The sequence below is a fragment of the Burkholderia sp. BCC1977 genome (assembly GCF_905339595.1).
Classification (GTDB): Bacteria; Pseudomonadota; Gammaproteobacteria; order Burkholderiales; family Burkholderiaceae; genus Burkholderia.
In genome coordinates this window covers 1-57,671 of sequence record NZ_CAJPGQ010000046.1, presented here as the reverse complement: position 1 = coordinate 57,671, position 57,671 = coordinate 1, and the positions used below count along the sequence as shown (strand labels likewise).

The window sequence follows — 57,671 nt, the reverse complement described above, 5'->3', positions numbered from 1 at the left end:
CTTCAACAATCCAAGTAGTGCCTCATGAAACCTGAAAGATACGACAGCAAAACAGATGTTTCGTTTGTATAGCGACAGCATCTTTCATATTTCATAAATCTATCTTTCAGAATAATTGGATAATTACCAATTATGAAAGGAAGATAGAATGGTTTTAGTGCATTAGTTTTGATAATCTCGCTCGGCCTGCAAGGAAAGCATCACGATTTAATGTGAGATGAGTGCAGTGGATCGACCGCAGACGTGCGCGTAATTTTCCCGGGGCTGCATTTTCACCGAAATCGTTTTAGCGGGCATTCGGTTAATAGAACCCAACGAAACGGAGATTTTCAATCATGAGACTCCTGAATGACAACGAACTTGCAATTCCGAGTGGCGGCGTATCTGCCGGTGATGTAGGCAATGCGGTCGGCGCTGCTGTCGGCGGCCTTGTCGGCGGCGAAGTGGGTGGGCCGGTCGGCGCAGCGGTCGGTAGCGCGGTGGGGGCCATTGCGGGGGAGGCCGTCGGTGAAGCAATTGGCGATGCTGTTAGCGGCGATTCCAGCGATAGCTCGGGCGACGACGGTTCCAGCGATGGCGGGGACGGCGGCGATGGGGGTGATGGCGGAGGAGATGGCGGCGGCGATTAACCGTTAGCGGAAGTGCCGCGGGCCGGCTTTGGTAGAGGCCCGCGGTATTGATCGAACCGCGCAATGTCGGGGTTTGGCATCGACTGTCGTTTGGCTACCGGTGGATTGCGTATGTCGATTTCCCGTGGTGATTTCCTGAGAATCGTGATTTCCTTCATGATCAACGCTATTGCTCCCGGTGCCGACGCTGCACCGCAAGATGACACCTCGATCCGGGAAAGATCTTTCCCCAGTAGCGGGATCGTCTGGAAAGCTGTCTCCGAAACAGGTCTCGTGGTCAATCTCATTCCGACGATTCACGTGCTTCCTCGTCACGAGCGGTTGCCAACCCGTGTCGTCGAGAAAATCGCTACGTCCGCAAAGGTATTTATCGAAGCCAATCCTGACGACGCGGCCGATCGAGCGAACGCTGTAAGGCATTGCCGTTACCCGGACGACGACGACGTATTCATGCATCTGACTGCGCAGACAGCCGCACTGCTCATCGCACGCGCCAACGCCGATAAACTTCCGGTGGAGAAAATCAAAAGATTGAAACCTTGGGCCATCTCGATCCTGCTCCAGGACATCGAGAAGCGAAATGCGGACCTCGGCAAACTGACGAGCGTTGAAGCAAAGATCGTGGCCGAAGCGCACCGCAACGACGTTCCGGTTGAAAGCTTTGAAAGCATCGAGCAGCAGTTTGTGATGTTTGATTCGTTTCCAGAGGACATCCAGGACGCGATGCTACGCAGCTATCTTGAACAAGACGCGACCGCGGCACAAACCCACGCCGCACTGACACGCATCGCGCGAGCTTGGCTGACGGGAGATGTCGAGCGAGTTGGTAGCGAGATTTCAGCGCTCGATCCGTACACCCCGCGTGTCGACAGGATCGTCAACGAAAAAATGCTGGATCAGCGAAACCATCGGTTTGCCGACCGGATTTTGGCTGAAGCGCAATCACCTGCCGCGGCCCCATTCGCCGTCGCGGTTGGATTCAACCACTTCAATGGACCAAGTGGCCTGCTGGCGCTCCTCGCGGCTAGAGGATTCGTCGTCGACGCTACCTGAGACAAGCTCAACCGATACAAAAATTTCGAACATGGACAAACACGCAATTCTTTCCGCCCTCGTCATCGGCGTGCTGGCTTATCTCATCACGTCGGGAGTACGGCGTTTATCCGAGCGCGGCCGACTCGGACAATCAAAGTGGACGAGGCACACGCTGATCGTGGTTCTCATATTCATCGCCGCGCTCGGCGTCAAAGCGCTGCTCGGCTAGTTGCTCTACTGCTGCTACCCATGAATCTCCTCGGGATATTTGGCAACCTTCAGGTCGGGTTGCGCAAGAAGGTTCCGGTCGTTCTTCAAAACGAGGCGGCCGAGTGTGGACTTGCGTGCGTCTGTATGGTCGCATCGTTTCACGGTCATGAAATCGATCTGCGCCAGTTGCGTCAACGCTTTTCGGTATCCCTCAAAGGCACGACGCTCGCCAACCTCGTGGAGATCGGAAGCCATCTGAAACTGACGGCACGCCCACTGTCTCTCGAACTGGATGAAGTGCGTCACTTGCAACTACCCTGCATTCTGCACTGGAGCTTCAATCACTTCGTCGTGCTGGAGAGCGTCCGTTCATCGGGCGTGGAAATCGTCGATCCGGCACTCGGACGCAGCACCGTTGAATGGAAGGAACTGTCCAGGCATTTCACGGGTGTCGCACTCGAACTCACGCCCAACCCGGAATTCAAACGCGCGAAGCGGAAAGAAAAGCTTCGCGTCCGCGAGTTGACGGGGCGCATTGTCGGGCTCAAGCGAACGCTGTCGCAGATATTCCTGCTCGCCATCGCGATCGAAATTTGTACGATCGTGACACCGTTCTTCGTGCAATGGGTAACCGACGAGGCACTGGTTACCGGCGACGAACAATTGATATTGACCCTCGCCATTGGATTCGGCATTGTCTGGGCGTCGCAGACCGCCATCGAAGCCTTGCGTGCCTGGATTGTGGCGCACATGGGCGCGTCGCTCAACGTGCAATGGCTTGCCAACGTCGGCAGCCGATTGTTTCATCTACCCGGGAGCTTTTTCGGAAAACGCCATCTCGGCGATATCGTTGCCCGGGTCAATACGATCAACGTCATCCAGAACACGATCAGCACGAGCGTGGTAGAAGCCGTGCTCGACGGCGCGATGTCAATCGGCACGCTCGTGATGATGAGCGTGTACGACGCCAGGCTTGCGCTGATTAGTGTCTGCGCGTTGGCAATCTACATTGTCTTACGGGTTTCACTATACGGCGCATTGAGATCTGCCAACGAGAGCCAGTTTGTCTTCGACGCAAAGCAACAGACGTATCTGCTCGAAAGCGTCCGCGGCATTCAAAGCATCAAACTGTTCGGCAAGGAGCATTCGCGGATCGCTGGGTGGCTGAACCAGATCGTTCGGCAAAAGAACGCATGGTTGCGTACGCAGCGGTTGCTGGTGTTCTTCCACGGCGCGAACAGCTTTATCTTTCGTGCAGAAAACCTGATCGTCGTCGTGATGGGTGCCAATGCCGTGATCGAAAAGAGGTTCTCGATCGGCATGTTGCTCGCTTACCTTTCATATCGCGAGCAGTTTTCCAAGCGTGTGACGAGTCTCGTCGACAAGGCATATGAGTTCCGCATGCTGGACGTCCAACTGAACCGCCTAGCCGATATCATGTACGAGAAGGAAGAAGTGCGTACCACGGGTGTCGAGACGACGCGCTTTCCTGCGGCAAGGATAGTGTTGAGGGATGTTTCATTCCGTTATGCCGACGAGGAAGCGGAAGTCGTCAAAAAATTCAGTATGACCGTCAATCCCGGTGAGCATGTCGCAATTGTTGGAGCGAGCGGTAGCGGAAAAACGACGATTCTGAAAATCATCGCCGGCCTGCTTCGCCCGACGTCGGGCGCTGTTCATATAAACGATTCGCCTATTGAAGCGCTCGGAACAATGACGCATCGTCGACTCATCGGAACGGTCATGCAGGAAGACCAGTTGTTTGCCGGCACCCTGGCAGAAAATATCTGCTTCTTCGACGAGATGCCTGATCACGCGCGTATTCGTGAGTCGGCCCGGATTGCGGCCATCGAAGACGACATCAACCGCATGCCGATGGGGTTTAATTCGATGGTCGGCGATATGGGCTCGGTCCTGTCCGGTGGGCAGAAACAGCGCGTGCTGCTCGCCCGGGCGCTATATCGACAGCCGTCGGTACTGCTGCTCGACGAAGCCACTAGCCACCTCGACGTGGAAAACGAGAAACGCGTGAATGAGGCGATCAAGAAACTTCCGCTGACAAGAATCATCGTCGCACATCGACCAGAAACAATCGCCAGCGCAGACCGGATTATCGACGTGTCGGGTATGTAACGGATGGGTTTGCGAGTCGACGATCCCTTCTGCGGTCCACATCAGCAACAAACGGGGAAGCCAATTGGAGCACATTGCAAAAACGATCGTTGTTTTTGACGACCTGGTGCCGGCTGCTTTGCGCCAGAGCCTCAGCGAGTTGGTCCGTCGCCCGATTTGGCAATACGGCTGGCGCTCGAACATCCGCCGCGACCGCTTCTGTTTCTGGCATGCCAGTTTCGCAGGCGGTGGAATCGAGAGTCGGGCGAATTGCGAGGCGGAGCTGTCGAACGATGCGGCAGCCGGGCCGGTCTTCGAATTGTGGAAACTGCTATCCAGTGGTCCGCTGAAAGGACACGAACCGCTGCGGGTATATGCGAACAGTCATACCTACGGTGTCGAGGGCTATGTGCATACGGATAACGACGACACCGAGAACTACTTTTCGACGATTTACTACGCACATCAGACCTGGCACAAGAACTGGTCCGGAGAGACGCTGTTCTATACGCGTGACGGGCAGGATATCGTGAAAGCCGTTTATCCCCGACCAGGGCGGATCGTTTCTTTTCCGGGTTCCATTCCACATGCAGCCCACGCACCGAGTCGTGAGTGCGCGGAACTGCGCGTTTCGATCGTTTTCAAGAGCCAAAAGGCCGGCGTATGAGCAGACGATCATATGAAGAGCAAGTGGCGTTTCTTGTCGAGACCGGTGCGAGCCAAGTCTCGCACTCGGGACGCACGTTCCTCGATCATCTGCTCGGGGTCGAAAATCTGCTGAAGCGTTGGGAATGCAATGTGGACGTCCAAGCCGCTGGACTTTTTCATAGTGTGTATGGAACGAACCGGTTCAAGACGGCACTGGTTGGCCTCCACGCTCGCCCGCTCGTCGCGCAGTTGATCGGACGTGATGCCGAGGAGTTGGCGTTCCTGTTCTGTTCGTCGGAACGACCACAGGCGTGGCTTGATGCCTGCGCGACCGGAAAACTCGTCGACCGTCGTTCCGGCAAGGCGAAAACTGTGTCGAAAGCATTGCTCGGCCGTTTAATCGAGATGGAATGCGCAAACCTGATCGAACAGGGTAGCGGGAACAAATTCCTGAAAAGCATTCCAGCGGTAGCCAAAAGAGCCGGTATCGTGCTGAACGCATCGTTGATCGATGAAATCGTCACGCAATCGGCAACCCGCGACAATCACGTGAAAGTGGCTCGTCTGGCGATAGACGCGGCAAATCCCGCAGATTATTCTTCAATCCTCACACTTGCACGCCAATTGCATGTCGACAGCCGCTACGCTTCGATTCGTTTCGACGAAGCAGCAACGAAGCGGTTTATCGCGTCGGCGGCCGTCGATTCAGGTCATTGTATATTCGTTGCTCGAATCGGCGGAGAACCTCAAGGTTTTCTACACGGAGTGCTCCACGAGCTTTCCTGGGCCAATGCGAAGGTCGCGCTATGCGAACACCTGTATGTCGCTCCGCGGCGGAGAGGGTTGGTCGGATTGCGACTCCTGCACGAGTTCAAACGATGGGCACGGACGGCCGGCGCAGTTGAACTCCGCATGCTTGACACGTTTGGCGATAACGTAGTGCGTTCGCGCGCTTACTTTGAACGGCTCGGCCTGGATGCTACCGGCGGGAGCTTTGCGCTGTGGCTATAAACGTCGATTCTGACGTTTCGGGTCCGCTTGCGGATGTGCCGCCTCAGCCGTTGTTCCGTGAAACGGCGCTTGAATTCCGGCAGCGTACTTTGCCCGGTACGGTCCTGCTTTCGCAGGAGGTGCCACGCTGGGTGCTGACGATCGCATCTTTAGCCCTTGCGTTGGCAATATGCGCGTTTCTCGCTTTCGGCGACTATACGCGCCGGGTACGGGTCGGCGGGCAGGTGCAATTGACGCAGAAGGTCGCACACGTCTATGCGTCCGTCGATGGAACGATCGTCAAACGTCTGGTCAACGAAGGGCAGTTGGTCGAAAAGGGCACCCCGCTCTACGTGATCGACAGCGACAGGCGAAGCGCATCGATCGGTCAGACTCAAGAGGCGATCACTGCCAGTCTGAACGAGCGGCGTGACGAGATATCCAGCGAGAAAAGCCGACGCAGCCGGATTCTCGTCGAAGAGCGCCAGGCGCTCGACGACAAGGTTCGCGATCTACAAGCCGAACTTCGTCAGATGCGGGCACAGGCGGGCGCATTGCGCGCACTCGTCGACGCGAATGAGCAAAACCTTGGCCGCTATCGGCAGCTCGCAGCGCAAGGGTACTTTCCGCTCGCGCAATTGCAGCAGAAAATCCAGGACAACCTCGATGTGAAAGCCAGATTGGCCGGTGTCGAACGCGATATGGCAGCGACGTTGTCCAGTTTGCAGCAATCCCAAAGCGCTCAGCGCAATTTCCCGTTGCAAGCACAAAACGAGCTGTCCGGGTACGACCAGAAGCTGGCTGATCTTGGTGCGCAGCTTGCCGACAACGAGGGTCGGCGGGAAATCGTTGTCTATGCGCAGATCCGTGGGCGGGTAACGGCGGCGCTCTACGATCCAGGCCAGTCGGTTACGTCCGCCACCCTGTTGGTGAGCGTGGTGCCATCCGACGCGCAGTGCGTGGTGGACCTGTATGTGCCGAGCCGCGCAGCCGGTCTCATATCGATCGGCTCGGCGGTGCTGCTTCGCTACGAAGCGTTTCCGTACGAAAAGTTTGGCCAATACGGCGGCCATGTGATCGAAATAGCGCACACGGCGCTCCCGCCGACGCTGTTGCAGCAGGATAGCAACTCGCGGGAAACGCTGTATCGGGTCCGCACTCGGCTCGACGAGCAGACAGTGAAAGCATACGGCCGGTCGGTCAATCTCGAGGACGGCATGAAGGTCGATGCCGACATTCTTCTCGAAACGAGGAAAATCTACGAATGGGTTTTGGAGCCGCTCTACGCGATCTCGGGGCGCTACGGTGGCGTCGTGCGATAGTCGCGCTGGCCCTGGGTCAGGCCGCTTTGCCGACCGTATTTGCACAGACTGTCGCACCGGTATGGGATCTCGTGCAGACGATCGATCATGTGGAGACCGCGAATGCCGGCTTCGCTGCTGCACGCGCGGAATATCGCGCGGCACAGCAGGCCGTACCGGAGGCCATGGCGGGCTTGCTACCCCGCGTCGCACTATCGGGAAAGATGCAGAAAGGCAGCACCCTGGTGGGGGAAAGCACGGGCGCAAAGGATTTCCATACCAACGGCTTCACACTCTCGCTTACCCAGCCATTGATCAACATCGGGCAATGGCAGACCGTCGACGAGGCGAGACTGGGCGAAGCGCGCGACGCGATCGCGCTGGCGGAGGCTCACCAGAATCTCCTGGCCGATGCGACATCCGCTTACGTCGACGTCCTCGCCGCGCAGGCCAGACAACGCGCTGCGACGGCACACCGAGCCGCATTGGCCGAAGCTTTGGAATCGGCGCGTCATGCGTTTGAATTGGGCGTGGTTACGGTCGTTGAAGTAGACGATGCTCGGGCGCGTCTCGCACGGTCCGACGCGGATCTGGCCGAGTTCGAGAATGACATCGAGATTGCGATGAGCAAGCTTCGCAAGATCGCAGGTGATGATTCGATCACAGTCAAGCCGCTGCCGTTCGCGTGGACACTGCGGCCAGTGTCGCCGGGCGCGCTGACCGATCTGCTGGAACGGGCCGAGGGAGAAAATCTTGGCGTTGCCCGATCGCGACTCGAAACGCGAATCGCCGACAAGAAAATAAAGGAGGCCCGCAGCGAATTGCTTCCGACCGTGGAGCTCGTGCTCAGCCACAGTCGCGGCTCGGCGACCTATCTGGAAAGCCAGACCAACATCCTCTTAGGCCGGGCTGGACACTCCGATGCGATCGGTATTCAGATCAGCGTACCGATCTTCGACGGATTCTCCACGGTCGCAAAAACGCGCCAGCGTCTCGATGAAAAGGACTCGGCCGATAACAAACTGGTTGAGACCATTCGAACCGTACGTCAGCAAACGCGTCAAGCATATCTCACTTTAACGTCGAGCCTTTCTCGGGTGCATGCGCTGTCCGAAGCCATTCATGCGGCAGTCACTGCCCGCGACGCGACCCGGAAGGCATACACGCTTGGCGTCAAGATCAATGTGGACGTGCTCGATGCGGAGGATCGGTTATATGCAGCGCAGACCGACTCCATCAGGGCGACTTTCGATGCACTGCAGTCCGAGATTAAATTGAAACGGTTGACGACCGATCTCACGGAATACTATGTCGCTGAGCTGAACCGCGAGATATACGAGGGGACGAATGTGCCATGATCCCGATGGAGACGAGTCAATCATTGTTGCGCTCAACTGTCTGCGATTACACGACTCCGTTGGGCTGACGTTACCGCGATGAGGCTATATGCCACCTGCTGAACAGCATCCAATTTTCACTCGCGCTGCATCAGATGCTCTTTATCGGCAGTTTGAGGGCGTTGTCGAGACGGCTTGCCAAGCAATGAGGGATCCTGCACATTCGAGGCAACCTTGTCGAAAATGGATATTTGTCCGTCTGCTTCGACCATTGGTGTCGGGAGCCTTGATCGTTTCCTTGATCGGTTGTGTAATGTCCGAGAAGGACGATCAGCCTGTCGCAACTGACCTCCACGAAACCATCGTCAAGGTTTCCGTTGACGTGGAAGCGCATAAGCGCGACATAGTAGCGACCACTTATATGCCTGCCGGTCCGGGACCATTTCCATTGATTGTTTTGAGTCACGGCAGTCCGCCTGATCCCCGTGACCGGTGGAAGGTAGGCCGCTACCGTGAATTGCCGCAGATTCGGACGTTCGTCCAACTGGGTTTTGCTGTTATCGTGCCGATCCGTCGTGGCTACGGAGCCACGGGGGGCGCCGACTTGGAGGAGACTGGTTCTTGCCAGCATCCTGATTACACGGCCGCCGGCAAGCAGGCAGCGCAGGATGTGCTCGCGGCCATAAAATATGCGCAGACATTGCCTCAGGTGGATCGGAAACATGTTGTTTTGGTAGGGCAATCAGCGGGTGGATTCGCGTCGCTGGCAGCAGCAAGCTATGCCCCGGAGGGACTAGTCGCGGTCGTCAACTTTTCAGGTGGTCGCGGCGGGAACCCGTTGACACATCCTGGCACGCCGTGTGGCGCGCAGCAGATGGCTGACACGATTGCATATTTCGCAACGACAACGCGTGTTCCGGTGCTCTGGCACTATGTTCAGAACGACAAGTTCTTTGCACCTGAGATTGTTGCGACATGGTTTGCAGGATTTCAGGCGGCTGGCGGTCGGGGGCAAATGATCGTCGAACCGCCTTTCGGTAAGAACGGTCACGGCATGTTCACTGTCAAGGAGGCAATCCCCATCTGGTTGCCACACTTCGAGCAATTTGTTGACCCGCTCGTATCGACGAAATAGCTGGATCCGATTTCTGACGTCAGTGAACCGGCCAGGAGCGATCAATCGACAGGGAAGTAAATTGCCAATTGCGCGTCAGCAACGAAGTGAGCACGTCGGCCCTAGAAATCAGAACCCATACGGGCAATCTCCGTTATCCATGTCCCTCGATAGCGATACATATTAAAGTGCGTCTAGACCGATAATTGTTCTTACCAGTCCACCCTTGAAATTGACCTAAACTGGTGCGTATGAAAACGCGTGAAACCGAGCCCCTCCGCTTTCCCGACGACGCCGAACTGGCTGCGCTGCGCGGCTGGTACGCCGGACTCGACGCTCGAGTGGCCGTGGCGCGCTATCTGGGCGAGCGCAAGCTACCAGGGACGTCCGCGCGCGGCGTGCTCGGCCGCATTCGGGGCACGCTGATCGCGTACGCGACAAGTCGCCAGCGAACCGATCTGATCAAGGTATTCGGCGAGCGATCCGCCACGTCCGCCGACACCGTCGCACGCGCGATCGAGACGTTGCGCAACCTGCCGGTTCCGGAACCGCACATCGCCGACGCCGTCGATCAATGGTTGCCGCCCAGAGTAGTGGCGGCCCTGCGAGCGCACGGCATCCGGACGCTGGCCGAGCTGACCGTGCGGATTCCGCGTCGGCGCCGCTGGTGGACGGCGATTGCGGGACTCGGTACCGCCGGCGCGCGCCACGTCGAAGCATTCTTTGCTGCCCATCCGGCGCTGACGGAACGCGCCCGCGCGCTGGTAGCGACTCCGCCGGTGGGGCCCATCACCCCGTGGGAGCAACTGCACGTGCCGCACGAGGTCGACGGCTCGCGCGGCCAGTTTCGTGCTCCCCAGCATGTCTGTCTGCTGAAAGCCTCGAATGACTACGAGGCTGTGCAGTCGTGGTTGTCGCTGCACGAGTCGGCCGCCACTCAACGTGCCTACCGCAAAGAGGCGGAGCGCCTGATCCTGTGGGCGATCGTCGAACGCGGAGCGGCGCTGTCATCGCTCACAACCGACGACGCGATTGCCTACCGGGGCTTCCTGCGGCGGCCCACGCCGCGCGAGCGCTGGGTCGGGCCGGGACGGCCGCGGCACAGCTTTGAGTGGCGTCCGTTTAGCGGGCCGCTGTCGCCCCGTTCGTCAGCCTACGCGTTGACCGTGCTGTCCGCACTGTTCCGCTGGCTGGTCGAGCAGCGCTACGTCCTCGCCAATCCGTTTGCAGGTGTCAAAGTACGCGGCGTTGCGAAACCAGGCCTCGACATCACCCGTGGCTTTACCGAAGGCGAGTGGCAACTGATCCGGACCATAGCTGATGGGCTCGAGTGGTCGTATGGTTGGACACCGGTCGCGGCACAGCGGCTGCGCTTCCTGCTGGATTTCGGCTACGCAACCGGGTTACGCGCCAGCGAACTGGTCGGCGCAACACTCGGCGACATTCGTACCGACGATCACGGTGATCATTGGCTGCACCTCGTCGGCAAAGGTGGCAAACTCGGGAAAGTCACCCTGCCGCGCCTGGCACGGACCGCGCTCGACCAGTATCTGGTGCAGCGCGGATTGCCGGTCACGCCGGCACGCTGGAACCCGGCGACGCCGATCGTGGCCAGCCTCGAGGAAGGCGACGAGGGCATCGAGACGACGCGGCTCGGGCGTGTGCTGCGGCGATTTTTCAGACTGGTCGCCGGCACGATTCAGACCGAACGGCCGGCGACGGCGGACAAGCTACGCCGCGCGAGCCCGCACTGGATGCGACACACGCACGCCTCGCACGCGCTCGCGCGTGGAGCTGAACTGATCATGGTGCGCGACAATTTGCGGCACGCGTCGATTTCGACTACGTCGACCTATCTGCACGGTGACGGAGTGAAACGGGCTCGACAGTTCGATCAGGTGTTTGGTGGGCCCGAGCTTTCCTGATCGTAACTCATCCGAAAAAGATCCAACTTTACTTCCCATTTGAACTTAGATTACTGATTTTCAAAGGAAAAATTTCACCCGCACTGGGAAAATTCTTGAAAAATCGCCACAGTTCAAACTTTACTTCGCAATTCGCACCAACTTTACTTCGGCTGACGGTTAGGTACATTGATCAGCGGAGCAACTTGCGCACAGAGGACGACGACGTGAACGCACTTGAGGAGATCGCATCTGCACTTGTAATCGCATCGCCGGCAGAGCGCAATGCCTTTGCCCGCGTCGCAACGTCACTCGGCTCTCCTAAGCTAGTCGAACAGCTCGGTTTGGGTTCTCCGCAGTGACTCCCCTTGCAGACCCAACATCTCATCTCCTAGATGCCCGGTGCGCAAGCCACGACAAGAACGATCGAGATCGGGCGGCTTGGCGATGGAAGCATTTCTCCTAATGCGGTACGAATCCGTAGAAGCGCCGGTGCCGACCTCAGATGGGCAGGCCAGTGCTCGAGAAGGTATACAACGAGCGCGATCGCGTCCACGGTATCGGTCGGGACGATCAGCTTCAAGCGTGCCGCTAATGCTTTGCCTCTATTGTTCCGCTCAGCCCATCCCAGCAGTCGCCTTCAGGCTACCTCACCAACATAACCTGCGTGCGCCCCATCTAGCGGGACACACGATCGAAGTCACCTTGCGGTGAGCGTCGGACGCTACGGCGCAGTTCGGGCGCATGCCAAATAAAGGGGCCAATTTTGACTTTGACGATATTTGACAACGTCACACTCGGCCTCGGGGTAACGTTGGCCTATCCAGCTTGATATGATCGCGCATCCCAAATTTTCTCGCAAGAACGGACGGGATGCCTCATGGACATCGTACAGCAGTGGAATGGTTGACGGTTTCTACTGCTTGCCAATATGAAACCAGGGTGAATATTCATGAACGGCCGATTCAAATCGTGGCTAGTGGCGCTGGCCATCAGTGCCACGTGCGCTGGGATTGTAGCGTCACTAAATCTGGTGCTTGCGGCACCCGAACTGCCGCAGCCACGTTGGTTAATCGAATTTCACGCAGCATGTGCGTTCGTCGGCGGGCTCGCCCTGAGTCGTTTCATCCAGGGTACTCCAGCTTCGCTCCAAGGACCCACGTCCTCGTCTACGACCGCACAAGGCGTTGTCATGGGTAACAGAGTGGGCGTTGTGAACTTCGTCATCCCAGGCAATAGCGCATTCTTCTCGCCGGCCCGCTGCGTAATGATTCTTTGCTTTGTGCTGTGTCTCATGGCTCAGTTTATCCAGGTCGGCAAGATTGCCGACGGCGCAAACGGTTCGCTCCCTGGCAGTGCGTCACAGATGCGGCGGCTAAATACATGATTCCAATCGGTACGCGCGATCGTGATTCGTCGACAAACGCAGACAGGTCAAAAACAACGAGCAATATGCGCAGCGCGTCTATGCGACAGGTGCCTGCGATCTTACTCGTCGCGCTGGGCGTCGCGTCAATCTGCGTAGGACTCTACTGCCTGGTTCAAGCCCTCGACGCCTTCGATCTTCCGATGGCGTTCAAGGTATGGCTCTCGCGTGCAGTCGTGGCAATGGTAATTGGCTGGATTCTCCTGCACATCGGAAGCGGACGCCTTGAAGCCTTTTAGTGCCTTCGAAAATCGGAAACACGAGACTCCGATCATTTTCTGATGGTTTCTTAGCTTGCTCGAGTGGGTTCGATTTGAATGACCTGCATCGGAGATCGCTACCGCCTTCTTGGTGGCGCTCGGCACCGATCGTATCGGTCAAGGCTGTTTCACAACGCCATCGACGTCAGCGTCGGAGACCGCCGCCAGAAGCGGCCGTTCTACTTGGGGCGTGGATCGTCGACAATTCGTCCCGCCCGTATCAACCGATAGCCTCACGGGAGCATCCAACATGAGCTGGGACGTCTCGTTGTACAAATTCACCCGATATTATCGCCGAATCGAGGAAATTCCGGGCGACGAGCAGCCACGTCCGCTAGGGTCTCGTTCCGAAGTCCAAACCGCGGTATCAGATATTTTTCCAGGCACGAACTGGAATGATCTTGGCTGGGGCATCTTCTACGACGGCGCGTTCGGCTCGATCGAGTTCAACCTCGGAAATGACGATTCGGTGCGAAGCCTGGCTCTTCACGTACGGGCGAGGATAGAGATCGTTGGTGAAATTCTTCAGCTCTGCGAGCGCCTTTCCTGTCAGGCCATTGACCTTTCGAACAGTAGCTTGCTTGACCAGTCCGAGCACCCGGCCGCCGGGCTGGAGAAGTGGCGAAAATATCGCGACCAGGTCATCGGAGAGTCTCGGTGCTGAGGATTGTCGCGCACCGTCGGCACGTCGCCGCCTGTCGGGACGGCCTTGTCGGTCGGCGTGCTGCGAGTCCAGGCCGTTCGACACGATTGTCTAGACCGCCGACAATCCCTCGGACGCAAGCCCCAAACGCTGATCGACACACTTGAAAACACAACGTTCAACGGACACGAGCCACTTATGCTGATTTGGGCGCCAACACGGAAATCCCTTGATGGCGGAGGCGACAGCCTAGGCACGACCGTGAAGGTGGAGATTGAAGAACTCGAAGACGGAGTCTTTTTACTGATGCGGTACGAATCCCTTGACGCGCCATTTCCGACTTCAGATCATCTATATTTGTCAATCGACGAGGCATACGACGAATGTGATCGCGTCTATGGTATCGGTCGCGGGGATTGGCTCCAACGGTGACTGCATCCGGACCGTCGCGCGTGGTCGTCGGACGCAGTACGGCCACTAACGGCCGTTCGACAGATACCGCTTGATTGTCGACAATCAAAGTTCACAATTGTTTAGCTTGGTGTTGCGGATACACCAGACCTGTAGGCCTGTAGGCTTGAGGACTTATGGATACCGAAAAACTGGACTGGGCTGCGCCGTGGAGGCCTCTTTCGATCGAGCAAGAATCCATCGGGCTGCAACGCCAGTTGGATAGAGAACTGACCGCACAACATCCACTTTTTGGCCGTGGGGCAACGGTCACCGGCCGACGCATAGACAACGACGACATCCTCGTGGTTCTTTGCGACGGCACGCACGCCAATGTGCATCTCACCTGGGGCCTGTCAAGTGTGGACGAATTCGCAAAAGAGCATCCGACGTGGTTTGCATATGGAACGCTTGATGACTTCGTCGCTGCGATGTTGAACGACTCCCGAGATTATGGTCAAGAGTAGCGCTGGACGAACGCTTGACGTTTTACCGACAGCCTCCCACGATATGTCACACGTCTACCTGGTCATTTTTCAGTACCACGAGCCCATATCGCGAGAGCAATTTGCGGACGGCGTGATTGAGGACTTTGAGTCGACGACTGGAGTCTTCATCGAGGCGAACTCGGCAGAGGCGGCGTTGACGTGGTGCAAATCAGTCGCGCAAGAACTACTCTGCCGCTGCAATCGCAACAGTTTTTTGAATTGGGAAAGCTTCGGCTATTCGTGCTGGATAGAGCCTCAACCTGAGAAATCTCCGTGGAGCCATTGTTTGAGCTTTTTTCCGCACGTGCGAGCCGGCGAATTTCCGAATGTCGATGCAATGACTAGTGCCGCCTACCTACGCTGGCAGAATAATCTCGGTACGCCCGTTGCCTGAAATGGGACGCAACGCCGAACAATCAAAATGTCGCGCCAGCGGCAGGGTTTGGGCAATGCCAACGGCCGCTCATGATCGCCCGCGGGACCGTGTCTGACAGCCATGATCGGACGTTCGATGTCACCGTTCGGATGCCTTCGAAGATGTTCCGGCATCAGCGTTGCTCGACGCCATCCCACAGTCGGGCTTCCATTTCAGCGAATAGCTTCGACTCCAGCTCAGGTATGTATCGAGCGCGTACCAGCGACCCCGATCGAAGAGGGGCATAGACAGGCGTGCCTCACGGCACGCCCGTCCGGTTCCGCGTCGGCACCGCTTCTTTTTCTGGGTCGTTAGAGAAGTTTGTTGCGCAATCGAGCGATCGTCATCCAATTGACGAGCCGCAGAACAACCTCCGGGCCGACGCCTCGAGTGCATCGCCGGACTTGCGCCCCAGCAAGCAAACCGGTACTACTAGGTCTCCAGAAACCAGCGCACCCAATCGACACTTCGCTCGATGCCGTCGACTGTCCACGCATATGTTCCGCGCTCGGGATCGAAAAATACATCGATTACCGAGGTTCCGACCGACGCCGTGGCACCACGTATTCGTCTGGTACTACCGTCCTGATTGATGACCGTGATTCCCGCGCGAGCGGCGGCCGACAGCGCCTCTACCGTTGGTGCGTTCATGGGGACACCTTTCGATTTGGAAACGCACTGAAATAGCGCAAGCTATCAAGATAGTCGAGGAGCCGCCGTTCGGCAAAGAACCGATGATCTCCGTCTATCGATCCCACGGTCCGCAACGCGAAGTCATTCCATCCCCGAAAAGCGTTGGAGACAGGAGCCCGGCCTCTTTCTCTGGCCCATCCGCTGATAGAATCGCGTTCGCCCGCCGCCACAGCCGGAACATTCATGGATTACCGCGTCTCCTACGAGCACAGCCTGCAACAAGCGCCGGACGACTTCATCGCCCAGGTCGCCTCGCAATTAATCACCGACGTCCCTGCCAACATTCCGCGCGCCTTATTGCCTGAGTACATCGCCGAGCTGATCGTAAAGCGGTCGCCGGAGATCGCACAGATTCGCCGTCTACGCATCCTCTGATCGACGCCGCGCTTGGATCGGTTTGCTTAGGCCAGTCGCCACTATCGAAAGGGCAACAAGCATGCGACGTGTAGTAGTCAGACGATCGATAGTTCACGGGCGCGGTGTTTTCGCGGCCCAGCTCCTTCGCACCGGGGAACGCATCTTCGAATACAAGGGTGAGGTCATCACCTGGCAATCAGCGATTCGGCGTTACGAGCATCGGGACAATGACGGCCATACGTTCCTGTTCGGCTTGTCGGACGGCATGGTTATTGATGGTGGACGCGGCGGTAACAGCGCGCGGTGGCTGAATCATGCGTGCGCACCGAACTGTGAAGCTATCGAAATGGATGGCCGTGTATTCGTCAACGCCGTGCGCGACATACAGACTGGTGAGGAACTTCTCATCGACTACGCGCTCGAGGTTGACGACGGCACAACACATCACGATCGTGCCGCTTACCGCTGTTGCTGCGGCGTGTCCGCCTGCCGCGGCACCATGCTCAGCAGCACGTAAGCTCGCAGTACGCGATTACACTCGACCCGTAATCCCCTTCGAGAAAACGCATCATGAACAACCCAACGATTCGCGAGTTGCAAAAACAACTTGGTCAATTGAATCTGCTTGTCGAAGAGGCCAAGCAACGGGAAAAGCAAGCCATACTCGCCGAGATCGGTGAATACGTGAAAGAGTACGGCATCACCGAGATTGAATTGCTACGCGCCGCCGGGTTCATTCAGGCCAAGCGACAGAAAGCTCCAGCCAAGTATTACGATCCGAACTCCGGGAAGTCATGGTCCGGGAAAGGCTCTCGGCCGAAATGGCTGGAGGACAAAAACCTCGACGACTATCTCATTCGCGAGGCGCCACAGCCTTGGTGGCCGGAACAAACCTGACCGATCATCCAATCTTGACGATCGACATGTAACTCCGCAACGTGAGGGGTGTCTGGCTCTGCGAGCCGAACACACCTGAGATTGAAGCACTACTAGCGGCGCATCCGGATATTGCTGGATGGCTTCCTGGTACAAGCCCGGATACGCGCAGCCTTGAGCGACCGCGGATCTCCCCTCCTTCGGCCCTCCGACGGCGACACCGGTGAACGCTGCAAACTTACGCGAGTCCGGGTAGATGCGATTCATGTCATAGAAGGCAGGTGCGCGACGGCACCATTTACCATCCAAACATCCCCTAATCGCCCCCTTGCGGTCCATCGAAGGAGCTTTATGTCAAAGCCTCGCGGAAATTCAACATTGAATTCGGCCGCGGACGCCGTACTCGACATGGTTCACTGGCCCCTAAAGAAAATCGGGGCAATGCCGTCATTCATTTATACTGAACGGACGATTAAAAGTCGGAGCTGGCCGGCCGAGCATCAACCGACGTAAGAACAGCGGCACAAGGCATCCGATGACGGACGAACAGTCCTTTGTGGCCCTGCGGCGCCGGAAGGACCTCACGCGGGAGCGAGCAATTGACGAATCGTTGAGCCAGATGGTAGAGCTTCAAACGCGGCTCAATGCCATCCGGTGAATCTAGGAGACAGTACATGTTGCGTGCAGTGCGCAGACCGAAAACCAGTCGGCGAATTTGGTCATTCGTGCGACGTGCACCTCGTAGATCGATGAGAAGCGGAGATTGCGCCGACACTCAAGAACAGCTGTTCGATTGAGCTCAAGACTGCCGTCGATTGCAATATCAATGCAGAACACCACCGTCAATATGGCCGCGTGTGGATTGCCTTGTCCGATCTTAACGTACTCTTGCACTCAACGTACGAAAAACGCGATCATTTTCTCAGAGGACTTCTATGGCTTCGCCTCGCAAATCGACATCGAGCACCTCGACAACGATTTCAATCAACCTTGACCTGAGCGATGATAACGATATCGTCCACACAGGCGAACTTATTCAATTAGATCGCTATAACTCACTAAAGAATGAAATCGAACGCGATCTTAAAAGAGTGACAACACGCGAATGGCCGAGCGTTTATCCGGCTGGAAGTGGGCTCGTTTACTTCATTGACGGCACTCGCGGCGCGGGCAAATCTACGTTTTTGCGATCGACATTCAACGGTCTGCCGAAAGATCTTCGTGAAGAACGACTCAACATCGCCAGCCTCGCTCATATTGATCCCAGCCGTGTTGAAAGTAATGAGATCGTGCTGCTACATGTGCTAAAGGCGGTGAAGAGAGAAGTCGACAGAACTGCTCGCAACAATTACACCGTGGACGAAGATCGGCACCTAGCTGGCTTTCGCGAGTGTTTCAAGCGATTAGCAGGTGGTCTCAGCCTGTTAGCACCAGGCCACAACCCGTTGCAGGACGTAGATGCCGAACTCTTTCTTGACTGGGGCCTGGAACGCGCAGGACACAGCGCGGACTTGCGCGCTGACCTTCACAAAGTCATCGATGCGGCTTGCGGCATTCTCAATGTCGATGCGTTGATTCTGGCTTTCGACGACGCCGATACGAATTCAGAACATGCCCGGAGTGTGCTCGAGTGTATTCGAAAATATCTGGATACACCGAAACTCGTTATCTTGGTGACGGGGGACTTGGAGCTGTATTCGCTGCAGGTACGAGACATGTTCTCCGGAATGCTCCACCGGAACAGCACGAAAAGTGATCTAGATGGGCAGCGCGTATCTCAACGCATCCGAATGCTCGATCATCTGGAAGATCAATACCTACTTAAACTATTTCCAATCCGGCGGCGAATCCAACTCAGGCCGCTTTGGAATCTGATAAGTGATAGCGAGACGCGGCAGGAATCCGTTATCCAGTACAAACTGGTCTGCAGTTCTTGGGACCGCGAGCGTGAGGTAGATTCTGTAATCGCTGAATTAGTCCGACGGAGTCTTCGTATTCGTGACTTTCGCGATGTCGCGCTTTATCGCGAATTCCTGCTCAAGCAGCCGCTCCGTTCCGTGCTTCAGCTTCTTTCACGAGCTGCTACACATCTCAATCCGCGGGACGAAGGAAGTCAGCAGCTTATCAACTGGTCTCCAGAGCTCTCCAATGCATTAAGCGAAGGTTTGCGGTCGGTAGCTCTCGGCAGCCTTTACAAGTTTGGCGTTGACGTGGACGCCATCGCGGCACGCGAGTTACCCGCATTGATCGAAGCGGTGTTCGATCTCGCCGTTCGAGAGGGCGATCTCGATACCGCCGCCTATTTGCGGCCTCAGCCGAGTGATCTGGGTCTGCGCAACAGCTTCGCATCGCTTTCTTCGGAGGTCGCTGCGTTCTGCGCAAGAAGGCCGGACGCGATCGTTCAGTACATGTTGGCGGGACCAGGAAGCGTCGCGCTTTATGGGCAGGTGGCGCCCACGCGGGACCATGAAAGTCTAAACGAACACAACCGGCGGACGCTTTTCAAGCAATACGTGGGCATTGGTCGAAAGGAAGATTCGCTCAACTGGGCCCGCCACGCGGCGGTGGTGTTCACCTCTCGCTTCTCGACTAATTCGAGAGTGCCAATCGTCAGCTTTGGCGTGATTGGGCTAAACAAACGCAAGCCGAAGAACGTGCCGCCAAATGTAGCAAACAACTACGGAACCGTGGCTCAGAGGCTCGCCGAAATCAGGCGTGAGCATATGCCCCAACCCGTGTTCGCACTCAGTTTGATCGATATTTCTGGTGTCAGCTCCCGAACTCTTGCCTCTATCTATAACGTGTTGGGCATCATCGAGCGGTTACTGAGCTTGCAGGATGATGACATTACACTGAGAAATGTACTTGGCATTCTCGCCAAACCTTATCCTTCCCTCAGCGTTTCCCGCCCTGAGTGGGAAGATAATCAACCTACAGGCTCCGACGATGATGAGGGGGACGATGACGGAGAGGGACATGAAAGGAACGATGATCCTGACATCAGTCGCTACAGTGAACTGAGTCACTTGAGTGAAAGTACCTTGGAATGGCTAAAAGACGTTCAAAAACTCAAAGGTTCCATCACCCCTTCATCCATCTTTATTGGAAAGATTTGGACGAGGCTCTATTTCAGCCTTGAGAAGGTCTCTAGTGATCGACGCGGAAAAATCGGCGCAGCAAGCTTGATGGAGCTCTTCGCATTGTGCGTGATCAATGCGTTCATGGTCGAAGAACTGGACCACCATTTACATGCCGGCATGGATTCGCATGACGAACTTGAATCCGTTGACCGAACTAATCCATTGACGTCGCCCGACACTTTCGCATCCAAGCTGAAGCATCGTGCGGTCAACCGAACGCGAACACCGCTTACGGCCCTGATTGCCACATGTCCGCTGATTCTCGGGTTGCTGAACGCAGAGCGCGATTATGCAGAGGGTATTGCCAAGCTAAAAAGATCGGAATTGGATATCGTCTATCACCGTGGACGAAAGACCATCATGGCGTCACATGAAGAAGAGCTGCGTCAACAGGCATATAGCGACATCCGGGGAATGTTTTGCGATGAAACTACGTGGGCTCTGCTCGATCACGTCTACATCTCAGGATGGTCGCTTAAAGCATGAGTGATGAGACCAGCTCTGTGGTCGCGCTGATTGCGACCACGCTATTGTCGAGCCACAAGGTTCTAGATCTCGTGACCGGCTCGTTGTTCTCGGAAGACATGAGCAGCTCTGCACTGCGCGAGGCGGTCTATCTGGGATACCGCCCGTGGGCTACGCGATACCCGGACCATGTCTTCGAAAGCTCATGGCAACATTTGACCCGACGAGTCGGCGGAACGAGCGAGCGATGCATGCTGTCGGTAGTTCTGAAGGCGTTGGCAGACGAGTTTCTTGAAATTCGCCACGGCGAGGTCAGTGTCAAGCGCGCCAAGTTCGGCGCGTGGCAGCAAAGCGTCTTGAGTCGCGTGAGTGGCCTCCCTGTTTTGGGTGCTTTTTGGGCAACCCATGTATCCGTTAATGAACGCGACTCTCATCAGAGTCAGACGGAGTACACGACGAGTTCACGTAAAGACGACTGGAGGCGAGAATTATTGCCGATTCTGCTGCCACGCGACGCCGTAATCGAGGATTACGTTGCTCGCGAGGGTCTGCACGAGACTCATCTACACCTGAACGGCAGCACTCACGCGGAACAGTGCTGGTTGCGTGCATTAAACGCCCCGAAGGCGGAGACGCGCGACTTCAATAGCAGGTGGATGGCAAAATCAAATCGCGAAGCTGCTCGCATCCGTGAACTTGCACACTCAGTCAATCCCGCGCTTACGCCTGCCGAGCTCTACAGACAACTAGTCGCGGCGAAACATCTCAGGCAATGGCTCGTTGCGCTCGCGACTGACAGTGTCCCGCTGGGAACGAGACTGCCAACGCGCTATGCCGATTTCGTTGATCATCCTCTCAGATACGAATCGGCTCCGCCCTCATGCGATTCATCACTTGGCCTATCTTCTACAACACGTGCTGCAGACGAAATCCGCTGGATCAAATTGATTCTTCGACGAATAGCTCAAAGGCCTGACGTATGCATCGAGCGCATGCTCCATTGCTACCTATTGCTGCAACAGCAGTACTACCGGTTGCTCGTGCAGAGCGAGGAGCAGTTCGGCTTTGAGCAGTTCCAGAAACTGACCTATACAGACCTGCGCGAGCCGGCCGAGAAAAGTTACCTCGGTCGGTTTCTGATGATGCACGGTGACAATCAGGCATTCAGCCGGATCGGGTATCTCGAAGGCCGTTTTGCTCCGAAGACTACCATCGAAAAGAATGCGGAAATTCTTCATGCCATCCTGTTTGGCTATAAGCGCTATCTTCGGAACGAATGGACACAAAGATCCAGCTATACAGGCGGGACGACGTCGTTGAATGCATTGCTTCAGGAACTCGATGAAGAGTTTGTGGGGCGCACACCGCTCGATCGACGTCATCATCGACTAGCGCTGGTCGCGCACTTCATCAAGAAGCCATGGTCTCCAATGCCCGCGCATAAGTCTGGCCCCTACCGATTCTTCAGGCAAAGGGCGGAACTTCGCCGTAGTGCACAAGTATTGCTTGCAACATTGAACAGGTGGCCGCGTCTCAAGATCTGGCTTCGCGGTATCGATGCAGCGGCTAACGAGTTAGATGCGCCACCGGAAATTTTCGCGAGCTGTTTTCGCATTTGTCAACGCGCAGGGCTGTCGCGACGCAGCTACCATGCCGGGGAGGACTTTCCGCACCTGTTGTCGGGGTTGCGACATATGAACGACGCGCTAACGCTGCTAGATCTTCGCGATGGTGACAGAATCGGTCACGGGACGGCGATGGGTATCGCCCCTCAACTCTGGATCGACAGGATGCCCAAAACAATAGTCGTTCGTCGGGGCGACTGGATGCTCGATTTGCTGTCGACATGGCAATTCTTGAGGAGGATACCAGGCGCAGATGCCCTTGCAGAACGCGTTTCCAACGACTTGCTCAAGATTGCCAGCGATGTATTCCGACGTGATGTAAGTTGCGCGGCGCTAGAACGCGCCATGAGTTTTCGCCATCTGAGTGCTTATTTCATTTGTGCCTCGCGTGACGTATCCTGGCAGTGGCAATCAGCTTCCCTCAGCGATAATTGGAGGATGGAAGCCCAACTCGTGCACAGTGCTCGACAGAGTAACGACGGGGACGTCGAGTTGTTGTGGGAGTGGTTGAGTGATCGCAAAATCTGGGAACGCAGCGAAGGATCTGAAGAGGTGAGTGCGTCCTATTTGGATGCACCAACATACGTTCGGCTTCAACAAGCGTTGATGCGAAAGGTGGCTGAGCGCGGGGTGATCATAGAAACCCTTCCTTCTAGCAATGTCAGAATTAGCCAGTATCAAACGTTTTCCGAGCACCACGCTCTGCGCTGGATGCGAGTTCCGGGGTTTGTAATGGATGGAGATCCCGAGATCATGGTATCACTTGGCTCGGACGACCCCGGAATATTTGCTGGCGATCTGAGCGGAGAATTTTATCAACTCTATTCTGCGCTAAGAAATCAATCGCTCGGCGACAGCCTCTCTCTCGCTTATCTCGCCCCCTTGAACGAGCGTGGACGCAAGTACCGTTTCCACGATATGCGACTCGGATAACCGCAAGGCGCGATGGGGCGAAGAACCGAGGGCTCGAAATGCCTGGAATATGCTGCGTGGTTCGTCAATACCGTTCCGCTTGTACTCCGCAACCCATCGCCACAAAACGCTCCGCCCCACACCGTGAGTCTGGACCAAAGCTCGGAAGCTTATTCCTCCTCCGACCCAATACGGCTGGACTACTGGCACGTATCGACGCGATGCGTTCCGCTATCAGGTTACTCCGGAACAGCGACTACTCCAAAGCAGATACCTCGTTAGCGGCAAACCATTCTGACAGTTTGATTGCGTCAAGCGCCGCAGTCGGGTTCTTTGCCCACAGAACCAGCGCGAGGCTTTCCTCTGCTCGGCTACAGGTGACGTACAGAAGTCGCAGAGTCCGATCGATGATGGTCTCGTTTCCCTCGTCGACATTCTCGCGGTCATTCGAACTCAACTCCTCGGCACCGAAAAGCTTGTCGTAAGAGAACAGCGAGCCACCAGCTTCCTCATCGTCCATGACGACCATCACGTGCTTGAACTCGGAGCCCTTGACGACTTGGTGAGTCGCAAGTTCCGCGTCTCCGCTAAGATAGGCGCGGTACCGAGCAATCTGTTGCCAAGGCGTGCGGAAGAGAGCGCACCATCCGCGCCGGCGCCGATCCTCCTTTGCTTCCTTGCTTCTGGGTTTCGGTTCTGGCGGTGGAGGCGAGGTGTCGCCGTATGCCTGGACTAGACGGGGGTCCGCATCGAATATCCCTCCTTCCACGACCGGCCCCAATACATCTCGGACCGTCGTTTCCGGCGTAGAGATGACGCCCGCGAACTTCACGACTGCCGCATGGAGCTTATCCAAGGCGGCTTGACGTTCAGCGCTGGCCTCCGGCAGCTTTGCAAGGGTTCCGTGCCGGCGCAGCACGTCAACCGCAGCGAACTCGTTCAGCGAACCGTCTGCTTGCAGACACTCGGCGAGTTCGAGCATTGGGCCAAGCAGCGGCCGAACCATCGCCGGACCCGTCCGCTCACCGTTGCTCTTAGGCATCGCGGCGTCCTTGTCCAGCAGGTCCATCGCGCTATACGCATCGAAAAAGTCGCCGCGCTTGGCGGCCAGCTTGTGCTCAAGCGCTAACGTCTTGTAGCCGCGCGTGCCATCTTGCCAGGCAGCGCAGCCAGTCTCCGCAGCCATGGCGAGGGCACAATCCGACTCCCTCCTGATCTTCTCGGCCGTGCTCGTCTTGGTATCGCCAACGAAAAGGCGCACGGTTCCGCCGTTTTTCTCCGTCCGTGAATGCTGAGGCACGCCAGTCTTGGGCTGAGTACGGCCTTCAATATCCGCGTCCCAGATTTTGTTAATGAGCTCGACGATGCGTTGCTGACTGCGATGGTTCATCTGCAGCGCGGGGCGTGCCCAGTCCTCCGGTACGTGCGAGGGCAGATCGTCGTGCCCGTCGGGATAAATCCGCTGCCGATGGTCGCCCAGGAGTCCGAGCGTAATGCGTCCGGGACGGCTCATCGAGAGCTCGAACAACGCGTCAAGTACACTTTTCATCGTGTCCTGCGATTCATCGATGAGGATGAGAGGGTGTCGGTCCTCAAGGATGCGCTGCAACGTTGGTCGCTCACGAATGAGCCAAGCTGTCACATGTAGAACGTCGGTGTGCGAGAGCGCGCCTTGCCCGTAGGTGTTGCGGTCCGGATGATAGATAAATGCATCGATTTTCCGGATTTCTTCAGCCTTCGCTTCGATCTCTGCGTACTTCTCCCGGTCCCTATCAGATTCCCCCTTTGCCTTGCTTAATGCCTTGGCCTTGGCAGTCGCAAGGCTCTCAGCATTGCGAGCGAGCAGGGCATCTCGGATATCTTCGTCGAACCCCTTGATGAATTCCCAGCAGAAGGCGTGGATGGTCGACACCGCAGTCAGGTAATTCTCGCCGAGTCGGCCATTGACGACAGTGGTAGCGTTGTTGGTATACGTGATGACGCGCACCGATTGCCCACGCGACCGAAGCCGGGCTGCGTATTGGTCACCCGCGTCATGCTTCACTACTCCTGTGATTCGGCGCAAAACTTCAACCAACGTTCTGGTCTTCCCCGACCCGGCGCCAGCGAACAAGAAAAAGCTGCGAGGTGGAGTCGCCGTAACGTAACCGCAGATTTCTTCGACTACGTGAGCATCGCGGTCGTTTCCGAGAGATTCCGGTGCGGCGCTCACGCGGTCTCTCCGGCTGTGACGCTAAGTTGACCACTCAGCCAGGCGAGTGCGTCAGCGATGTATGTAGGACATGCCAAGGCTTGCCCAGCGTTCAACCGTTCAAACAGTGTTGCCGCGAAATCGCCCTTGCTGAAGTTCCCGTGCAGCATCGCGTGAAGTTCCTTAAGAAGCTCCGTATGGTCGGAGTGGTCGAGCACGAGACCTATCACCTTGCCGAGAGTGCCTCGGTGATCCTTCTTCTTGCCGGACACGGAATCCTTCTCTTCTTCCAACGCTTTAAACCAATCGATGTTGGTCAGGACGAGTGCATCCTCGAACGAGCTAGGCCATTGATCGCTCGCTGCGGCAATAGGAAGCTGCCACGCGAAGCGGACTTTTACACCCGAGCTAGAGACCCACTCCAAGTGCGCGGGCGTTGGCTTCCCATAAGCGTGGAAATCCGCCAGTTTCGGGTGCCACGAGGTCAGCGTGTCATTCCCACACTCGAGGTCTGCTTGACCTGTGATATGTACCGCCGCTCGCACAACACGCCCGCCTTTGTTCGTGGTCGGCACCACGGGGTCCAAGTCGGTGATAACAGCCGTTGGAATCCCCAGCCGCTCTACCAGCGGCCTGAGGCGGTGCGCGTGACTGCCCCCGATATCAAGGAACGATACGTACTTTTTGGCAAGCTCGGGGAAGTCGCGCTCGATAAAAAGCGGCACCAGCATGCGCTCTGCAGTGCCCTCCACAAAAATGGCAGCGTCCGCGAAGAGGAGGTCCGTGTGTTGGACCTGAAAGTAGCGCTCGGCGAACGTCCTGGTTTGGATGTCGTCGCCAAAGGCGTCGCCGAGATTGACGACCTCGCTACTGGGTCTAACGCCCGCCCCGGTACTTGCTATCCGTTTTACATATCGCAGACGTGTGAAACTGTCCCCGTGGGCTAGATGGCTTGAGTGCGTGCTGATGAGCAATTGGCTGCGAAGATTGCTATGCACGGGCTCCTTTGGGCGGATGAGTTCGTGAGCATTCGACGAAAAGTTGCGTTGAACCTGCACGTGCAAATGGGCTTCGGGTTCCTCTACCATTACAAGGTGAACCGCCGCTGGAGAGCCCTGCGGGGGATTGAGGCGCGCGGCTCGAAAGGACACGAGCATGAAGCTCAGCGACTGCAAATTCTGATAGCCAAGCCCAATAGAATGCTCCGGCAACGACTCTTCGACCGCCGTCTCGTCTAGGCGATACTGGACCGCGGTGCTGTGTGCGAGAAGGTCGGCAGTCTGAATGCGGGTACGGAAGTGAAGTTGCTGCGGGTCATGCAGTCCCGGATACCCTAGAACTTCCACGTCCTCCATCGCCGGTCTGAGCGCCTTGTAAATCGAATCGTCAAGCTCTGCTTGAGCCCTTGCAATAGCTGCCACCAGATCCTCGCGATTACCATGGCCGGATGGTGCAACGTTCAAGTGTTGCCGGGCAAATTTCAGAAGCTGGCTTGAGAACAGCCCGGGGCGCGTGCTCGCCGACTCGGATCTCGTTTCGTCGTCCTCCGCACCAAGCCCCCGTTGCGCCGGCACAAAATCCACACGGACGAGCTTGCGCAGAAGTTGCAGTTCCACCGGCTGCGAACCAGGCGGCAGTTCTTGTAGGCCACCGCACGGCGTCGTTGCTAAGGGCCCCTTCGCAGGGTCAAGGCGGTAAGCGGCAATGCGGCGCAGGTCCGCGGAGTACCTCAACCAGTAATCAAGCAGATCCATCGGCCACGCGTGGCCATCCTTCGGAAGCTTCCGCACTGGGGAGCGCGCTTCTCGGTAGCGCCAAGCCAGCTTCCGCAACTCATCTGCGTCTGCCACAGGTTCGAGTCGTACCCGCACGCCAACTGCACCGCCATGCCATTTCAGCGATGTAATGAAGGGGGCAACATAGTTGTACGCGCCTTCCTTAGCGTCGAACCAAAGATCAATGAACGGCATACAACCTAGAAGCTGCCGATACTGCTCCTCCCATCTTTCCGCATCCTTTGACTCCGTCGTGGGGTCCTCGTCCAGCGCCTCCCACAGTTCGCTCAGTTGCCGCAATTTCGCCCACTGCGAGAGACTAATGTCGAAAGCGCGGAAGCCTGGCGAGTCGCTGAGGAAGTTGCGAAGAACGGTGAGAAGAGATGTCTTGCCGCTGTTGTTGGCGCCCACCAGGATAGTGGTGGCATCATCGAGCTCAAGGCGGGTCTTTGCCAAGCGTCGGAAATTACAGACTTCGACGCAAGCAAGCCGGATCGGTGAATCGCCCGGAAGCGCTTCTGTTTCGGCAGGCGGCACTGCCAGTGCACTTGGGGCGGAACTCGACGCCGGGTCCATAGTGGTGGAATCAGCAGAAACCTCGGGAATGTCCATGGCACCTTCTCGTGCAGCCGCCCGCTCGTCGGGGGCGATGGTTGTAGTGGTTGAGGGGAACCTGTCCGAATTTTTATGGGTGAGGCGATTGAACAGTGCATTATCCACGCGCCTACATACAAACTGGTTCATCGCCGATTTCCAGTCGAAGGCAGCACGTACCGTCTTGGCGAGTCCGCTACCGCCGTGCCAATCTTGTTCCCTAGATTCGGGTTCTTCGCAGCGGCGAACTAAATCATCAATTCCCCGACTTCAGCAATCACCTTCCTCGGAACCTTGTTTGTGTTCCCGGGCAATGCGACAAAAAACATTGCTGGGCTGCCCCTGTCGCCATCACTCTGCGCCGGTGCGTAGTGATGTAGCTTGTGCGACGTGAAGCATTCGCTCTTGAGCCCACGGGTAGCGTTACGCCGGTCGAACCTCAACCGGATCATTGACTCCTTCTACGTGGAGTAGGTACCGTCCGCCCTCCTGTATTACCTTGGCTCGCGGCATGTATGCGTAATGGTAGTGGTACTTGTATTCAGCTTGCCGCCACTTACGGCCGCCGTAGAACTCAAAAATGGTGTCTCGATTCTTGAAACCCTTAAAGCTTCCTTTCAACTGCCCCTCGGCAACTATCATATTCCCCCCTAGCCAGCTAGAAACCCGACTCGTGGCTTCGGCTATACATGCGGCTGTTCCATTTGGCCCAAAACCGCCGCCACCAGAAACCGATCTTAAGCGAGGTGAAGTCCGGTGAACAAAAGGAAGAGAAGTACAGGAAAAGCGCCGCCCCCGGCTATCCTTACGACAGTCTTCCTAGGGCATCGTACTCGGAATGGCGATCACGAGCAATTGTTCGACATCTTGATCTAGATCATCGACAATCGGTCGTCATGCGCCAGCCACGCATGCGACTTGGCCGGAGGTTGAGGGCGACCGCCCTACAGCTCGAAGGTCCATCGACCGCTGATATGAATACTCAGGACTGGTGTATCGCGCAGGGGCCGGCTCGGGCTTGTCTATGCGTGACACACCGACATTAACCCACTACAACCACAGCAGAGCATGGCTACATTAACCAGTTTTTCGGATTTTAAGATCGCTCGCAAGGCGCATGGCTGGTTCACAACCCGATTCCCACGCATTGTTTCCATTTGGACCACAATCGGACTTTTACTGTACGTCATCTTGCGTTTTTGGCCGAACGCAACACTACAGGTCGCTGATAGCAATTTGCTGAGCGCAGAAACAGTGAAGGGAATTGCCGATCCTCGGCTCTTTGTCTATCTGATTGCTGCGTGGGGAGCTTTTCAGGTTTTGATTCGCGGGGGTATGTCCGCTTTGAACACCGACGATGAGGATCGAAGAAAGGTCGACGCATACATGGACGGACTGTTCGACGAGATTTCCTCCGCAGCAACCCACGGCGGTTGCGTCACTGTGCTGGCTCTGATACTGGAGCACTGCGGTCTCGCGACCGCTGCCCCTGCGCCAACCATCAGCGCCAACGTGAGCGTGGGCCTGATTTTATTGTTTTTTATGGGTGCAATAGTCACGTTTGATGTCGGCAATACTGAGAGACTTGTCTCGATCAAGCATAGAAAGTTCAAAATTCACTTCTCAAATCTGAAAGACGGCGACAGAGTTCTACAAATACAGACGGTGGGTGGAAGCGTCTCAAAGCCAATTCCTCCCGATTATGAACTTTGGGGGACTAGGCATTGGCCGGAAATGGAAGCAAGTAACCAATTCTACCCAGTCATGAAAGCGCGAGTCTTTTATGTCGACAGGGAGGACTGGGTCGGTCGTGTATTCTGTCTAAAATCACATCATTGGGAAATGCAGGACTTCTTTTTCGGCGGCGAACCGAATCACCCGCGCATCCTGGAAATGTGGCTCGTTGGACCCAGTGGCAAAATAGTCTTCGAAACGGGAGCACGCCAAGGGAGAATGTTTAACGAACTCCGTGACTCTGCAAAATTGCCGTTCAATCAATGGCCAACACCTGCTTTAACCGCGGCACCCAACGACACAGTTCGACGCGCAACCTTACGTGTCGTAAGGAAGTAGACCTCGAGCCTACGTCGAAATGCGACGCGCCCGACATCACCGATCTGATCACTTGAGACTCTCGCCGTGGATCGGACAGATCGGTCATCTCCGGATTCTCTGACGAAGGGAATCCGGCAGTTTCTGCTTCGATCCATACAAAGACGATCACTGGATATCGTAAGATCGAAGCACGGGATCTTAGAACCATGCCGATATCCTATCGCTCCAAAGCTGAGGCGGCCAACCCTTGCACATGTCATGCACATCTTTGTACCGGACACCAATTTTTTCCTGCAATGTCTTGATTACCAAACGCTCGACTGGTCGTTGGTGAGCAAGGACATTGACGTTACGGTCGTAGTGCCGCGCGCGGTCCAGCGCGAAATCGACCGCCACAAGGACGGCGGCAATGCCCGCCGGGCATCCCGAGCGCGCAAGGCTTCTGGCCTGTTTGCGCAACTTCTCGATTCAGACGACAACCGGATCACTACCATCGTCCGCAATTTCACCGTCAGCGTTGAACTACTCATGCCGAGAATCAACGCCCAAGACTTTCCGGAATTGGACCTGCAAAATCCAGATGATCTGATCGTGGCGGAAGCACTGTGGGTAAAGCGGCGAAATGCAGGTGTTCAGGTAACGTTCCTCTCGAATGACACGGCGGCACTTGTGACCGCCAAATCGCAGCAGCTTTCCTTTCAGCGCTTACCAACACAGTGGAAGCTTCCGCCCGAAAAGGACGAGCGCGATAAGACGATCGAGGAGCTGCGCAAAACGGTCGCGCGCCTGTCCAGCGTACATCCCGAACTTACCTTCGCTGTGGTCGATATTCCGGACAACCGGATCGCGGCAACAATCACGTTGTTTCCGGCGCTGACGAGATCAGAAATTGAAACGCTAATGGATGAGATCGGGACAATGTTTCCGATGGAGAGCGACTTTCCGCAGGAACCGCCCGCGCGCCATCGCGATGACAAGTATTCCGGCCTTGTAAGATCGCTCAATCTCTATCAAGAATGGAAGCCCGCGAGTGCGCAGGAGATCGATTACTACCAGAAGAAAGCCTATCCGGAGTGGCTGCGTCAGACTCGATCCACACTCGAGAACATCCATCGCCCGTTGAACGATGGCTTGTACTCAACCATGACACTTGTAATCGGGAATGCCGGGCAACAGCCTGCGAAAAATCTGCTCATCTCGTTGCAGGCGGAAGGTGCGATCGTCTTCGGCAAACCCGCAAGCAATGACGACCACGGCAACGACGATCAAGACAAGCCATTGTTCACCACGCCGCCGACGCCTCCAGCTGGCGCGTATGTCAATATCGCGGATCGCTTCATGGCACTCCACGCTATGTCCGGTGCCCTTTCCCCCAACCTCCAACACCGTTTGCCGACACTGAGGGATGCGTGGGCGAAGCAAAGACGCGACCCGAACAGCTTTTACTGGAAAACTCACCGCCCGACAGAGGAAGCAACGGAATGGACGCTGGAATGCGACGAATTCCGGCATCAGCACGAACCCCATGCCTTGGAGATAACGTTCCGGCCTAGCACTATCGGCCAAGGTACTGTGACGGGCGCCATTCGCTGCCAGGCGCATGCCTCGAACTTGCTGGAGCGCGTTGAGCTAGTTGTTCCAGTGCGGATTCTTGTCGAGCAAGGCGACACCTTGGACCAAGTCCGCGAAGAGTTATTTCGCCTGCGCTGAGCTGTCAACAATACCCCACGACTCCGACTTGCCGCGTCGCCGCCCTCTTCTGCTCGCCTCGATCTTCGGCGGATGACTCGGCCAGAATGAGCGATGCTTCTCAGGCTTCACCATCCCGATATAGAAGTCCGGCTTCGTCACGTACGGCACGACTTTCGTCCTGAGAATCCGCAGCTTCTCATCCGAATACCGGATCGAGCCAATACCGCGCTCCCTGTAACTCGCCTTGTTACAGTTGTACGCGCCGCCCTTACCATTCGTGATCGTGTCCCGCCACTGATCACAGATCGTCTCTGTTACCGAGATGTCCTCGCCGACGACATCACCATTGAGGATCACGATGACGTGGAAGTGGTACGTCTTGTCCAGGCCGTATTCCGCTTTGATCGCGAAGCCCATGCCCTTGCACGCACCCGGCCGAAGCCTCTTTTTCAGTTCCTGCTTGAGAAAGCGTCTCAGCGCTACCCGATGTCGCCTCACTTCGTCGTAGGTAATCGCCAACGCTCCCGAAAGTTCCGGGTCGCAATAGTACTGCGCATACCCGAGATCGAACCGCAGTATCGACAGATGGTGGTTCACATTCATGCACGCGAGAATGAGCGACCACAGCGTCTGTTCGTTCTCACCCGGCTGCCGCTCGAATGCCCTCTTCCAATCCCGGAAAGCGTCGCTATTTCCCTCTCGAAGAATCTCGTTCACGATTTCGTTGAGGCTCTCCACGAACAGAGCCAGTGCCTCATCCGGCCAGAAGTTTCTATCGAGAAAGCAAAGCCACCGCTCTCTGGCGAATACGTTGAATGGTGCTGTCCCGCTCTCGAGTCTAATCGCTCGCGTCGCTGCTCTTCGGAATACATCGAAGTACCGATTGTGTTTTCCAATAGCGGGATACTCGTCGATCACACGATCCAGATCCATTTGCAGGCACTTCAGCAAGCACTCACCGAGCTGACTGGATTTGATGCTCAGCGTATTGGGTCGGACCTCAGGGTTCACTCTCACGGGAACCAAATGGAACAGCTGACGGTTGCCGAGCATTACCCTCCTCACGCACTCCGTGATGTAGTCAACGTCACTGGCAATGCTTCCCTCATGCGGTCCGTAGACGGACTCGACCTTGTCTCCTTTCAGATCGAAAAGGAGAGTCTGATACAGCTTGATCGTCTGATCCTCGTCCTCAAGCGGGTGGCGGTCGAAGCCGTTCGCTTCATTCTCGATGTTCATTGTCTGTCCTGAGTCGCTAGGTAATTGGGGTGTCGTCGATTCGACGGATCGACTCACGGGAATTGTTGAGAGAGCAGGCCTATCGCAGGTGCACTGCTCCTCCCTAGCATTCAGGACAGCAGTAAAAAATACCCTAACTTGACACAAGGAGACGACTCCAGCTGATCCATCGCTTACTGTCGGTCTATGATGAGGCCCCTATGATGAGAAGTCGTAATCGACACCGGGAGGGAGTCAGTCATGTACGGGAATGGGGGTGTGCTAACTCGTTCTGCTCTGGGTAGATGTGTCTACGCTAACTCGTCTGCTATGTTTAGAGACGATATAACAACGTTCCAATCCGGAATTCATAAAGAGAATAAACATTGGTACACGGAGGGACCTCGAACCGAAGATCCCGGCCGGCACGAGCCTTTCTGTTTTCTATAGCACGACGAGTTAGCGTTCCAGGATCGTATGTTCTCAGCCAGCCAACGAAGGCGAATTCAAGCTCCACTGATTTGAATAGTCCGGGCCGCCTCTCAATCCGACCTCACACTCCCGTTGCCCCAAAGTAGCGACTCTTCCGACGCTCGACGTCTTTGATTGATTGAACCAAAAGCACGAGGGCAACGGCCTACACCTGGACCTCAGGATAACGCGGCGCCCCGCGCGCACGTCTCAGGCGATGTAGCATATCCCATATCGTGAAACGTTTTGGATATGTCATTGATTTCTAGCACTATAAGCGCATCCAGTGCCGATCTTACGTACGCATGGCCCAGCCACTCCGACCAAATTTCTACACCACTACTCCTACTACTGTAGCAGCTTGAGAAAATGAAACGCCCCCTATCCTGAACAAGACTCTCATGGTTTTTGCCTATTTCGACTAGTCAAGCGCCTCGCCCGTACTACCTTCATCCTCCTTTGGCGCCGAAGTTCCCAATTCGGAGTGCCCTCCCTGGATCTGCCTTCTCATCTCAGCCCAACGAAAGTCGGCGACATCATCCATTTCAATTGACTTGATCTCGCCACTGCTTTTCGGCACTTCCGGCTGCAGAGAAGAGGCAGGACCGTGCTCTCCTTCATCCATTACGGATTGAGTGCCGTTCTCGGAAAACAGGTGTGGGTTCTGAGCGGCAATTTCATCGAGAAGAGAACGCTCACTCGCATCATCTCGCTGGCTCAACCACTCGTCTCCTCCTCCCTGCGTTACTGTTTCATGTTCATTGCTCTCATTACCCGAGTGCATTCCCTGAGTTTCGTGGAGCGTAGTTGTGAGACTGCTCTGAGCCGCTACGGGATAAGTACAACGACCACAAGAGTATGTGTGAAAGGGATTGAAGCAAACGAAGACTCCACCATTCGGACCACTGCCGAGATACACCTTCTGCTCCGAGGCCAGGCAATGAAGCGCGGCAAGAATGTCGGCGCGATTCTTTATCGTCCGGTTACCGTTCTGTACATCCCGGTACGACAGTCGGATACAGGAGCTTTGCTGACGTGCTTCGTACTTGCGGTAGTTCCGTTGGATCGTCTGGTAGATTCTGTCCGCGCTGGTTCTGACCTGGGCCGAATAAACCCATGAAGTGAACTCTTCTGGAAGCTGATGCGAAACCACTAGCTTGCGAAATTCTGCCATGTACCAGTCACAGAGCCCGATTGCTGCACGGACTGTTTCCATTGGAATTTCGTTATTGGCCAGAGTCACGCGGCCGGTGCTCTGGTCCACACGGTGGATTGTCGTGATCGGATAGTGCTCGAAGTAGTGAAAGAGCGCAGCGACTCTCGCGGCCTGCTCTGGAAGCTTTCGCACGAACCCCGCCATCTCGGGGTCGAATTGCCCTCGATCCAGCGCGGCGTTCAGCTCGTTGTAATACCCTTCCCAGTAGCGCCGCGCCTTCCCGGTCAGTCTCAAGACAAGGCGTTCGGCAATCCAAGGAAAATCCTGGTCCAGGATTTCTCGCACGCGTCCATGAAATTTCTCGAGGCTGGGAATACTATTGATCGGTTCGTCGGTTCCACCTGCAGGCCTGGGCGACTGTCGCGGGACCTCGAGTAGAAGTGTTCTGGAGAAAAAGCCGTTGTCAAGCGCATTTTCGCCGTATGCGTCAACGAACTTTTTGAACTGCTTGGGTTGAAGCATCAGCGCGACTGTCAGACGCGGTGCGTCAATAACGTATTCGCGCTTGTCATAGGTTTCGCGGAAGAATTCAGTACCCCACAGGTCATTCCACGCATCCATGTTGCGCGTCACCATCTGGCTATTGAGAATTCCGCCCGCTTCCGCCGAAATGATGCCTGCCGATCGGCACTTGTCCTGAAGCCCATTACGGAAGCCGGCAAACGATCCGCGTCCATAAACAAGTCGACGGGCGGCGTTGCCCAACAGCGAGGAGATTTCCCGGTCAATCTCGGCCAGGTTTTTTTTGAGTTCACTCAGACGAGGCTTGAGTGCCTGCCTTTCCATACGCACCTGCTGCGTCGATTGGAGCCATTCGCGTTCCCGTTCAGCACGGCTAGTGCCTACATTACGTCGCAGATGCGGGACCTCGCGGAAAGACGCTTTCTCCTTCTTTTCGAGCTTTTCGTCCTGTCCGTGTAGATCGTCGTAACTCGCAAGCACCTCCTCACGCTCTGCCCGCAACGTCTGTAACTGGGAAAGCCGGTCTCGACCGGATAGATCCTGATAGTCGTCGGATACGCTTTGCGCACGAGCTTCTTCCTCACGCTCGAACTGCTCCACCGCACTCATGAATCTTCCCTGTATTTCGGATTTCCCTGCCCCGGTTCCAGCGACGGTGATCAGGAACAGGGAACACGCACTTGGAGGAAGCTTCGGACGTTGGACGTTCACGAACTCCTGGCATACCAGCGAGACGACGGCCAACGCGGCGGACGCTCCCAATTCGACTCCACCACCCAGTTCGGCATCTACATCGGTTACCGCCTTTCTGACTATCTCCGGGAATGAATCGATAGGGTACGCACCCTGTACCGACGGGAGTCGATATTGCAGTTCGTCCCCACCTGCACGCGGGGAAAACGAGTTGTGGATTCCGTGTGGGCCCTGGTCAGCGGTGATTCCGTTCGACATGTCGACTGAAAAAAGATGGGTTCGCGAGAGATGCAGGAACAACAGTGGAGTCGGCTGCTATCGGGCGCGGCTCCGCCGCTATGAATCAAGTCAGTACTGTAGCGGGCATGATCGCCCCATGTCATCATTGCAGATCTACCGATTACCGGGAACCGACCATGACAACCTACGACGAAATTCAGGCACAGATTGAACACCTGCAACAGCAGGCCGCTGAATTGAAGAAGAGAGAAAAGACCGACGCTATCACCGACATGAAGCGGAAAATCGCCAAGTACGGCATTACTGCAGCCGACCTCGGCCTGACTGCTAAATCGGGGGGCGCCGGGGGCAAACCTCCATCCACCAAGTCAGCTGGTCCGGCGAAATACCGGCAGCCTGATACCGGCGAGACGTGGACCGGTCGCGGTCCCAAGCCGAAATGGCTTGTCGACGAAATAGCGACAGGCAAGAAGAAAGAGGATTTTCTGATTGATCGATCGGCTGATCAACTAACGCCGCAGGCTGCGTGACACCGATTGCACGTCCAACCGCCTGGAACCCATTTGCCCGAAAGCGGCCACGGAATTGATCGTTCTGAAGAGCTATCCAGATAGGATCATTTGGACGACCGGGGGCGAGTCCCTTACTCGTCCTCTTCCGTGTTTGCAGCCAATGGCGCCCTTTTCGCTAGTACTGCCCGAATGTCCGCGGCCGGCCAGCGCAGCAGGCGATTCTCCGGCAACTTGAGTGCGCGAATGCCGCAATAGTGCCCCACCTTGTGGCGCGCTTTCAGGATTGTGTTTGGTTGGACACCCATGACTGCCGCAAACTCCTCCGTCGACAGGTAGTCCCGGTTCTCTGGCAACGGCATCGGAGGTCGCGGGCCTGCACTCTTCGCCCTCGATTTTTTTTCGCTCTTCAATGCTGATGGCGCCGCCGATTCGTCGCCGGCGACAATTGGGTCGGCCACAACACCAGCGGATACACTCAAATGTGAGTCGCTACTTCCTGTTGCAGACAAGACGCCAGGTAGCGGCACAACCAGAGAGTTCGGGATTTGCTGATCCAGAAGGAAGCCAGCGAGTTCGTCCGGATCGAAACCAATCAGTCGGATGCGAGGCATGGTCGGCATATCGAGAAAGCGCGCCGGTTCAGGTGCCGGCTCCGCCCATCGCGATCCACCCATGCGAGCACGCGTGCACTGCGCCTCCTCAGCCGCGCGCTCCCACTTCGCCATGTCCGCCAGCAAGGCCAGTCCCTCGTTGCAAGCCGCCGCGCTTTGCCAGTACTCATCGCCGTTGCCCAAGGTCACGTCAAACCAGCGCAGGCGTTGACCATTTGCGGTATTCGCGATGGCTGCTCCGAGTCGTTCAGCAGCCCGTGACGTTTGATAGAGTCGCCTCTTCGACGCGGTCTCGAATCTGTTTTCGAAGGCACCCGCGTCGTCATCGAACCCGGCACAGTGCGCCCTCGAGGCGAGATTGATGTCATCGACGGCAATGCTGTTCGCGACAACACCGATTACATCACTCAGTGAAATGAAGTTGCGAAAGAGAGACATTCATTCACCTCTTGTCCGCAACTCGACGGCATAAAACTGCCATCCGGCAGCGATGATTTCTTCTTGCAACGTCCTGTTTGCCATAACCCGTGTCGCGCGGTAGTTGTTGGTGTCATCGACCGTCGCCGTGACGACCTGATTTTATCGCGACGTGCGCTGATGACCGACGATGCTCAGTGCAGGCAACACCTAGAGGCATTCAATCCGCATCGACCTAGATACCAGTACCCGGCTGTTCCAGCATCCACACTCGGTCTAGTCGTGTCACATACGAAGCGAATCGCGCGGCCCGCGCCAATAGTGCTTCTGGGCGATCGCAGATTGGTTTGTGCCCCCCAATCTGCGCGACGACACTGAGAAGGCCGCTCCCGGCTCCGGCACATAGTGGACGTCGCTGAACCGAGTGAACGACTGAGATCGGAATGGATCGAGATAGACCAGAAATGCCTACACGACACCTACACGAAAATGCAAGAGCCCGAATATCCGCGCCAACACACCACTTAACCCATTGATTTCATTGGCCCGCCCTACACGATTCGAACGTGTGACCTACGGCTTAGAAGGCCGTTGCTCTATCCAACTGAGCTAAGGGCGGTCGAGGGAAAAGACACGGCCACACAACCCGGACCGCATTTCACGCGCAAGGCTTCGAGCACCACCACAACAACAACCACCAGCTCAAAGCCCCCAAACGAAACGGGCCCGGCATGAAGCCGAGCCCGAAATTATACCCGATCATCGCGTCACATCACGCGCGACGCACGACCGGCGCCGCCGCCATCAAACCGGCTGCGGATGCAGCATGAACCAGCCAAGACAAAACACCCCGGCGATCACGCAATACACGCCGAACGAAGCCAACCGCCCGCGCCCTTCGAAATAGCGCATCAAAAACCGCACGCTCAGATAAGCCGCAATCGCCGTCAGCACGCCGCCGAGCAGCGCGTCCGCGAGCTGGTCGCGCGCATGGAACAGCTTCGGCAGTTCGAGCACGCCCGCGGCAAAGATGATCGGCGTGCCGAGCAGGAACGAAAACTCCGCCGCCTTCTCCGCCGTCAGCCCGGCCGCGTTACCGGCGATCATCGTCAGCCCGCTGCGCGAGAAACCCGGAATCAGCGCGCCGATCTGCGCGAGGCCCACGAAGAACGCCTGCTTGAACGTCATCTTCTCGGGCGGCTGGTGCGCGCGGCTGCGCTGGATCCGGTCGCCGATCCACAGCAGCACGCCGTTGATGATCAGCGCGATCGCGACGATCCGCAGGTCGTGGAACACGCGCTCGATGCGCTTCTCGAGCAGCAGGCCGACGATCCCGGTCGGGATCGTGCCGATGATTAGCGCCCACATCAGGTGCCCGTCGTCGTTCTTGCGGCCGCCGAGCTGCGCGAAGAAACCGCCGATCAGCGCAATCCAGCGTGCGCGGAAATACCACAGCAGCGCGAGCGCGGTACCGAGGTGCAGCGCGACGAGGAACGGCAGCAACTGCGGCGCATGCTTGTCGATGTGCATGCCGAACAGCGCGGGCACGAGCAGCGTGTGGCCAAGACTGCTGACGGGGAAGAGTTCGGTGACGCCCTGCAGGACGCTCAGGAATACCAGAAACCAGAGACTCACGCGTCGGTCCTTTTAGTGGTGATCAATCGGGTAGAAGAGCGGACGACGCATCGCGCGTCCGAAAAACGCGCCCCGATTATGCCCAGCCAGGATTACTGCGCCAAGGCATTTGGCTGCTTATTGCGGCACTGCACACAAACGCTTGCAATTTGTAAGCGCGCAGAAAGCAAAAAGCCCGCCATTTGCATGGCGGGCCTTTCGATTCCGGCAGAAATTGCCGTCAGCGGCCGAGCTGATAGAAAAACAATACCGTGCTACCGGTGAACATGCCGAACAGTGCGATTCCCATTGCCATTGCCAGATCCATGGCCCCCTCCACGAAGTGTCATGACCCGGCAACATCACCGGTTTACAGGCATTATCCAGACCGTCGGCAGGTTGAAAAACTCGCGATTTCCCCGAGAAGGGTTTTCCCCGACCGCCTCGCAGCCCGATAATGGAGCGCGCCATCGCGCACCCCGCCCACCCGTTCATCCCGATTCGCCATGCCGATCTTCCAGCAGCACGACATTCATGAACTCCACGCCGGCCCGTCGCTCGTTCGGGTCGCCCCGCAATTCGGCGGCCGCCTGCTGTCGTGGCACGTCGACGGCGAGCCGGTCATCTTCTGGCCGGAAACGGCCGACTGGAGCAACCTCGCGCGCGTGCGCGGCGGCAATCCGCTGCTGTTCCCGTTCCTCGGCCGCCATCGCGTCGACGGCGAGCTGGGTCGCTGGCGCGATGCCGCCGGCGAGGTCCGCGACCTGCCGATGCACGGTTTCGCGCGCGACCTGCCGTTCGCTGCCCGGCCGTCGGCCGACGGCGCCGCGCTGTCGATGACGCTCGATGCGAACGACGCGCTGCGCGGCGGCTATCCGTTCGATTTCCGGTTCGAGACGACCTACCGGCTCGCCGACGCGCACACGCTCGAGGTCGCGCTCACGACGACCAACCTCGGCGACACGCCGCTGCCCTACTACGCGGGCCACCATTTCTATTTCGCGCTGCCGCACGGCGAGCGCGCGGAAACCACGCTCGAGCTGCCGCCGACGCGCCGCTGCATGCAGCGCGCCGACGGCTCGATCAGCCCGCTCGAGCCGGGTGAAGCGTCGTACAGCCTCGGCGATCCGGACATCCTCGACCGCTTCCATTGCCTCGACGGCGCGCCGTCCACGCCGGTGCGCATCGTGATGCCGGGCCGCCGCCGCACGATCGAGATCGCGCTCGACGTACCGGGCTCGATCCCGTGGTACGCGGTCACGACCTGGACGGAAAAACCGGAATCGGACTTCTACTGCGTCGAGCCGTGGCTCGGCCTGCCGGACGCGATCCACAACGGCCTCGGGCTGCGCATGCTCGCACCGGGCGCGACCGAAACGGCCACGCTGCGGATTCGCGTGCTGCCGCTCGCCGGCTGAGATCGAGCGCGCCGAACCGGGGCGCGCCGGCCGTGCCCGCGGCCCGAAACTGCGGTGCGCGGGTCGAACCCGTTAAAATCGGACGTTTTGTATCGCCTGCCGCGTCGCGCGCGGCAGGGTTTTGCGAGGTTCAATGATCGGAACAACAACGAAGCGGCTCTTCGCGGCCGCCTGCGCCGCGCTGCTCGTCGCGTGCGGCTCCGCCCCGGTCGGCCCGGGTTACTACCGCGTCGAGCGCGGCGACACGCTCTACAAGATCGCGCGCGAGAATCGCACGTCGACGGCCAACATCGTGCGCTGGAACCAGATCACGAACCCCGACGCGATCGAGGTCGGCCAGGTGCTGCGCGTCGCGCCGCCGCCCGGCACGACGACCGCGTCGACCACCGGCACCGGCAGTGCGGGCCGCAGCCGTCCCGCGCCTTCCGCGCCGGTCGAATCGGCCGTCAAGCCGGCCACCAGCATCGCGCTGATCTGGCCGGCCGCCGGCAACGTGGTGCGCACCTTCGACGGCTCGAAATCCAAGGGCATCGATATCGCGAATTCCGCGGGCACGCCGGTGCTGGCCGCCGCGCCGGGCACCGTCGTCTATGCGGGCAACGGATTGCGCGGCTACGGCAACCTGATCATCCTCAAGCACAACGCCGATTACCTGACGGCCTATGCGCACAACCGCGCGCTGCTCGTGAAGGAAGGTCAGTCGGTCACGCAGGGGCAGACGATCGCGGAGATGGGCAACAGCGACAGCGATCGCACCGCGCTGCACTTCGAAGTGCGTTACGGCGGCCGCTCGATCGATCCGGCACGCTACCTGCCGGCGCGCTGAGCGCGCCACCGTCGAAGGGGGACGACACGCGATGCCGGCATGCATCGCATGTCGTCGCGAAGAAAATCGGGAAGGTTGTGTCAGCGCTTGCGCAGACGGCCGGTGAACCGGCCGGACAACGGATCGACCCGGCTGGCGAACACCACCAGCGCACCGATTCCGAACAGGCTGAACCCCGCAGCTATCAAAAGCAAATCCATGGTCACATCACTGTTTTGTCGTGATCTTATGCGTCATTGCGGAATCGTGCACTGAGCCGCACCCGTTGCACGAGTCCGCACATTCCCTATCTATCAGACGCCATTGTGGTTTCGGTCGCGTGAAATGCCGATGTAATCCATCGACCGATGCCGACGCTCGACGCCAAGGAGACTCGCGATGCTGCCCGCCGCCGACCGCTACGACGACCTGCTCTCCCGCTTCCGGTGGGACGTTCCGGCCCGCTACAACATCGGCGTGGACGTCTGCGACAAGTGGGCCGACGGCAGCGGACGGCTCGCGCTGATCCACGAAACGGCGCAAGGCGACGTCTCGCGCATCACGTTCGACGACCTGAGGAATGCTTCTAACCGGCTCGCGAACAGCTTTGCGCGTGCGGGATTGCAACGCGGCGACCGGATCGCGATCTTCCTCGCGCAGGGTCCCGAAACGGCGATCGCCCATCTCGCCGCCTACAAGCTCGGCGCGATCGCGGTGCCGCTGTTCACGCTGTTCGGCGCCGACGCGCTCGAATACCGGCTCGCGAACAGCGAAGCCGCCGCGCTCGTCACCGACGCGGCCGGTTACGCGAAGATCGCGCCGCTGCGCGCGCAACTGCCGGCGCTGCGCACCTGCTACTGCATCGGCGACGATGCGCCCGACGCGCCGGGCGTGCTGCGCTTCGACACCGCACTCGCCGCCGAATCGCCCGATTTCGTGCCGGCCGACACCGCCGCCGACGACCCGGCGGTGATCATCTACACGTCCGGGACGACCGGCAAGCCGAAAGGCGCGCTGCATGCGCATCGCGTGCTGCTGGGTCACCTGCCGGGCGTCGAGATGTCGCAGCAATGCTTCCCGCGCGACGCACGCCTGTTCTGGACGCCCGCCGACTGGGCGTGGATCGGCGGGCTGCTCGACGTGCTGCTGCCGTCATGGCACCACGGCGTGCCCGTGCTCGCGCGCCGCTTCGAGAAGTTCGACGGCGAAGCCGCGTTCGCGCTGATGGCGCGGCACGGCGTGACCCACGCGTTCCTGCCGCCGACCGCGCTGAAGCTGATGCGCGCGGTGCCGGCGCCGCGCGAGCGCCACGCGCTGGCGCTGAAATCGGTCGCGAGCGGCGGAGAGTCGCTCGGCACCGAGCTGACGGCCTGGGGACGCGACGCGCTCGGCGTGACGATCAACGAGTTCTACGGACAGACCGAATGCAACATGGTGCTGTCGTCGTGCGCGGCGCTGTTCGATGCGCAGCCCGGTGCGATCGGCAAGGCCGTGCCCGGCCACGCGGTCGCGATCGTCGACGCGCACGGCACGCCGCTGCCGCCCGGCGTCGAGGGGCACATCGCGGTGCGCCGCCCGGACCCGGTGATGTTCATCGAATACTGGCGCAATCCGGCCTCGACGCGCGACAAGTTCGCGGGCGACTACCTGCTCACCGGCGACACCGGCATGATCGACGCCGACGGTTTCGTGCGCTTCGTCGGCCGCGACGACGACGTGATCACGAGCGCCGGCTACCGGATCGGCCCGGGGCCGATCGAGGACTGCCTGCTCACGCATCCGGCGGTGCGGATGGCGGCCGTCGTCGGCGTGCCCGACCCGACGCGCACCGAGATCGTCAAGGCGTTCGTGGTGCTGAATCCGGGCCATGTCGGCGACGACGCACTCGTCCAGGCGTTGCAGGCGCATGTGCGCACGCGCCTGGCCGCACACGAGTACCCGCGCGCGATCGCGTTCGTCGACGGCCTGCCGATGACGGCGACCGGCAAGATCGTGCGCCGCGCGCTGCGCGATGCGTGAACCGGGCGCGGCCGCGCCGGGTGGCCGGCCGCCCGGATGGTTTATAGTGGCGCCACGCAGTCTTTCCGGCACACAACCGATGTCCTCCCACCAACACGAATCCGCCGCGGGCGCGTCGCACAGCCCGCTTTACGCCAAACTCCTCGGCGAAACCGCCAAGATCGACTGGTGCGATCTCGAGCGCTTCTTCGCGCAGGGCAAGCTGCTGTCGGTCGCGCGCGATCTCGATCTCGTCAGCGTCGCGGAAGCGATCGCCGGCGACGACGCGGAACAGGTCACGCGCTGGCTGTCGTCCGGCCTCGTCGCGCGCATGCCGGCGGAAACCGCCGCCGACTTCGCGGCGCGCAATCCGGAGCTGTGGGCGGTCGTCGTGTCGCCGTGGGTCTGCGTGCAGGAACGCGCCTGACGCGTCCGTGATGTCCGAATCCGCATTACCGAACGGAGCCGGCGCAGGGTCGGCCACCGTCTCGCACCGGCGCGTCCTCGCGCTCGCCTTCCCGATCGTCCTGGCGAACCTGACCCAGCCGATCCTCGGCGCGGTCGACACGGCCGTCGCCGGCCACCTCGACGGCGCGCAATACCTCGGCGGCGTCGCGCTCGGCGGGCTGTTCTTCAACTTCGTGTTCTGGGGCTTCGGCTTCCTGCGCATGGGCACGACCGGCCTCGTCGCGCAGGCGCACGGCGCCGGCGACGCGGCCGGCATCCGGCTGAACGTGCTGCGCGCGCTGATCGTCGCGTTCGCGCTCGGCGCCGCCGTGCTCGCGCTGCAGGTGCCGCTGCTGTCGTTCGCGCTGACCGCGCTGGGCGGCAGCGAGGCCGTCCGCACGACGGCGCTGGCCTATAGCCACGCACGGATCTGGAGCGCGCCGTTCGCGCTCGCGAACTACGTCGTGCTCGGCTACCTGCTCGGCATGCAGCGCGTGCGGCTCGCGCTCGTCGCGCAAGTCTTCATCAACGCGGTGAACATCGGTGCCGTGCTGCTCTTCGTGTACGGCTTCGGCTGGGGCATCGCGGGGATCGGCGCGGCGACCGCGACCGCCGACGCATGCGGCTTCGCGCTCGGCGCCTGGATGCTGTGGCAGTTGCGGCCGCGCGGTCTCGCGCCGCTGGCCGCGCGGGCGCTGGCGGACCGTGCGGCGCTCAAGCGGCTGATCGCGCTCAATCGCGACATCTTCCTGCGCACGCTGTGCCTGCTCGGCGCGTTCGGCTGGTTCGCGCACCTCGGCGCCAAACAAGGCGACGCGACGCTCGCGGCCAACGCATTGCTGCTGAATTTCCAGACCTTCATGGCGTACGGGCTCGACGGCTTCGCGCACGCGGCCGAGGCGCTCGTCGGCGCCGCGGCCGGCGCGCGCGACCGCGCCGGCTTTCGGCTGGCCGTGCGCATCACGCTGCTGTGGTCCGCGCTCGGCGCGCTGCTGTTCGCGCTGGTCTACTGGGCGGCCGGCGGCTGGATCGTCGCGCGGCTGACCGACCAGGCCGAGATCCGCGCGGTCGCGCTGCAATACCTGCCGTGGGCGGCGGTTTCGCCGATCGTGTCCGTGTGGGGGTTCCTGCTGGACGGGGTGTTCATCGGCGCGACGCAGACGCACTCGCTGATGCGCGCGATGGTCGCGTCGTTCGCGATCTTCATTGCCGCGACGCTGGCGGCCGTCGGCCCGTTCGGCAATCACGGGCTGTGGTTCGCGTTGCTGCTGTTCATGGTCGCGCGCGGCGCGACGCTCGCACGCTACCTGCCGGCGCTGATGCGGCGCATCGGCGCCGACGCACCCGCGGCCGGCGCCTGACGGGCGCGCGGACCGGCCGTTACTGCGCCGGTGTGGGCGCGGGCGCCGACGGCGCCGGCTCGCCGAGCATCGACGGCGGCGTCATGTCGGTCGGCACGCCGTGATAATCGGCCGGATCTTGCGGCGGGTGGCCGCGACGGGCCTGACGGGGATCGCTGGAACAGCCGGCGAGAATGGACGCGGCCAGCACGGCCAGCATGAAACGGGTCATCGGGAAGGCTCCGGAAAACGGCGCGCCCATCGCGCGCCAGGACCGCGCCGAGTCTAGCGGAATTCCGGGTTAGGGGTCGTCCCGCGGGTGTCCTACTATGTAGCCATGGCGCTGTGCCGTTGAAAGGAGGCTGCCATGTCGTCTGAAGAGATCGCTGGCCTGATCGGCCTGTTCATCGGTCTGATGGTGCTCGTCGCCCTGTCCTATTTCGAATCGCGCGAATACAAGCGCAAGCACGACGGCGAAGGGATGATCCATCACTGGATGGCCGAACACCACCTGCTCGACTGGCGGCGCAAGCACTAGACACGCCCGCCCAGTCGTCCGGGTCGCCGCCTGCGCGGCCCACCCCGAACGTGCGCCCGCCTGCACGGGGGGCAGCGCATATCCATCAAATTAACAGGGCCGGATAAACCAACTTCCGCGGAATGACCGAACGCCGTCGCGTGGCAGACTGCCGCGCGACGGCGTTCGCTTGCGTGCGCGCCCGGGCAGCGCGCCGCGATCCGCGATGGCTCAGCCCAGGAAGTGCCGGGCGTAGCGGGCGTTGATGTCGGACAGACGGAACAGCGTCAGGAAGTCCGCGCAGTTGAAGTCGGGATCCCACGCCGGCGCGCCGCAAATCTTCGCACCGAGACGCAGATAGCCCTTGATCAGCGGCGGCGGTGCAACGACGGTGCCCGTCTGCAGTTCGTCGACCGGCAGCGCCGTATGCGGGAACGCACGGTATTCCGGCGCCGTCAGCGAATTGGCCGGCAGCGACTGATACAGGTTCGCCGCATAGTGGCCGCCGTCGGCCATCGACACGCTCGCGCAGCCGAGCATCGTCTCATAGCCGTTCTGCATCATGTACGCGCCGAGACCGCCCCACAGCGCCATGATCACGGCGCCGCTGCGGTAGTCGCTGTGCACGCACGAGCGGCCGACCTCGACCATCTTGCCGCGCAGGTGCGTGAGGCGCGACAGGTCGAATTCGCCTTCGGCATACAGACGGCCGACCCGCGCGGCCTCGTGCGGCGGCAGCACGCGGTACGTGCCGACCACCTTCAGTGTGTCGAGATCGCGCACCAGCAGGTGGTCGCAGTAGGCATCGAACGGATCGACGTCGAGACCGGACGGACCGCTGACCTGCGCGCCCATCTCTTCGGCGAACACGGTATAGCGCAGGCGCTGGGCCTCGCGCAGTTCGTCTTCCGTGCGCGCCCAGGCGGCACGCAGACGGTACTCGGATGTGACGGTTTCAGCAGCGCGCGGCAGGTGACGCCGCGTGGTGTCGAGGGGAAGCGAGGCAAAAGGGAGCGTAGGCGTCGGCAGTTCTCGCATTAGGCTTTCCTGGTCGTAAGGAATAGGACGACATGCCAGCCAATGTAGTAACCGGTCGTTACCGTTCTGTGGCACGACCGTGTCCTTTCAATGACGTGTCGCCGAATTGACTTTAGCAGAAAGCTTGCGAAACCGTATGACCAATGCCTTCAAACCCCTTCAGACCAGGTCCGGCGTCAATACCGCGCGCAGCACGGCCTGACGGCTGCCGTCGCGCGTGCGGCTCGCGAGCCACACGATACCGCCCTTCTTGACGCTCCAGCTGTCGTCATTGCCGGCGATCAGCTGCGCCGCGACGCTGCCGAGCGTCGGCTGGTGTCCGACGATCACGACCGTCGGTGCGATGCCGTCGGGCCAGCCGGCAGCCGCCAGCACGTCGTCGACGCTGCCGCCGGGCGCGAGCGCATCGATGGTCCGGTACTGGTCGGTCAGCGCCTCGACGGTCTGCACGGTGCGCGCCGCCGGGCTCGCCAGGATCACGCTGTTCGACTCGAGCCGGCTGCGCAGCCATTTGGCCATGGCCTGCGCTTCCTTGCGCCCGCGGGCCGTCAATTGGCGCGCGAGATCGTTTGCCGCGTAGTCCTCGGCTTCGGCGTGGCGCCACAGGATCAGGTTCATCATGATGTCTCTCCATGCTTCGACGAATGATCCGGCCGCACACGCGGCCCGGACGATCGTTACGCGAATTGTCCCCTCCGCATTGTCGCCAATCGTGACCCGTTCGTGATCATGCACGTCGTATGCATAACGTAGTTGACCCGGCCCTCGATTAGGCGATAGAATCTTTGGCTCGTCGGAGCGTAGCGCAGCCTGGTAGCGCATCTGATTTGGGATCAGAGGGTCGTAGGTTCGAATCCTATCGCTCCGACCACGATATACACGATAAGGGTTGCAAGCCATCGCGCTTGCAGCCCTTTTTCGTTTGGTCCGCCACCTGTGCCCACCACCGGCTGCCGCGCCGTCCGCAGCCCGCGCACGAAACTTGCGGGAACACGCGATAATGTCCGCGACCAACCCGCAATCGCGCATGAAAAACCACGTTTTCAAGATCGCCCTGCTCGGCGCGCTGCTCGCACTCGGCACCCTCGGCGCGTCCGGCGCCGCGTCGGCCAAGTCGCTCGACGACGCGCTCGACTGCCATTCGAACGGCCACAAGTTCGTCGCGCCGCTGCTCGCGGCGGGCGACATCCAGTCGGAGCCGATGCACGTCGAAGCGAATTCGGTGAACGCATTCCGCACGAACCATCCGCTGACCGCCTACGGCTTCGGCGTCTATGTCGTGCTCGGCTACCAGGCGAACGATCCGATCTTCCAGCCCGGCGACGGCACGCCGATTGGCAAATGGGCGTACGGCGTCGTGGTACGCGGCACGAAGAGTGCCGTCGAACAGGCCGTTCGCAATGCCGGCAGCGACGCCACCGTCAAGCAGGCGTTCCCGTTCCTGACCGCGATCGTGTGCTCGGACTGAGCGCGTCGTAACGCGAGCCGGGCGGCGCGAGCGCGCCGCCGTCGTGCGGGCGCGTTACGCGCCCGTATAAACCACGCGGTACGGAATGCCGACCTTCTCCCACTCGGCCGCTTCCTGGCTGAGGCTGTAGTCGGTCAGCGGGTTCTGCTCGACCCATGCGCTCGGCAGGCGCACTTCATACCCGCCCTTCTTCATCTGCGACACGGAAATGTCCGGCAGCCCGGCATCGGTCCGGCGCCGGCACAGCAGCGCCGCGAGCCGCAGGCAGAACAGCAGCGGCCATTCGACGTCGCGCGCCTGCGACAGCTTGCCGAGCTTGCCCGCATGCCCGAGCACGAGCGCGGCAAGGCGCGCCTGGTCGGTGCGCGAGAAACCCGGCATGTCGGCATTGCTCGCGATATACGCGGAATGCTTGTGATACGAACTGTGCGAGATCGACAGGCCGATCTCGTGCAACGCGGCGGCCCAGCCGAGGAACATCCGGCCTTCCTCGCGCGTCTCGTCGTCGGATTCGTCGAGCTCGTCGTAGAACCGCACCGCGAGCGCGCCGATGCGCTCGGCCTGCGCGCGATCAACACCGTAGCGGCGCGTGAAGCCCTCGACGGTCACCGCGCGCATGTCCTCGTGCTGGGTCCGGCCGAGCAGGTCGTACAGCACGCCGAGACGCAGCGCGCCGTCGGTGGTATCGACGTAGTCGACACCCAGTTCCTCGAAGACCGCGAGCATGATCGCGAGGCCGCCGGCGAGCACCGGCACGCGATCGGGCTTCAGCGCGATCAGCTTCAGCCGGTTCACGTTCTCGGACTTGATCAGCGCGCGCTTCAGGCGTTCGAGCCCGCCGCGCGAAATGCCGTGCGTGATGCCCGCGTCGTTGAAGCCGTTCGCCTCGACGAGTTCCGCGAGCGCACGCGCGGTACCGGACGAACCGATCGCCTGGTCCCATCCGGCCTTCTTGTACTCGCTGGAAATGATCTGGATCTCGCGCTTGGCCGCGAGTTCGGCCTGCCGCATCGTGTATTCGTCGACGTTGCCGGCAGGGAAGAACGCCCGGCTATGGCTCACGCAGCCGATATAGAGACTCTCCATCACGATCGGCGTGTAGTGCGAGCCGATGATGAATTCGGTCGAACCGCCGCCGATGTCGACGACGAGCCGCTTGCCGGCGCTCGCCGGCACCGAATGCGCGGCACCCGCATAGATCAGGCGCGCCTCTTCGCGGCCCGCGATCACTTCGATCGGAAAACCGAGCGCCGCTTCGGCCTCGCCGAGAAATTCGCCCGCGTTCTTCGCGACGCGCAGCGTGTTGGTCGCCACCGCGCGCACATGATCGGGATGGAAATCGCGCAGGCGCTCGCCGAACCGCTTGAGCGCCTCCCAGCCACGTTCCTGCGACGCGCGATCGAGCATCTTGTCGCTCGACAGGCCCGCGGCCAGTCGAACCGGCTCGCGCAGCGCATCGACGGGATAGATCTGGCTGCCCGCCGACGTCTCCTCGACGCGTCCGACGATCAGCCGGAAGCTGTTCGAGCCGAGGTCCACGGCAGCCAGCAAGTGGGGAGAGGTAACCATCAGAAAGGGGGCTCCGTGCGCGTTCGCCCGCGGCAGCCGGTCCGGTGCGCGCGGGGCGATCAATCAAAGGCGATATTTTAAGCGTGGAACGCTTGCCATTGCCACGCTTCACGGGCATGTACACCGGTAGATTGTATATAGCCGAAACATTTATGAGACGAAACGGTTCCGGCGTAGAATTTCCCGATATAAATAAACCATTGTCATCAGCACGTCATCGTACCGTGAGAGTTTCCGAGCGTCCTTTCGAATCATCGCCCGAATCACCCCCTACTCTGCCGATGTCCGTCCGTTATCCGCTTCTCAATCGTGAACTCGGCATCCTCGGTTTCAACGAGCGCGTGCTGGCCCAGGCGGCAGACCCGCAGATTCCATTGCTCGAGCGACTGCGCTTCATCTGCATCACCAGCAGCAATCTCGACGAATTTTTCGAAGTCCGGATGGCCGGCCTTCAGGAACAGATCCGCGACAACCCCGGCGCGCTGACGCCCGACGGCATGTCGCTGCAGCACGCTTACGATCTCGTCGTCGAGCGCGCGCAACGGCTCGTGCACCGCCAGTACACGATGCTGCACGAAACCGTGCTGCCGGCGCTCGAACAGGAAGGCATCTACTTCCACGCGAGCGACACGTGGAACGACGCGCAGCTCGAATGGGCGCGCCGCTACTTCCTCGACGAACTGCTGCCGGTGCTGACGCCGATCGGCCTCGATCCCGCGCACCCGTTCCCGCGCGTGCTGAACAAGAGCCTGAACTTCGTCGTCGAGCTCGAAGGCCGCGACGCGTTCGGCCGCCAGGCGGTGATGGGCATCGTGCAGGCGCCGCGCGCGCTGCCGCGCGTCGTGCGCATGCCGCAGGCGCTGTCGGGCTTCGAGCACGGCTTCGTGCTGCTCAGTTCGTTCATGCAGCGCTTCGTCGGCGAGCTGTTCCCGCAACTGGTCGTGAAGAGCTGCAACCAGTTCCGCATCACACGCAACAGCGAGCTGTTCGTCGACGAGGACGAAATCACCAACCTGCGCGTCGCGCTGCAGGGCGAACTGCCCGCACGCCACCTCGGCAACGCGGTGCGGCTCGAGGTGTCGGCCGACACGCCGCCGCATATCGTGCGCCGCCTGCTCGAGGAAAGCCTGCTCGGCGACAAGGACTGCTATCGCGTGGCCGGCTCCGTGAACCTCGTGCGGCTGATGCAGATCCCCGATCTCGTCGACCGCCCCGACCTGAAGTTCGCGCCGTTCGCCGCATCGATCCCGCCCGCGATCGTCAGCGCGCCGACGATGTTCGACGCGATCGACGACGGCGACATCCTGCTGCACCACCCGTACGAAAGCTTCCAGCCGGTGCTCGAACTGCTGCAGCAAGCAGCGAAGGACCCGAGCGTCGTCGCGATCAAGCAGACGATCTACCGCACCGGCACCGATTCGCCGCTGATGGACGCGCTGATGGAAGCCGCGCGCAACGGCAAGGAAGTGACCGTCGTCGTCGAGCTGCTCGCGCGCTTCGACGAGGAAACCAACATCAACTGGGCGTCGCAGCTCGAAGCCGTCGGCGCGCACGTCGTGTACGGCGTGGTCGGCCACAAGTGCCACGCGAAGATGATGCTGATCGTGCGGCGCGTCGTGCAGAACGGCAAGGCGTCGCTGCGCCGCTACGTGCACCTCGGCACCGGCAACTATCACCCGCGCACCGCCCGCCTCTACACCGACTTCGGGCTGATGACGGCCGACCAGAAGATCTGCGAGGACGTCCACCACGTCTTCCAGCAGCTGACCGGGATCGGCGGCGAGCTCACGCTGCACGAGCTGTGGCAGTCGCCGTTCACGCTGCATCCGCGCATCATCGAATCGATCCGCGCGGAGATCGACAACGCGCGCGCCGGCAAGCGCGCACGCATCGTCGCGAAGATGAACGCGCTGCTGGAGCCGTCGGTGATCGCCGCGCTGTACGAAGCGTCGCAGGCCGGCGTGAAGGTCGACCTGATCGTGCGCGGCGTGTGCGCGCTGAAGCCGGGCGTGCCGGGGCTGTCGGAGAACATCACGGTGCGCTCGATCGTCGGGCGCTTCCTCGAACACCACCGCATCTACTATTTCCACGCGGGCGGCGCCGAGGACGTCTATCTGTCGAGCGCCGACTGGATGGACCGCAACCTGTTCCGCCGCGTCGAAGTCGCGTTCCCGATCCGCGAGCGCAAGCTGAAGCGGCGCGTGATCGCCGAAGGGCTGTCGGTCTGCCTCGGCGACAACCAGTCGGCCTGGCAGATGCTCAGCGACGGCCACTACCGCCGGCGGCGCGCGGGCAAGACGATCCGCAACGCGCAGCTCGGGCTGCTCGCGAAGTTCTGTTCGTAGACACACGGCGCGCGGTGTCGCGTGCCGCGCAACAAGCAAAAAAGCACAGCCCTCGGGCTGTGCTTTTTTGTTTCCACCGGGGTGCCGACGTGAGGCGCCCGATTCGCGTTACGCGCTCATGCTTCGAACGTGGCCGGCCGGATCGCGATGATCCGCGAGCCCGGGAAGCGCGCGGTGAACGTGCTGCCGCGCCCTTCCTCGCTCTGCACGTACAGGTGCGAGTCGTGCCGCTGCAGCACGTGCTTGACGATCGCGAGGCCGAGCCCCGTGCCGCCGGTATCGCGCGAGCGGCTGCGGTCGACGCGGTAGAAGCGCTCGGTCAGCCGCGGCAGGTCGGCGGCCGGAATGCCGAAGCCGCTGTCGGTGACGGAGAACACGCCCTGCGCGCCCTCGCGCCGCCACGACACCAGGATCTTGCCGCCGTCCGGCGTATAGCGGATCGCGTTGGTCACGAGATTCGCGAACGCACTGAACACTTCGGTCTGCGCGCCCGTGACGCCGAGCGTCTCGTCGATCGTGAACGCGATCTCGTGATGCCCGTTCGACAGGGTCTGCGCATCCTCCTTCAGATGGTCGAACACGGCGCGCATGTCGATCGCGTGATCCATCGGCGGCTTGCTTTCGCCCTCGAGCTTCGCGAGCACCAGCAGATCGGTGACGATGTGCCGCATCCGCGACGCCTGCTGCTCCATCATCTCGAGATAGCGCGCACGATCTTCCTCGTTCAGCGGCAGTTCGCGCATCGTCTCGAGGAAGCCCGACAGCACGGTGAGCGGCGTCTTCAGTTCGTGCGACACGTTCGCGACGAAGTCGCGCCGCATCGCGTCGGTCCGCTCGAGCTCCGTGATGTCCTGCGTCAGCAGCAGCTTGCGGTTCTCGCCGTACGGAAACACCTGCACTTCCAGCACGTTCTGCCGCGAGTCGCCCATCCCGCGCATCACGAGCGTCTCGTCGTAATGCTGCGCGTTCAGGTAACGGACGAACTCCGGATGACGCACCAGGTTCGTGATGTGCTGGCGCAGGTCGCGCTTCGCATCGAGGCCGAAGTGCACCTCGGCGATCGCGTTGCACCACTCGATCTGGTCATGGTCGTCGAGCATCGCGACGCCGTTCGGCGATGCCTGGATCGCCTGGATGAAACGCGAATGCTGCTGCTCGACCTGCCGCACCTGTGCATGCCACTGCTTCGCGAGCTTGTGCAGCCGGTAGTAGATTTCACCCCAGATGCCCGGTGCGCTCGGCACCTCGCCGTAGACGGGCGCATCGAGCAGACGCCACAGGCGTTGCGTATGGAAGGTGCTGAAGAAGCCCTGCGCGACCAGCATCACGGCCGCGAACCCGAAGCCCGCGACCGGGCCGGCGAATACGCCGACCAATACGCTGATCAGCACGAGCAGCACGAGCGACACGAGAAAGCGCGCCCAGATGATGTTCATGATTCAGCGCCCGAAAGAATGAACGGCATGCCGTGGCACACGGCATGTCCGGATACGTTACGCGTGCTTGGCGAGCCGGTAGCCGCTGCCGCGCACGGTCTCGATCATCGCATCGCAGCCGGCCGGTTTCAAGGCCGCGCGCAATCGTTTGATGTGGACGTCGACGGTGCGCTCCTCGACGAACACGTGATCGCCCCAGACCTGGTCGAGCAGTTGCGTGCGGCTGTGCACGCGCTCCGGATGCGTCATGAAGAAATGCAGCAGGCGGAATTCGGTCGGGCCGAGATCGAGCTTGATCTCGCTGCCGTCGCCGTGCGCGGCGACCCGATGCGTGGCCGGATCGAGGCGCAGCCCGTTGATCGACACGACATCCTCGGTCAGCTGCGGCGCGCGGCGGCGCAGCACGGCCTTGATGCGTGCCATCAGTTCCTTCGGCGAGAACGGCTTCGTCACGTAGTCGTCCGCGCCGATCTCGAGGCCGAGCACCTTGTCCTGCTCGTCGCCGCGCGCGGTCAGCATGATGATCGGGATGTGCTTGGTCCGTTCGTTGTTGCGCAGGTCGCGCGCGAACGCGATGCCGGACTTGCCCGGCAGCATCCAGTCGAGCAGCACGAGATCGGGCAGCACGTCGCTGATCAGGTTCTGCGCCTGCTCCGCGTTGTACGCGCGGATCGGGCAGTGACCGGCATGCTGGAGATTCACCGAGATCAGTTCGGAAATCGCGGGCTCATCTTCAACGACGAGAATGTTGCTGGGCATCGGCACCTCTGTTCTTCCTGTACGGAGTCGATTAACTGTTGGCTTCGCGATCGAGCGTGTCGCGCGGCTGGTGCCGCACGTCGGTGCCCTTCACGATGTAGATGATGAATTCGGCGATGTTCTTCGCGTGGTCGCCGATCCGTTCGATCGCCTTCGCGATGAACAGGTACTCGAGGCCGACCGAGATCGTGCGCGGATCTTCCTGCATGTACGACACGAGCTTGCGCACGAACGCGCGGAATTCCAGGTCGATTTCCTTGTCGTCCTTGACGATCTGCGCGGCCGCCACCGTGTCGAGGCGCGCGAACGCGTCGAGCGCGCGGCGCAGGATCGTCACGGCCATCTCGCCCGACACCTTGATCTCGGCGATGTTCACCGTGCGCGCGGCCGGCTCGTCGACCAGGCGGCGCACGCGCTTCGCGATCTTCTCGGCCTCGTCGCCGGCGCGCTCGAGGTTCGTAATCGTTTTCGAAATCGACATCAGAAGACGCAGGTCGCGCGCGGCAGGCTGCCTCCGCGCGATGATGTTGCCGCATTCCTGGTCGATGTCGACTTCCATCGCGTTCAGCGTTTCCTCGGCCGCGATCACCTTCTCGGCCGTCTCGCGGTCGAATTCGTTCAGCGCATGCATCGCGCCGACGATCTGCGACTCCACGAGCCCGCCCATTTCCAGCACTTTCGACGACACGGCATTCAGGTCCGCGTCGAACTGGCTCGACAGATGTTTATCCGACATGGTTGTGATTCTCCGTCATCAGCCGAAACGGCCGGTGATGTAGTCTTCCGTTTCCTTGCGCACCGGCTTGATGAAGATCTTTTCGGTTTCGCCGAATTCGATCAGCTCGCCCAGGTACATGTAGGCCGTGAAGTCCGAGCAGCGCGCGGCCTGCTGCATGTTGTGCGTGACGATCACGACCGTGTAGTCGCTCTTCAGCTCCGCGATCAGCTCCTCGATGCGGCCCGTCGAGATCGGGTCGAGCGCCGAGCACGGTTCGTCGAGCAGCAGCACTTCCGGACGGATCGCGATGCCGCGCGCGATGCACAGACGCTGCTGCTGGCCGCCGGACAGCCCGTAACCGCTCTGGTTCAGCTTGTCCTTCACTTCGTTCCACAGCGCGGCCTTCGTCAGCGCCCACTCGACGCGGTCGTCCATCTCCGAACGCGTGAGCTTCTCGAACATCTTCACGCCGAACGCGATGTTGTCGTAGATCGACATCGGGAACGGGGTCGGCTTCTGGAACACCATGCCGATCCGCGCGCGCAGCAGCGAGATGTCGCGCTTGGTGGTCAGCAGGTTCTCGCCGTCCATCAGGATTTCGCCTTCGGCGCGCTGCTCCGGATAAAGCGCGTACATCTTGTTGAAGGTGCGCAGGAGCGTCGACTTGCCGCAGCCCGACGGGCCGATGAACGCCGTCACCTTCCCTTCGGGAATGCGCAGGTTGATGTTCTTCAGCGCGTGGAACTTGTTGTAGAAGAAGTTGAGGTTGTTGACCTCGATCTTCGCGTTCAGCGGCGCCAGCGGACGGCCATGCGCCGCGTCTTGCGTGCCGGCGGGCGCAGCGGTGCGCTCGACGGGATTCAGGTGGCTCTCTGCCATATTCATCGGATTGCTCCGCCGTTACTTTTTCGAGAAGATCGAGCGCGCCAGGATGTTGAGTCCGAGCACCCCAAGCGTGATCAGGAACACGCCCGCCCATGCGAGCGACTGCCATTCCGCGAACGGGCTCATCGCGAACTTGTAGATCGTGACGGGCAGGTTCGCCATCGGCTGGCTCATGTCCCACGAGAAGAACTGGTTCGACAGTGCCGTGAACAGCAGCGGCGCCGTTTCGCCGGCGATCCGCGCGACCGCGAGCAGCACGCCCGTCACGATCCCGCCGACCGACGCGCGCAGCGTGATCTTCAGCACCATGCGCCACTTCGGCGTGCCGAGCGCGACGGCTGCTTCGCGCAGCGCGTTCGGCACGAGCTTCAGCATGTTCTCGGTCGTGCGGATCACGATCGGAATCTGCAGCAGCGCGAGCGCGATCACGCCGGCCCAGCCCGAGAAGCGCCCCGACTTCGCGACGACGATCGCGTACACGAACAGGCCGATGACGATCGACGGCGCCGACAGCAGGATGTCGTTGATGAAGCGGATCGTGCTCGCCAGCAGGTTCTTCTGGCCGTATTCGGCGAGATAGACGCCCGCGAGGATGCCGATCGGCGTGCCGACCAGCGTGCCGAAACCGCACAGCAGCAGGCTGCCGACGATCGCGTTCGCCAGGCCGCCGCCTTCCGTGTTCGGTGCCGGCGTCGATTCGGTGAACAGCTGCAGCGACAGGCCGCCGATACCGAGATGCACCGTCGTGTAGAGAATCCACACGAGCCACAGCAGGCCGAATGCCATCGCGCCGAGCGACGCGGTCAGCGCGATCGCGTTGGTCACCTTGCGCTTGCGCTGCAGGCGATTGCGCATCGCGTCGAGCACGGCGCCGTTCGGCCCCGGGAAATTCATGATGGGCTCGCTCATTTCTTGCCCTCTCCCTTCTCGAGACGAAGCAGCAGCAGTTTGGAGATGGACAGCACGATGAACGTGATCACGAACAGGATCAGGCCCAGCTCCATCAGCGCGGACGTATGCAGGCCCGGCTGCGCTTCCGCGAATTCGTTCGCGAGCGCCGACGTGATGCTGTTGCCCGGCGCGAACAGCGACACGCTGTCGAGCAGGTTCGTGTTGCCGATCACGAAGGTCACGGCCATCGTTTCGCCGAGCGCGCGGCCGAGGCCGAGCATCACGCCGCCGATCACGCCGGTCTTCGTATAGGGCAGCACGACCTTCCACATCACTTCCCAGGTCGTGCAGCCGATCCCGTACGCCGATTCCTTCAGCAGCACGGGCGTGACTTCGAACACGTCGCGCATCACCGACGCGATGTACGGGATGATCATGATCGCGAGGATCACGCCGGCCGCGAGGATGCCGATGCCGATCGGTGCGCCGGCCGTCAGCGGACCGAGCACCCACACGTCCTTGAGGAGACGGCCGATCGGCTTCTGGAAGTATTCGGCGAAGATCGGCGCGAACACGAGCAGGCCCCACATGCCGTACACGATCGACGGGATCGCGGCGAGCAGCTCGATCGCGATGCCGAGCGGGCGGCGCAGCCACACGGGCGACAGTTCGGTGAGGAACAGCGCGATGCCGAAGCTGACCGGCACCGCGATGACGAGTGCGATGATCGACGTCACGATCGTGCCGTAGATCGGCACGAGTGCGCCGTAGATATCCGAGTTCGGATCCCACTCGGATTGCCACAGGAAGGCGATGCCGAACTTCTGGATGGTCGGCATCGACGCAATGATCAGGGAAACGATGATCCCGCCCAGCAGCAGCAGGGTCACGATCGCGGCAAGCCGTGCGAGGCCGCCGAACAGAACGTCGCCGAGACGGCTCGGCGCGCGTTGCGACGCGGCGTCGGCGGACCGGGAGGACGTATAGGAAATATCAGACATGGGCGCCTGTTCTGGATCGCCGGGCGCCGTAACGCCCGGCCTTACCGCACGCACTGCCCGACCGGCACGGCCGGGCAGCGAACCGCTGGATGGCTTACTCTGCGGCGACCGGCTTGCCCGATGCGTCCGTCACCTTCGTCTTCCACTGCTTGCGGATTTCCGTCTCGACCGTTGCCGGCAGCGAGATGTAGTCGAGGCTGTCGGCTGCCTTCTCGCCGTTCTTGAACGCCCAGCTGAAGAACTTC

Annotated in this window: 45 protein-coding genes, 2 tRNA genes and 1 pseudogene; 29 read left to right on the top strand and 19 right to left on the bottom strand. The window is 59.8% G+C overall.

Translation table 11 applies throughout. The features are described from left to right. Positions 1-335: 335 nt before the first annotated feature. From U5771_RS28910 to U5771_RS28855, 12 genes are all read left to right on the top strand, one after another. Positions 336-629 (top strand): glycine zipper domain-containing protein, encoded by a 294-nt coding sequence (locus U5771_RS28910; protein WP_217250210.1) that lies wholly within the window; start codon positions 336-338, stop codon positions 627-629. A 111-nt stretch (positions 630-740) separates the two neighbouring features. After that, positions 741-1,682 carry a TraB/GumN family protein gene (locus U5771_RS28905; protein WP_322027133.1) on the top strand — a complete coding sequence of 314 codons (942 nt, stop codon included), beginning with the start codon at positions 741-743 and terminating at the stop codon, positions 1,680-1,682. 31 nt (positions 1,683-1,713) lie between these two features. Beyond that, complete coding sequence (locus U5771_RS28900) at positions 1,714-1,893, top strand: hypothetical protein (protein ID WP_322027132.1); 180 nt, start codon at positions 1,714-1,716, stop codon at positions 1,891-1,893. Positions 1,894-1,913: 20 nt separating this feature from the next. Then, positions 1,914-4,007: a peptidase domain-containing ABC transporter gene (locus tag U5771_RS28895; RefSeq protein WP_322027131.1), complete on the top strand. Its 2,094-nt coding sequence runs from the start codon at positions 1,914-1,916 to the stop codon at positions 4,005-4,007. 64 nt (positions 4,008-4,071) lie between these two features. After that, on the top strand, positions 4,072-4,653 hold the full coding sequence (locus tag U5771_RS28890) for a 2OG-Fe(II) oxygenase (RefSeq protein WP_322027130.1): 582 nt from the start codon (positions 4,072-4,074) through the stop codon (positions 4,651-4,653). Positions 4,654-4,676: 23 nt separating this feature from the next. Beyond that, positions 4,677-5,645 (top strand): GNAT family N-acetyltransferase, encoded by a 969-nt coding sequence (locus U5771_RS28885; protein WP_322027129.1) that lies wholly within the window; start codon positions 4,677-4,679, stop codon positions 5,643-5,645. Next, on the top strand, positions 5,636-6,946 hold the full coding sequence (locus tag U5771_RS28880; protein ID WP_322027128.1) for an HlyD family secretion protein: 1,311 nt from the start codon (positions 5,636-5,638) through the stop codon (positions 6,944-6,946). Before U5771_RS28885 ends, U5771_RS28880 begins: the two co-directional genes overlap by 10 nt. Next, complete coding sequence (locus U5771_RS28875) at positions 6,889-8,283, top strand: TolC family protein (protein ID WP_322027127.1); 1,395 nt, start codon at positions 6,889-6,891, stop codon at positions 8,281-8,283. The genes U5771_RS28880 and U5771_RS28875 overlap by 58 nt, the downstream gene beginning before the upstream one ends. A gap of 292 nt (positions 8,284-8,575) precedes the next feature. Beyond that, the gene (locus tag U5771_RS28870; RefSeq protein WP_322027126.1) at positions 8,576-9,397 is read left to right on the top strand and encodes an alpha/beta hydrolase family protein; all 822 of its coding nucleotides are present in this window, start codon (positions 8,576-8,578) and stop codon (positions 9,395-9,397) included. Between the two features lie 230 nt (positions 9,398-9,627). Continuing rightward, complete coding sequence (locus U5771_RS28865; protein ID WP_322027125.1) at positions 9,628-11,301, top strand: site-specific integrase; 1,674 nt, start codon at positions 9,628-9,630, stop codon at positions 11,299-11,301. Between the two features lie 1,915 nt (positions 11,302-13,216). After that, the gene (locus tag U5771_RS28860) at positions 13,217-13,630 is read left to right on the top strand and encodes a hypothetical protein (protein WP_322027124.1); all 414 of its coding nucleotides are present in this window, start codon (positions 13,217-13,219) and stop codon (positions 13,628-13,630) included. A 566-nt stretch (positions 13,631-14,196) separates the two neighbouring features. After that, complete coding sequence (locus U5771_RS28855) at positions 14,197-14,526, top strand: hypothetical protein (protein WP_322027123.1); 330 nt, start codon at positions 14,197-14,199, stop codon at positions 14,524-14,526. 868 nt (positions 14,527-15,394) lie between these two features. Here the strand turns inward: U5771_RS28855 and U5771_RS28850 are convergent. Further along, positions 15,395-15,613, bottom strand: coding sequence for a hypothetical protein (locus U5771_RS28850; RefSeq protein ID WP_322027122.1), 219 nt, complete (start codon positions 15,611-15,613; stop codon positions 15,395-15,397). 225 nt (positions 15,614-15,838) lie between these two features. Here U5771_RS28850 and U5771_RS28845 point away from each other — a divergent pair, with 225 nt between their 5' ends. The 5 genes from U5771_RS28845 (at position 15,839) to U5771_RS28825 (ending at position 23,051) form a co-directional block, all read left to right on the top strand. Then, positions 15,839-16,030, top strand: a complete 192-nt coding sequence (locus U5771_RS28845) for a hypothetical protein (RefSeq protein WP_322027121.1) — start codon at positions 15,839-15,841, stop codon at positions 16,028-16,030. Between the two features lie 61 nt (positions 16,031-16,091). Next, complete coding sequence (locus tag U5771_RS28840) at positions 16,092-16,529, top strand: SET domain-containing protein (protein ID WP_322027120.1); 438 nt, start codon at positions 16,092-16,094, stop codon at positions 16,527-16,529. A 53-nt stretch (positions 16,530-16,582) separates the two neighbouring features. Then, on the top strand, positions 16,583-16,909 hold the full coding sequence (locus U5771_RS28835) for an H-NS histone family protein (RefSeq protein WP_322027119.1): 327 nt from the start codon (positions 16,583-16,585) through the stop codon (positions 16,907-16,909). A 914-nt stretch (positions 16,910-17,823) separates the two neighbouring features. Continuing rightward, entirely contained in the window at positions 17,824-20,514 is a 2,691-nt protein-coding gene (locus U5771_RS28830) for a hypothetical protein (RefSeq protein ID WP_322027118.1), read from the top strand. Beyond that, entirely contained in the window at positions 20,511-23,051 is a 2,541-nt protein-coding gene (locus U5771_RS28825; RefSeq protein WP_322027117.1) for a hypothetical protein, read from the top strand. Before U5771_RS28830 ends, U5771_RS28825 begins: the two co-directional genes overlap by 4 nt. Before the next feature lie 235 nt (positions 23,052-23,286). Here the strand turns inward: U5771_RS28825 and U5771_RS28820 are convergent, their stop codons facing one another. Together U5771_RS28820 and U5771_RS28815 are read right to left on the bottom strand one after the other, a co-directional pair. Then, positions 23,287-25,242 carry a UvrD-helicase domain-containing protein gene (locus U5771_RS28820; RefSeq protein WP_322027116.1) on the bottom strand — a complete coding sequence of 652 codons (1,956 nt, stop codon included), beginning with the start codon at positions 25,240-25,242 and terminating at the stop codon, positions 23,287-23,289. Further along, positions 25,239-27,740: an AAA family ATPase gene (locus tag U5771_RS28815; RefSeq protein WP_322027115.1), complete on the bottom strand. Its 2,502-nt coding sequence runs from the start codon at positions 27,738-27,740 to the stop codon at positions 25,239-25,241. The genes U5771_RS28820 and U5771_RS28815 overlap by 4 nt, the downstream gene beginning before the upstream one ends. Positions 27,741-28,658: 918 nt before the next feature. Here U5771_RS28815 and U5771_RS28810 point away from each other — a divergent pair. Together U5771_RS28810 and U5771_RS28805 are read left to right on the top strand one after the other, a co-directional pair. Further along, entirely contained in the window at positions 28,659-29,663 is a 1,005-nt protein-coding gene (locus U5771_RS28810; RefSeq protein ID WP_155754215.1) for a hypothetical protein, read from the top strand. 240 nt (positions 29,664-29,903) lie between these two features. Then, positions 29,904-31,355 (top strand): PIN domain-containing protein, encoded by a 1,452-nt coding sequence (locus tag U5771_RS28805; RefSeq protein ID WP_322027114.1) that lies wholly within the window; start codon positions 29,904-29,906, stop codon positions 31,353-31,355. Here U5771_RS28805 and U5771_RS28800 read toward each other — a convergent pair. Then, positions 31,338-32,576 carry a hypothetical protein gene (locus tag U5771_RS28800; protein WP_322027113.1) on the bottom strand — a complete coding sequence of 413 codons (1,239 nt, stop codon included), beginning with the start codon at positions 32,574-32,576 and terminating at the stop codon, positions 31,338-31,340. The genes U5771_RS28805 and U5771_RS28800 overlap by 18 nt on opposite strands. Positions 32,577-33,447: 871 nt before the next feature. After that, complete coding sequence (locus U5771_RS28795) at positions 33,448-35,655, bottom strand: DUF3987 domain-containing protein (RefSeq protein ID WP_322027112.1); 2,208 nt, start codon at positions 35,653-35,655, stop codon at positions 33,448-33,450. 158 nt (positions 35,656-35,813) lie between these two features. On the opposite strand from U5771_RS28795, the gene U5771_RS28790 reads away from it, so the two are divergent. Then, positions 35,814-36,167, top strand: a complete 354-nt coding sequence (locus U5771_RS28790; protein WP_322027111.1) for an H-NS histone family protein — start codon at positions 35,814-35,816, stop codon at positions 36,165-36,167. A 113-nt stretch (positions 36,168-36,280) separates the two neighbouring features. Here the strand turns inward: U5771_RS28790 and U5771_RS28785 are convergent, their stop codons facing one another. From U5771_RS28785 to U5771_RS28775, 3 genes are all read right to left on the bottom strand, one after another. Further along, a complete protein-coding gene (locus U5771_RS28785; protein WP_322027110.1) occupies positions 36,281-37,198 on the bottom strand; it encodes a hypothetical protein in 918 nt (305 codons plus the stop codon). A 521-nt stretch (positions 37,199-37,719) separates the two neighbouring features. Further along, positions 37,720-37,796, bottom strand: a tRNA-Arg gene (locus U5771_RS28780). Between the two features lie 185 nt (positions 37,797-37,981). After that, on the bottom strand, positions 37,982-38,812 hold the full coding sequence (locus U5771_RS28775) for an undecaprenyl-diphosphate phosphatase (RefSeq protein ID WP_322027109.1): 831 nt from the start codon (positions 38,810-38,812) through the stop codon (positions 37,982-37,984). Between the two features lie 485 nt (positions 38,813-39,297). Here U5771_RS28775 and U5771_RS28770 point away from each other — a divergent pair, with 485 nt between their 5' ends. From U5771_RS28770 to U5771_RS28750, 5 genes are all read left to right on the top strand, one after another. Continuing rightward, complete coding sequence (locus tag U5771_RS28770; protein ID WP_322027108.1) at positions 39,298-40,209, top strand: aldose epimerase; 912 nt, start codon at positions 39,298-39,300, stop codon at positions 40,207-40,209. A gap of 133 nt (positions 40,210-40,342) precedes the next feature. Next, positions 40,343-41,035, top strand: coding sequence for a peptidoglycan DD-metalloendopeptidase family protein (locus U5771_RS28765; protein ID WP_322027107.1), 693 nt, complete (start codon positions 40,343-40,345; stop codon positions 41,033-41,035). A gap of 378 nt (positions 41,036-41,413) precedes the next feature. Continuing rightward, complete coding sequence (locus U5771_RS28760) at positions 41,414-43,033, top strand: acyl-CoA synthetase (RefSeq protein WP_322027106.1); 1,620 nt, start codon at positions 41,414-41,416, stop codon at positions 43,031-43,033. A gap of 79 nt (positions 43,034-43,112) precedes the next feature. Then, entirely contained in the window at positions 43,113-43,439 is a 327-nt protein-coding gene (locus U5771_RS28755; protein ID WP_124501004.1) for a DUF2288 domain-containing protein, read from the top strand. Positions 43,440-43,449: 10 nt separating this feature from the next. Further along, positions 43,450-44,820: an MATE family efflux transporter gene (locus tag U5771_RS28750; protein ID WP_322027105.1), complete on the top strand. Its 1,371-nt coding sequence runs from the start codon at positions 43,450-43,452 to the stop codon at positions 44,818-44,820. A gap of 19 nt (positions 44,821-44,839) precedes the next feature. Here the strand turns inward: U5771_RS28750 and U5771_RS28745 are convergent, their stop codons facing one another. Beyond that, positions 44,840-45,031 (bottom strand): hypothetical protein, encoded by a 192-nt coding sequence (locus tag U5771_RS28745; RefSeq protein ID WP_322027104.1) that lies wholly within the window; start codon positions 45,029-45,031, stop codon positions 44,840-44,842. Positions 45,032-45,166: 135 nt separating this feature from the next. Between U5771_RS28745 and U5771_RS28740 the strand changes: the two genes are divergently transcribed. After that, complete coding sequence (locus U5771_RS28740; RefSeq protein ID WP_322027103.1) at positions 45,167-45,337, top strand: hypothetical protein; 171 nt, start codon at positions 45,167-45,169, stop codon at positions 45,335-45,337. A 210-nt stretch (positions 45,338-45,547) separates the two neighbouring features. On the opposite strand, the gene U5771_RS28735 is transcribed toward U5771_RS28740, so the two are convergent. Together U5771_RS28735 and sixA are read right to left on the bottom strand one after the other, a co-directional pair. After that, a complete protein-coding gene (locus U5771_RS28735) occupies positions 45,548-46,354 on the bottom strand; it encodes a GNAT family N-acetyltransferase (RefSeq protein WP_257775169.1) in 807 nt (268 codons plus the stop codon). Positions 46,355-46,513: 159 nt separating this feature from the next. Next, complete coding sequence (sixA, locus tag U5771_RS28730; RefSeq protein WP_322027102.1) at positions 46,514-46,975, bottom strand: phosphohistidine phosphatase SixA; 462 nt, start codon at positions 46,973-46,975, stop codon at positions 46,514-46,516. 173 nt (positions 46,976-47,148) lie between these two features. Between sixA and U5771_RS28725 the strand changes: the two genes are divergently transcribed. Together U5771_RS28725 and U5771_RS28720 are read left to right on the top strand one after the other, a co-directional pair. Beyond that, positions 47,149-47,225 (top strand) — tRNA-Pro (locus tag U5771_RS28725). Between the two features lie 156 nt (positions 47,226-47,381). Beyond that, positions 47,382-47,822: a hypothetical protein gene (locus U5771_RS28720; RefSeq protein ID WP_322027101.1), complete on the top strand. Its 441-nt coding sequence runs from the start codon at positions 47,382-47,384 to the stop codon at positions 47,820-47,822. Between the two features lie 54 nt (positions 47,823-47,876). Here U5771_RS28720 and ppx read toward each other — a convergent pair whose 3' ends face one another. Continuing rightward, positions 47,877-49,391, bottom strand: a complete 1,515-nt coding sequence (ppx, locus tag U5771_RS28715; protein WP_322027100.1) for an exopolyphosphatase — start codon at positions 49,389-49,391, stop codon at positions 47,877-47,879. A gap of 281 nt (positions 49,392-49,672) precedes the next feature. Between ppx and ppk1 the strand changes: the two genes are divergently transcribed. Next, entirely contained in the window at positions 49,673-51,736 is a 2,064-nt protein-coding gene (gene ppk1 / locus U5771_RS28710; RefSeq protein ID WP_322027099.1) for a polyphosphate kinase 1, read from the top strand. Positions 51,737-51,852: 116 nt separating this feature from the next. Here ppk1 and phoR read toward each other — a convergent pair whose 3' ends face one another. The 7 genes and pseudogenes from phoR to U5771_RS28675 form a co-directional block, all read right to left on the bottom strand. Then, a complete protein-coding gene (gene phoR, locus U5771_RS28705; protein WP_322027098.1) occupies positions 51,853-53,172 on the bottom strand; it encodes a phosphate regulon sensor histidine kinase PhoR in 1,320 nt (439 codons plus the stop codon). 57 nt (positions 53,173-53,229) lie between these two features. Then, entirely contained in the window at positions 53,230-53,931 is a 702-nt protein-coding gene (gene phoB, locus U5771_RS28700) for a phosphate regulon transcriptional regulator PhoB (RefSeq protein ID WP_006750313.1), read from the bottom strand. Positions 53,932-53,962: 31 nt separating this feature from the next. Beyond that, the gene (gene phoU / locus U5771_RS28695) at positions 53,963-54,667 is read right to left on the bottom strand and encodes a phosphate signaling complex protein PhoU (RefSeq protein WP_309287262.1); all 705 of its coding nucleotides are present in this window, start codon (positions 54,665-54,667) and stop codon (positions 53,963-53,965) included. Between the two features lie 18 nt (positions 54,668-54,685). After that, positions 54,686-55,534: a phosphate ABC transporter ATP-binding protein PstB gene (pstB, locus tag U5771_RS28690; RefSeq protein WP_057927907.1), complete on the bottom strand. Its 849-nt coding sequence runs from the start codon at positions 55,532-55,534 to the stop codon at positions 54,686-54,688. A 15-nt stretch (positions 55,535-55,549) separates the two neighbouring features. After that, a complete protein-coding gene (gene pstA, locus U5771_RS28685; protein WP_322027097.1) occupies positions 55,550-56,443 on the bottom strand; it encodes a phosphate ABC transporter permease PstA in 894 nt (297 codons plus the stop codon). Then, complete coding sequence (gene pstC / locus U5771_RS28680; RefSeq protein ID WP_322027096.1) at positions 56,440-57,426, bottom strand: phosphate ABC transporter permease PstC; 987 nt, start codon at positions 57,424-57,426, stop codon at positions 56,440-56,442. The genes pstA and pstC overlap by 4 nt, the downstream gene beginning before the upstream one ends. 94 nt (positions 57,427-57,520) lie before the next feature. Next, positions 57,521-57,671, bottom strand: a pseudogene (locus U5771_RS28675) (phosphate ABC transporter substrate-binding protein PstS); the annotation flags it as partial.

What these genes read in the sequence shown, in the direction of transcription:
- U5771_RS28910 (WP_217250210.1), top strand. Translation starts at nt 336, where the DNA reads ATGAGACTCCTGAATGACAACGAACTTGCAATTCCGAGTGGCGGCGTA.
- U5771_RS28905 (WP_322027133.1), top strand. Translation starts at nt 741, where the DNA reads ATGTCGATTTCCCGTGGTGATTTCCTGAGAATCGTGATTTCCTTCATG.
- U5771_RS28900 (WP_322027132.1), top strand. Translation starts at nt 1,714, where the DNA reads ATGGACAAACACGCAATTCTTTCCGCCCTCGTCATCGGCGTGCTGGCT.
- U5771_RS28895 (WP_322027131.1), top strand. Translation starts at nt 1,914, where the DNA reads ATGAATCTCCTCGGGATATTTGGCAACCTTCAGGTCGGGTTGCGCAAG.
- U5771_RS28875 (WP_322027127.1), top strand. Translation starts at nt 6,889, where the DNA reads ATGGGTTTTGGAGCCGCTCTACGCGATCTCGGGGCGCTACGGTGGCGT.
- U5771_RS28870 (WP_322027126.1), top strand. Translation starts at nt 8,576, where the DNA reads ATGTCCGAGAAGGACGATCAGCCTGTCGCAACTGACCTCCACGAAACC.
- U5771_RS28865 (WP_322027125.1), top strand. Translation starts at nt 9,628, where the DNA reads ATGAAAACGCGTGAAACCGAGCCCCTCCGCTTTCCCGACGACGCCGAA.
- U5771_RS28860 (WP_322027124.1), top strand. Translation starts at nt 13,217, where the DNA reads ATGAGCTGGGACGTCTCGTTGTACAAATTCACCCGATATTATCGCCGA.
- U5771_RS28855 (WP_322027123.1), top strand. Translation starts at nt 14,197, where the DNA reads ATGGATACCGAAAAACTGGACTGGGCTGCGCCGTGGAGGCCTCTTTCG.
- U5771_RS28850 (WP_322027122.1), bottom strand. Translation starts at nt 15,613, where the DNA reads ATGAACGCACCAACGGTAGAGGCGCTGTCGGCCGCCGCTCGCGCGGGA.
- U5771_RS28845 (WP_322027121.1), top strand. Translation starts at nt 15,839, where the DNA reads ATGGATTACCGCGTCTCCTACGAGCACAGCCTGCAACAAGCGCCGGAC.
- U5771_RS28840 (WP_322027120.1), top strand. Translation starts at nt 16,092, where the DNA reads ATGCGACGTGTAGTAGTCAGACGATCGATAGTTCACGGGCGCGGTGTT.
- U5771_RS28835 (WP_322027119.1), top strand. Translation starts at nt 16,583, where the DNA reads ATGAACAACCCAACGATTCGCGAGTTGCAAAAACAACTTGGTCAATTG.
- U5771_RS28830 (WP_322027118.1), top strand. Translation starts at nt 17,824, where the DNA reads ATGGCTTCGCCTCGCAAATCGACATCGAGCACCTCGACAACGATTTCA.
- U5771_RS28825 (WP_322027117.1), top strand. Translation starts at nt 20,511, where the DNA reads ATGAGTGATGAGACCAGCTCTGTGGTCGCGCTGATTGCGACCACGCTA.
- U5771_RS28815 (WP_322027115.1), bottom strand. Translation starts at nt 27,740, where the DNA reads ATGAACCAGTTTGTATGTAGGCGCGTGGATAATGCACTGTTCAATCGC.
- U5771_RS28810 (WP_155754215.1), top strand. Translation starts at nt 28,659, where the DNA reads ATGGCTACATTAACCAGTTTTTCGGATTTTAAGATCGCTCGCAAGGCG.
- U5771_RS28805 (WP_322027114.1), top strand. Translation starts at nt 29,904, where the DNA reads ATGCACATCTTTGTACCGGACACCAATTTTTTCCTGCAATGTCTTGAT.
- U5771_RS28800 (WP_322027113.1), bottom strand. Translation starts at nt 32,576, where the DNA reads ATGAACATCGAGAATGAAGCGAACGGCTTCGACCGCCACCCGCTTGAG.
- U5771_RS28795 (WP_322027112.1), bottom strand. Translation starts at nt 35,655, where the DNA reads ATGTCGAACGGAATCACCGCTGACCAGGGCCCACACGGAATCCACAAC.
- U5771_RS28790 (WP_322027111.1), top strand. Translation starts at nt 35,814, where the DNA reads ATGACAACCTACGACGAAATTCAGGCACAGATTGAACACCTGCAACAG.
- U5771_RS28785 (WP_322027110.1), bottom strand. Translation starts at nt 37,198, where the DNA reads ATGTCTCTCTTTCGCAACTTCATTTCACTGAGTGATGTAATCGGTGTT.
- U5771_RS28770 (WP_322027108.1), top strand. Translation starts at nt 39,298, where the DNA reads ATGCCGATCTTCCAGCAGCACGACATTCATGAACTCCACGCCGGCCCG.
- U5771_RS28765 (WP_322027107.1), top strand. Translation starts at nt 40,343, where the DNA reads ATGATCGGAACAACAACGAAGCGGCTCTTCGCGGCCGCCTGCGCCGCG.
- U5771_RS28760 (WP_322027106.1), top strand. Translation starts at nt 41,414, where the DNA reads ATGCTGCCCGCCGCCGACCGCTACGACGACCTGCTCTCCCGCTTCCGG.
- U5771_RS28755 (WP_124501004.1), top strand. Translation starts at nt 43,113, where the DNA reads ATGTCCTCCCACCAACACGAATCCGCCGCGGGCGCGTCGCACAGCCCG.
- U5771_RS28750 (WP_322027105.1), top strand. Translation starts at nt 43,450, where the DNA reads ATGTCCGAATCCGCATTACCGAACGGAGCCGGCGCAGGGTCGGCCACC.
- U5771_RS28745 (WP_322027104.1), bottom strand. Translation starts at nt 45,031, where the DNA reads ATGACCCGTTTCATGCTGGCCGTGCTGGCCGCGTCCATTCTCGCCGGC.
- U5771_RS28740 (WP_322027103.1), top strand. Translation starts at nt 45,167, where the DNA reads ATGTCGTCTGAAGAGATCGCTGGCCTGATCGGCCTGTTCATCGGTCTG.
- U5771_RS28735 (WP_257775169.1), bottom strand. Translation starts at nt 46,354, where the DNA reads ATGCGAGAACTGCCGACGCCTACGCTCCCTTTTGCCTCGCTTCCCCTC.
- sixA (WP_322027102.1), bottom strand. Translation starts at nt 46,975, where the DNA reads ATGATGAACCTGATCCTGTGGCGCCACGCCGAAGCCGAGGACTACGCG.
- U5771_RS28720 (WP_322027101.1), top strand. Translation starts at nt 47,382, where the DNA reads ATGAAAAACCACGTTTTCAAGATCGCCCTGCTCGGCGCGCTGCTCGCA.
- ppx (WP_322027100.1), bottom strand. Translation starts at nt 49,391, where the DNA reads ATGGTTACCTCTCCCCACTTGCTGGCTGCCGTGGACCTCGGCTCGAAC.
- ppk1 (WP_322027099.1), top strand. Translation starts at nt 49,673, where the DNA reads ATGTCCGTCCGTTATCCGCTTCTCAATCGTGAACTCGGCATCCTCGGT.
- phoR (WP_322027098.1), bottom strand. Translation starts at nt 53,172, where the DNA reads ATGAACATCATCTGGGCGCGCTTTCTCGTGTCGCTCGTGCTGCTCGTG.
- phoB (WP_006750313.1), bottom strand. Translation starts at nt 53,931, where the DNA reads ATGCCCAGCAACATTCTCGTCGTTGAAGATGAGCCCGCGATTTCCGAA.
- phoU (WP_309287262.1), bottom strand. Translation starts at nt 54,667, where the DNA reads ATGTCGGATAAACATCTGTCGAGCCAGTTCGACGCGGACCTGAATGCC.
- pstB (WP_057927907.1), bottom strand. Translation starts at nt 55,534, where the DNA reads ATGAATATGGCAGAGAGCCACCTGAATCCCGTCGAGCGCACCGCTGCG.
- pstA (WP_322027097.1), bottom strand. Translation starts at nt 56,443, where the DNA reads ATGAGCGAGCCCATCATGAATTTCCCGGGGCCGAACGGCGCCGTGCTC.
- pstC (WP_322027096.1), bottom strand. Translation starts at nt 57,426, where the DNA reads ATGTCTGATATTTCCTATACGTCCTCCCGGTCCGCCGACGCCGCGTCG.